Annotated in this window: 38 protein-coding genes and 1 riboswitch; of the genes, 16 read left to right on the top strand and 22 right to left on the bottom strand. The window is 74.8% G+C overall.

The features are described from left to right. Positions 1-115: 115 nt before the first annotated feature. Complete coding sequence (locus ACFVFS_RS12315) at positions 116-1,774, bottom strand: amidohydrolase (RefSeq protein ID WP_380623045.1); 1,659 nt, start codon at positions 1,772-1,774, stop codon at positions 116-118. A gap of 31 nt (positions 1,775-1,805) precedes the next feature. Beyond that, positions 1,806-2,246 carry an Lrp/AsnC family transcriptional regulator gene (locus tag ACFVFS_RS12310; protein ID WP_350541033.1) on the bottom strand — a complete coding sequence of 147 codons (441 nt, stop codon included), beginning with the start codon at positions 2,244-2,246 and terminating at the stop codon, positions 1,806-1,808. 277 nt (positions 2,247-2,523) lie between these two features. On the opposite strand from ACFVFS_RS12310, the gene ACFVFS_RS12305 reads away from it, so the two are divergent. Continuing rightward, positions 2,524-2,976 (top strand): hypothetical protein, encoded by a 453-nt coding sequence (locus tag ACFVFS_RS12305; RefSeq protein ID WP_380623043.1) that lies wholly within the window; start codon positions 2,524-2,526, stop codon positions 2,974-2,976. 223 nt (positions 2,977-3,199) lie between these two features. Here ACFVFS_RS12305 and ACFVFS_RS12300 read toward each other — a convergent pair whose 3' ends face one another. After that, the gene (locus tag ACFVFS_RS12300) at positions 3,200-4,363 is read right to left on the bottom strand and encodes an acyl-CoA dehydrogenase family protein (RefSeq protein ID WP_380623041.1); all 1,164 of its coding nucleotides are present in this window, start codon (positions 4,361-4,363) and stop codon (positions 3,200-3,202) included. 246 nt (positions 4,364-4,609) lie between these two features. Here ACFVFS_RS12300 and ACFVFS_RS12295 point away from each other — a divergent pair, with 246 nt between their 5' ends. Then, complete coding sequence (locus ACFVFS_RS12295) at positions 4,610-5,254, top strand: uridine kinase (protein WP_380623166.1); 645 nt, start codon at positions 4,610-4,612, stop codon at positions 5,252-5,254. Positions 5,255-5,625: 371 nt separating this feature from the next. Further along, on the top strand, positions 5,626-7,710 hold the full coding sequence (locus ACFVFS_RS12290; RefSeq protein ID WP_380623164.1) for an AAA family ATPase: 2,085 nt from the start codon (positions 5,626-5,628) through the stop codon (positions 7,708-7,710). A 47-nt stretch (positions 7,711-7,757) separates the two neighbouring features. Here the strand turns inward: ACFVFS_RS12290 and ACFVFS_RS12285 are convergent, their stop codons facing one another. From ACFVFS_RS12285 to ACFVFS_RS12240, 10 genes are all read right to left on the bottom strand, one after another. After that, the gene (locus ACFVFS_RS12285) at positions 7,758-8,741 is read right to left on the bottom strand and encodes an NAD-dependent epimerase/dehydratase family protein (RefSeq protein WP_380623039.1); all 984 of its coding nucleotides are present in this window, start codon (positions 8,739-8,741) and stop codon (positions 7,758-7,760) included. A gap of 86 nt (positions 8,742-8,827) precedes the next feature. After that, the gene (locus tag ACFVFS_RS12280; RefSeq protein WP_380623037.1) at positions 8,828-9,877 is read right to left on the bottom strand and encodes a hemolysin family protein; all 1,050 of its coding nucleotides are present in this window, start codon (positions 9,875-9,877) and stop codon (positions 8,828-8,830) included. Continuing rightward, a complete protein-coding gene (locus ACFVFS_RS12275; RefSeq protein ID WP_380623035.1) occupies positions 9,874-11,220 on the bottom strand; it encodes a hemolysin family protein in 1,347 nt (448 codons plus the stop codon). Before ACFVFS_RS12275 ends, ACFVFS_RS12280 begins: the two co-directional genes overlap by 4 nt. A gap of 240 nt (positions 11,221-11,460) precedes the next feature. Further along, positions 11,461-11,895: a PH domain-containing protein gene (locus tag ACFVFS_RS12270; protein WP_380623033.1), complete on the bottom strand. Its 435-nt coding sequence runs from the start codon at positions 11,893-11,895 to the stop codon at positions 11,461-11,463. A 104-nt stretch (positions 11,896-11,999) separates the two neighbouring features. Then, positions 12,000-12,848: an ATP phosphoribosyltransferase gene (gene hisG, locus ACFVFS_RS12265; protein ID WP_380623031.1), complete on the bottom strand. Its 849-nt coding sequence runs from the start codon at positions 12,846-12,848 to the stop codon at positions 12,000-12,002. Between the two features lie 58 nt (positions 12,849-12,906). Beyond that, complete coding sequence (locus tag ACFVFS_RS12260; protein WP_030306151.1) at positions 12,907-13,179, bottom strand: phosphoribosyl-ATP diphosphatase; 273 nt, start codon at positions 13,177-13,179, stop codon at positions 12,907-12,909. A 106-nt stretch (positions 13,180-13,285) separates the two neighbouring features. Beyond that, a complete protein-coding gene (gene ribH / locus ACFVFS_RS12255; protein WP_380623029.1) occupies positions 13,286-13,756 on the bottom strand; it encodes a 6,7-dimethyl-8-ribityllumazine synthase in 471 nt (156 codons plus the stop codon). Positions 13,757-13,874: 118 nt separating this feature from the next. Further along, positions 13,875-15,128: a bifunctional 3,4-dihydroxy-2-butanone-4-phosphate synthase/GTP cyclohydrolase II gene (locus ACFVFS_RS12250; RefSeq protein ID WP_380623027.1), complete on the bottom strand. Its 1,254-nt coding sequence runs from the start codon at positions 15,126-15,128 to the stop codon at positions 13,875-13,877. Further along, the gene (locus ACFVFS_RS12245) at positions 15,125-15,784 is read right to left on the bottom strand and encodes a nicotinamide riboside transporter PnuC (protein ID WP_380623025.1); all 660 of its coding nucleotides are present in this window, start codon (positions 15,782-15,784) and stop codon (positions 15,125-15,127) included. The genes ACFVFS_RS12250 and ACFVFS_RS12245 overlap by 4 nt, the downstream gene beginning before the upstream one ends. Next, entirely contained in the window at positions 15,781-16,443 is a 663-nt protein-coding gene (locus ACFVFS_RS12240) for a riboflavin synthase (protein ID WP_380623023.1), read from the bottom strand. The genes ACFVFS_RS12245 and ACFVFS_RS12240 overlap by 4 nt, the downstream gene beginning before the upstream one ends. Before the next feature lie 212 nt (positions 16,444-16,655). Beyond that, positions 16,656-16,783: riboswitch (FMN riboswitch) on the bottom strand. A 182-nt stretch (positions 16,784-16,965) separates the two neighbouring features. Between ACFVFS_RS12240 and ACFVFS_RS12235 the strand changes: the two genes are divergently transcribed. Both ACFVFS_RS12235 and ACFVFS_RS12230 read left to right on the top strand, forming a co-directional pair. Next, positions 16,966-17,214 (top strand): SCO4226 family nickel-binding protein, encoded by a 249-nt coding sequence (locus ACFVFS_RS12235; RefSeq protein ID WP_380623021.1) that lies wholly within the window; start codon positions 16,966-16,968, stop codon positions 17,212-17,214. Between the two features lie 65 nt (positions 17,215-17,279). Further along, a complete protein-coding gene (locus tag ACFVFS_RS12230) occupies positions 17,280-17,975 on the top strand; it encodes an MSMEG_1061 family FMN-dependent PPOX-type flavoprotein (protein WP_380623019.1) in 696 nt (231 codons plus the stop codon). A gap of 83 nt (positions 17,976-18,058) precedes the next feature. On the opposite strand, the gene ACFVFS_RS12225 is transcribed toward ACFVFS_RS12230, so the two are convergent. Further along, positions 18,059-18,253 carry a DUF1508 domain-containing protein gene (locus ACFVFS_RS12225; RefSeq protein WP_355365617.1) on the bottom strand — a complete coding sequence of 65 codons (195 nt, stop codon included), beginning with the start codon at positions 18,251-18,253 and terminating at the stop codon, positions 18,059-18,061. Between the two features lie 160 nt (positions 18,254-18,413). Here ACFVFS_RS12225 and ACFVFS_RS12220 point away from each other — a divergent pair, with 160 nt between their 5' ends. After that, positions 18,414-18,836 carry an HIT family protein gene (locus ACFVFS_RS12220; RefSeq protein WP_380623017.1) on the top strand — a complete coding sequence of 141 codons (423 nt, stop codon included), beginning with the start codon at positions 18,414-18,416 and terminating at the stop codon, positions 18,834-18,836. Between the two features lie 10 nt (positions 18,837-18,846). Here ACFVFS_RS12220 and ACFVFS_RS12215 read toward each other — a convergent pair whose 3' ends face one another. Together ACFVFS_RS12215 and ACFVFS_RS12210 are read right to left on the bottom strand one after the other, a co-directional pair. Beyond that, complete coding sequence (locus tag ACFVFS_RS12215; protein ID WP_380623015.1) at positions 18,847-20,409, bottom strand: alkaline phosphatase family protein; 1,563 nt, start codon at positions 20,407-20,409, stop codon at positions 18,847-18,849. A gap of 188 nt (positions 20,410-20,597) precedes the next feature. Next, positions 20,598-21,371, bottom strand: coding sequence for a GntR family transcriptional regulator (locus ACFVFS_RS12210; RefSeq protein WP_380623013.1), 774 nt, complete (start codon positions 21,369-21,371; stop codon positions 20,598-20,600). 296 nt (positions 21,372-21,667) lie between these two features. Between ACFVFS_RS12210 and ACFVFS_RS12205 the strand changes: the two genes are divergently transcribed. The 3 genes from ACFVFS_RS12205 (at position 21,668) to ACFVFS_RS12195 (ending at position 27,619) form a co-directional block, all read left to right on the top strand. Continuing rightward, entirely contained in the window at positions 21,668-22,612 is a 945-nt protein-coding gene (locus ACFVFS_RS12205) for a glycoside hydrolase family 19 protein (protein ID WP_380623011.1), read from the top strand. 114 nt (positions 22,613-22,726) lie between these two features. Then, positions 22,727-23,800, top strand: coding sequence for a serine hydrolase domain-containing protein (locus tag ACFVFS_RS12200; protein WP_380623009.1), 1,074 nt, complete (start codon positions 22,727-22,729; stop codon positions 23,798-23,800). Positions 23,801-23,920: 120 nt separating this feature from the next. Beyond that, on the top strand, positions 23,921-27,619 hold the full coding sequence (locus ACFVFS_RS12195; protein ID WP_380623007.1) for a SpoIIE family protein phosphatase: 3,699 nt from the start codon (positions 23,921-23,923) through the stop codon (positions 27,617-27,619). A 32-nt stretch (positions 27,620-27,651) separates the two neighbouring features. Here ACFVFS_RS12195 and ACFVFS_RS12190 read toward each other — a convergent pair whose 3' ends face one another. Then, positions 27,652-28,593, bottom strand: a complete 942-nt coding sequence (locus ACFVFS_RS12190) for a pseudouridine synthase (protein WP_380623005.1) — start codon at positions 28,591-28,593, stop codon at positions 27,652-27,654. Between the two features lie 378 nt (positions 28,594-28,971). On the opposite strand from ACFVFS_RS12190, the gene ACFVFS_RS12185 reads away from it, so the two are divergent. The 3 genes from ACFVFS_RS12185 (at position 28,972) to ACFVFS_RS12175 (ending at position 31,916) form a co-directional block, all read left to right on the top strand. Further along, positions 28,972-30,078 (top strand): PP2C family protein-serine/threonine phosphatase, encoded by a 1,107-nt coding sequence (locus ACFVFS_RS12185; protein WP_380623003.1) that lies wholly within the window; start codon positions 28,972-28,974, stop codon positions 30,076-30,078. A 511-nt stretch (positions 30,079-30,589) separates the two neighbouring features. Further along, positions 30,590-31,042: a DUF3224 domain-containing protein gene (locus ACFVFS_RS12180; RefSeq protein ID WP_380623162.1), complete on the top strand. Its 453-nt coding sequence runs from the start codon at positions 30,590-30,592 to the stop codon at positions 31,040-31,042. A 61-nt stretch (positions 31,043-31,103) separates the two neighbouring features. Further along, complete coding sequence (locus ACFVFS_RS12175; RefSeq protein WP_380623001.1) at positions 31,104-31,916, top strand: DUF5995 family protein; 813 nt, start codon at positions 31,104-31,106, stop codon at positions 31,914-31,916. On the opposite strand, the gene ACFVFS_RS12170 is transcribed toward ACFVFS_RS12175, so the two are convergent. Continuing rightward, a complete protein-coding gene (locus tag ACFVFS_RS12170; protein WP_380622999.1) occupies positions 31,877-33,316 on the bottom strand; it encodes a GuaB1 family IMP dehydrogenase-related protein in 1,440 nt (479 codons plus the stop codon). The two genes, ACFVFS_RS12175 and ACFVFS_RS12170, sit on opposite strands and share 40 nt — an antisense overlap. A gap of 304 nt (positions 33,317-33,620) precedes the next feature. On the opposite strand from ACFVFS_RS12170, the gene ACFVFS_RS12165 reads away from it, so the two are divergent. Together ACFVFS_RS12165 and ACFVFS_RS12160 are read left to right on the top strand one after the other, a co-directional pair. Further along, complete coding sequence (locus tag ACFVFS_RS12165; RefSeq protein ID WP_380622997.1) at positions 33,621-35,129, top strand: SDR family NAD(P)-dependent oxidoreductase; 1,509 nt, start codon at positions 33,621-33,623, stop codon at positions 35,127-35,129. A 35-nt stretch (positions 35,130-35,164) separates the two neighbouring features. Next, positions 35,165-35,617 (top strand): NUDIX hydrolase, encoded by a 453-nt coding sequence (locus ACFVFS_RS12160; RefSeq protein WP_380622996.1) that lies wholly within the window; start codon positions 35,165-35,167, stop codon positions 35,615-35,617. A gap of 96 nt (positions 35,618-35,713) precedes the next feature. Here the strand turns inward: ACFVFS_RS12160 and ACFVFS_RS12155 are convergent, their stop codons facing one another. The 4 genes from ACFVFS_RS12155 to ACFVFS_RS12140 form a co-directional block, all read right to left on the bottom strand. Then, on the bottom strand, positions 35,714-38,029 hold the full coding sequence (locus tag ACFVFS_RS12155; protein ID WP_380622994.1) for a collagenase: 2,316 nt from the start codon (positions 38,027-38,029) through the stop codon (positions 35,714-35,716). 334 nt (positions 38,030-38,363) lie between these two features. Further along, entirely contained in the window at positions 38,364-40,598 is a 2,235-nt protein-coding gene (locus ACFVFS_RS12150) for an FtsX-like permease family protein (RefSeq protein WP_380622992.1), read from the bottom strand. Next, on the bottom strand, positions 40,595-41,308 hold the full coding sequence (locus tag ACFVFS_RS12145) for an ABC transporter ATP-binding protein (protein ID WP_380622990.1): 714 nt from the start codon (positions 41,306-41,308) through the stop codon (positions 40,595-40,597). The genes ACFVFS_RS12150 and ACFVFS_RS12145 overlap by 4 nt, the downstream gene beginning before the upstream one ends. Beyond that, positions 41,305-41,829 carry a PadR family transcriptional regulator gene (locus ACFVFS_RS12140; protein WP_344344573.1) on the bottom strand — a complete coding sequence of 175 codons (525 nt, stop codon included), beginning with the start codon at positions 41,827-41,829 and terminating at the stop codon, positions 41,305-41,307. The genes ACFVFS_RS12145 and ACFVFS_RS12140 overlap by 4 nt, the downstream gene beginning before the upstream one ends. A 398-nt stretch (positions 41,830-42,227) precedes the next feature. Here ACFVFS_RS12140 and ACFVFS_RS12135 point away from each other — a divergent pair, with 398 nt between their 5' ends. Then, a complete protein-coding gene (locus ACFVFS_RS12135; protein WP_380622987.1) occupies positions 42,228-42,899 on the top strand; it encodes a hypothetical protein in 672 nt (223 codons plus the stop codon). 39 nt (positions 42,900-42,938) lie between these two features. After that, positions 42,939-43,475, top strand: a complete 537-nt coding sequence (locus ACFVFS_RS12130; protein ID WP_380622985.1) for a GNAT family N-acetyltransferase — start codon at positions 42,939-42,941, stop codon at positions 43,473-43,475. The last annotated feature ends 154 nt before the right edge of the window (positions 43,476-43,629 follow it).

The raw sequence follows: 43,629 nt of genomic DNA, 5'->3' as shown, positions 1-43,629 counted from the left end.
GCTGGGCGCCCGCCCCCCCTCTCCGCCCCCCGCCCCCCCCCCCGGGCGGTGCGGGTGGGGCGGGCGGGGGGGGGGGGGGCGCGCCCGCCCCCCCCCCCCACCGCGGTGCTCCGCGCTACCCGGCGGCCGCCAGGTGGACGGTGCGGCCGCGGACCACGGTGCGCAGGCAGGTGGGCAGCGGCTCGCCGGGGGTGAGGTCGGGCAGGCCCGGGGTGCCGGAGCGCGGGTCGGTGGACCAGCCGGCCACCCGGTCGTCCGGGGCCTGGACGACCAGGTCGCCCGCGGCCCAGACGGCGAAGCTGGCGACCGCGCCGGGGACGAGCACGCCGTCCTGGTCGCGGCCGATCGCCCGCCAGCCGCCGCGGGTGTGGGCGGTGAACGCGGCGCGCACCGAGATCCGGTGCTCGGGCGTGCGGTGGAAGGCGGCGGCCCGGACGGTGCCCCAGGGGTCGAGCGGGGTGACCGGGGCGTCCGAGCCGAAGGCCAGCGGGACGCCGGAGCGCAGCAGGGCCGCGAAGGGGTTGAGCGCGGCGGCCCGCTCGGCGCCGAGCCGCTGGACGTACATGCCGTCCGGGCCGCCCCAGGCGGCGTCGAAGGCGGGCTGCACGGAGGCCGTCAGGCCGAGCTCGGCGAAGGCGGCGACGGTCTTGTCGTCCAGCGCCTCGGCGTGCTCGACCCGGTGGCGCAGCGCGCGGACCCGGTCGGCGCCGACCCGGGCGCCGGCGGCGCGGACGCCCTCGACGACGGCGGCGACCGCGGCGTCGCCGATCGCGTGGAACCCGGCCTGCAGGCCAGCCTCGGTGCAGGCCGCGACGTGGTCGGCGACCTGGGCGGCGGTCAGGTAGGCGGTGCCGGTGTGCGGGGCGTCGGTGTAGTCGCGGTGCAGGCAGGCGGTGTGCGAGCCGAGCGCGCCGTCGACGAAGAGGTCCCCGCCCGCGCCGACCGCGCCGAGCCGGCGGGCGGTCTCGACGCCGCCGCGCCCGCTCAGCTCGCCCCAGTAGCCGAAGACCTCGGGGCCCTCGCCCTCGGCGGCCAGCTCCAGCAGGGCGGTGAGGTCCTCCTCGGAGGAGATCTCGGGCCCGGCGCACTCGTGCAGGGCGCCGATGCCGAGCTCGGCGGCGCGGGCCAGGGCGGCGCGCTGGGCGGCGCGGCGCTGCCCGGGGGTGAGGCGGGCGAGCGCGGTGCGCCGCACGGCGTGGTGGGCGTCGCGGGTGAGCGGGCCGTCGGCGTGGAAGCCGGGCTGCCCGGCGAGGCCCTCGGTCAGCGCGCGCAGGGCGCTGGTGGCGAGGGCGGAGTGCACGTCGGTGCGGGAGAGGTAGACGGCGGCGCCCCCGGCCGCGGCGTCCAGCTCGGCGAGCGTGGGCGGGCGGCCCTCCGGCCAGCCGGTCTCGTCCCAGCCGTGGCCGATCAGCACGCCTCCGGGGTGCTCCTGGGCGGCGGCGAAGGCGGTGAGCGCGGCCAGCGCGGCGGCCAGCGAGGGGGTGCCGGTGAGGTCGAGGCCGGTCAGCGCGAGGCCGGTGGAGGTGGCGTGCACATGGGCGTCGACGAAGGCGGGGGTGACCAGGGCGCCGTCCAGCTCGACGATCTCGTCGGCGGTCTGCGCGTACGCCTCGGCGGCGCCGTCGCTGCCTACCCAGGCGACGTGCTCGCCCTCGACGAGCATGGCGGTGGCGAAGGGGTCGGCGGGGCTGTAGACGGCGCCGCCGCGCAGCAGGACGGTTCGGGGGCCCCTCCTGCCCGAGGGCGGGCCAGGAGGGAGGGTGCGTTCGGTCATGCGGCCTAGTCTGCACCCCCGCGCGGGCCGGTCAGAGCTTCGGGGGTCGCGCCTCGTAGGGGGTGGACAGGACGACGGTGGTGCGGGTGGAGACGCCGGCGGCGCTGCGGATGCGCGCCAGCAGGTCCTCCAGGTCGCCGGGGGCGCCGACGCGGACCTTGAGGATGTAGTTCTCGTCGCCCGCGACGCTGTGGCAGGCCTCGATCTCGGGCAGGTCGGCCAGCCGCTCTGGTGTGTCGTCCGGGGCGCTGGGGTCGAAGGGTTTGACCGAGATGAAGGCGGTGAGCGCCAGGTCGACGGCGTCCGGGTCGACGATCGCGGTGTAGCCGCGGATCACCCCGCGCTGCTCCAGCCGGCGCACCCGCTGGTGCACCGCCGAGGTGGACAGGCCGGTGGCCTTGCCCAGGTCCGTGTAGCTCATCCGGCCGTCCTGGAGGAGCAGCTGGACGATGCGTTGGTCGAGATCCTCCACAAGGCGCAAACCTACCCCCTCCGGGGGCGTGCGGATCGCGCCGCGGGGGGCGCACGGCCTCCGGTCCCCGGGGCGCACGCGGGGCCGGGGAAGGGAGCGCGGAGCGTCACCCGGCGCGCCCCGGGGTGCCGCACGGGCACATGCCGGACGAATGTGGCGAAGGACACACCCGGTGCATCACAGTGCGCCGAACCGCAGGGTTATGAGTCCGTTTCGGCGGGAAGTGCTGGTTGTGGCCCCGGGCGACCACGCCGGGCCCGATCCAAGGGGGATCACCATGCGCGTTACCGACCAGCGCCCGACGGGCGCGGACGACGCCCACGATACGACCGACCGCGAGGACCTCGCGGTCCCCTACGAGACCGAGCCGGGGCTGGATCCGGGCGAGGCCGACGCCTGGGAGATCGTCCGGGTGCACTGCCCGTCGTGCCGGCGCCCGATCGCCCTCGTGGGCGACGAGGAGCGGCTGCCGCAGCACGCCGTCCTGCCGCGGCCCTGGCACCCCTTCTCGCCCGCGCTCTGCCCCGGTTCGGGCGCGCCGACGGACGACCTGGTCGAGGTGGAGAGCGAGGAGGAGGCCGGGTCCGCCGCCCTGGACGCGCTGATGGCGCTGCCGGGCGAGCACGACTGGCGCACCCAGCCGTTCTCGCACGCGCTGGTGCACCGCCCGGTCCGCTCGGCCCCCGCGCCGGCCATCCCGGAGCAGCGCGGCCGCTTCTCGCGGCGCTGAACCCCGCGGCCGAGCCCCGACGTTGAGCCCCGCAGCCGAGCCCAGGCGCTGAACCCCCGCGCGCCGCAGGGCTGCTGACGGCACGACAGAACGGCCCCCGGGCGTCGCTCCGCACCCTGGAGTGACGCCCGGGGGCCGTTCCGGACCGCCCCGCGCGGCTCCTCGCGGAGCCGGGGGCGGCCGGTCGGGGGTCGGGACCCGGCCCGCCGCCGGGGCCCGGGGCTCAGGCCTTGGTGAGGTGGCGGCCGATCACCAGGCGCTGGATCTGGTTGGTGCCCTCGACGATCTGCAGCACCTTGGCCTCGCGCATGTAGCGCTCGGCCGGGAAGTCCTGGGTGTAGCCGTAGCCGCCGAGCACCTGGACGGCGTCGGTGGCCACCCGCATCGCGGCGTCGGTGCAGAACAGCTTGGCCATCGCCGCCTCCTTGGAGAACGCCAGGCCGGCGTCGCGGCGGCGGGCGGCGGCCAGGTAGAGCGAGCGGCCGGCCTCGATCTGGGTGGCCATGTCGGCGAGCATGAACGACAGGCCCTGGAAGTCGGCGATCGGGCGCCCGAACTGGCGGCGGGTGCCCGCGTAGTCCACGGCGAGGTCGAGCGCGGCCTGGGCGACCCCTATCGCGCAGGCGGCGATCCCGAGCCGGCCGGAGTCCAGCGCGGCGAGCGCGATCTGGAAGCCCTGGCCCTCGGTGCCGACCAGCCGGTCGCGGGAGACCCGGGCGCCGTCGAAGTGCAGCTGGGCGGTCGGCGAGGACTTCATGCCCATCTTCTGCTCCGGCGGGGCGGCCGAGAGGCCGGGCTGGTCGCCGGGCACCAGCAGGCAGCTGATGCCGCGCGCACCCTCCTCGCCGGTGCGCACCAGCGCGCTGTAGAAGTCGGCCCGGCCCCCGTGGGTGATCCAGGCCTTGGTGCCGCTCACCACGTACTCCTCGCCGTCCAGGTCGGCGCGGGTGCGCAGGGCGGCGGCGTCGGAGCCGGACTGCGGCTCGGAGAGGCAGTAGGCGCCGAGCTGCTCGCCGGAGAGCATGCCGGGCAGCCAGCGGTCGCGCTGCTCGTCGGTGCCGAAGGTGGCGAGGGCGTGGCAGGAGAGGGTGTGCACGCTGACGCCGAGGCCGATGGCGAGCCAGCCGGCCGCCAGCTCCTCCAGCACCTGCAGGTAGACCTCGTACGGCTGCTCGCCGCCGCCGTAGCGCTCCTCGTAGGGGAGCGAGAGCAGGCCCGCCTCGCCGAGCGTGCGGAAGACCTCGCGCGGGAACCGGCCGGCGGCCTCGTCCTCCGCGGCGCGCGGCTGCAGCTCGCGCTGGACGAGGTCCCGGGTGAGGCTCAGGAGCTCGCGGGCCTCGTCGCTGGGCAGCTGGCGGTCGACGGCCTTCGCGGGGGAGGTGGTCATGGTGGCTGGTCGCCTCCTCGGTCGTGCGCCGGGCCCCCCGGGTGTGGTCGGGCCCGCGCGGGGTGTGGCAGCTCGGCCCGGCCGGCACCGGATCGCGGTGAACGGCCGTTCACATGCTCGGCGATGCGAGTATGCCCGATCGAGGCGCTGCCGTCACGACCTGCACCGGATCACTGTCCGTATCGGCGTACGGCCCCCCGTAGGGTTGACGTTGTGGCTGCTTCCAAGACTTCCGCCGCCCCGGTAGTGGGGCCCCAGACCGTCGGCGCCCGCGGCGCCCGGGACACGCTCGGCGCGCTCGCCGCCGAGCTGCGGGCGCTGGCGCCGTCCTGCGGCCCGGTGCGGCTGGTGGCGGTGGACGGGCACGCGGGCTCGGGCAAGACGACCTTCGCCGGCCGGCTGTCGGCCGCGCTGGGCGGCGCCCCGGTGGTGCACCTGGACGACCTGGCGACGCACGAGGAGCCGTTCGGCTGGACCGGACGGCTGCGCACGCAGGTGCTGGAGCCGCTGGCGGCGGGGCGGGACGCGCGGTACCGGGTGTACGACTGGACGCTGCGCCGGTTCGCGGGGACGGCCGCGGTGCCGCTCGCACCGGTGGTGCTGGTCGAGGGGGTGGGCGCCGGGCGGCGCGCGGTGCGGCCGTGGCTGAGCCGGCTGGTGTGGATGGAGCTGGACGCGGCCGCGGCCCGGCGGCGCGGCGAGGAGCGCGACGGGCCGGGGCTGGCGGAGTTCTGGGCCGGCTGGGCGCTCGCCGAATCGGCGCATTTCGCCGCCGACCCGAGCCGTCCGCACGCCGGCACGGTGGTCGACGGGGTGACCGGGCGGATCGCGCCGAGCACCGTCGGTGAATCTTCAACAACCATCTTGACCTGCGGCGTCGCCGGGAATTAGGTTCTCATTCGTTGCCGGAACCACTGGTTCCGCAGCCTCGGACCCGGTATCCCCGGCTTGTTCCCCCGTGAGCCGGGGATGCCGTCCGATCACCCCTCCCCCGGTCCGGCCACCCGTCAACGGCCGTCCGCCCGATCGCTTTTGACATCGTGCGGCACCCTTCCGGATCAGCGTGTCGCCGGTACGATTCCTGGCAGGCGCATATGCGCCCCGGGGGCAGACGACCACCGGCGGGGTCCGCGACACCGCCGCACCGGCCGGGCCCCGAGCCACACCGCGGGGGGCGTTGAGTGACGACGGAGAGTTCCCAGAGCAGCAGCGCGGGCGGCCCGGCACCGAACCGGCTCGCCGACCGCGCCTGGCTGCGTGCCATGGACGCCTACACGGCCGGGGCGTACAGCCGCGCCGAGGAGGAGTTCCGGGCCGCCGTGCGGCTCGACCCCGGCATGGCCGACGCCTGGCTCGGCCTGCACGCCCTGCGCAGCGACACCTCCGGCGCGCTGCTGGCGATGTACCGCCACCGCAAGCGGTTCGGTGAGCAGCGGCAGCGGCACGCCCGCCCGCTCAGCTCCTGGTACTGGCTCGGCTGGTGGGTGCAGCCGGTGCTGGAGACCCCGCGCGACCTCACCCTCGCGCACGCCTCGCACTGGCTGGACGGCCGTCACCTCACCGAGCTGGACCAGGCGTTGGAGCAGTGCCCGGCCCCCGCAGAGGACCCGTCGGCGCGCTTCCTGCACGCCTGCCGCTCCTATCTGCTCAAGGACTGGGAGCAGCTGATCCGGGACACCGACCGGCTGCTCGACGACGCCCTGCTCGGCATCGAGGCCGGGCTCTTCGCCGGCATGGCGCGGGTCCGGCTGGACATGTGCGCCCAGGCCCAGGCCCCGCTCGCCGCCTCGCTCGCCCGCTGCCGCTCCGAGCAGCCGCAGCGCAAGGAGCTGCGGTACTGGCTGGGGCGGGCCTACGAGGGCGCCGGGCGCAGCGCGGCCGCGTTACCCCTCTACCGGGCGGTGCACCGGGCCGACCCGGCGTTCATGGACACCGCGGCCCGGCTCGCGGCGATCTCGGCCGAGGACGCCGTCGCCGACACCCTGCTGGACGCCGCCGGCGCCGGCGGCCGGGAGGCGGGGCGGGGCGGCGGAGCGGAGGAGGACGCGCTGGACGCCGCGCTGCTGGACCTGCCGGACTTCGAGACGCCCGGCGCCGATCAGGCCGGGGCGGATCCGGCCGGCTCCCCCGGACTCCCGGACCCCCTCGGCGGCCTGGACCCCTTCGGCGGACCGGTCCTCGACGAGCCGTTCACGGACGGGGCGGACGGGGCGTTCACGGACGGGGCTTTCACGGACGGGGCGGTGCCGGACGGCGCCGCGCCGGACGAGGACGGCTTCCCGGTCGTGCCCACCGGCGCCGGACCGGGCGCGGGCACCGACAACAGATCCGGCGGGGGCGGCGCACCGCCCCCGCTGGCCACCGGCGGACGCTCCGGCTCCACGGCGCCGCAACCCGCCGCCGTCTCCCCGACCGCGCCCGCGCCGGCCCGCGGCGAGGCCGTCCTCCCCCGCGCGGCCAACACCTATCCGGCGCTCGAACGTGAGGGCGACCAGGCCGAGTTGGACGCCGCGCTGGCCGAACTCTCGCTCATGGTCGGCCTGGAGCCGGTGAAGCGGCAGGTCCGGGCGCTCTCCGCGCAGCTGCGGATGGCCCGGCTGCGCGCCGAACAGGGCCTGCCGGTTCAGCCGCCCAAGCGCCACTTCGTCTTCTCCGGGCCCTCCGGAACCGGCAAGACCACCGTCGCACGGATCCTCGGCCGGGTGTTCCACGCCCTCGGCCTGCTCTCCGGCGACCATCTGGTGGAGGCCCAACGAGCGGACCTGGTCGGCGAGTTCCTCGGCCAGACGGCCGTCAAGGCGAACGAGCTGATCGACTCCGCGCTGGACGGCGTGCTCTTCATCGACGAGGCCTACAGCCTCTCCAACTCCGGCTACAGCAAGGGCGACGCGTACGGCGACGAGGCGCTCCAGGTGCTGCTCAAGCGCGCCGAGGACAACCGGGACCGGCTGGTGGTGATCCTGGCCGGCTACCCCGAGGGCATGAACCGGCTGCTGGCCGCCAACCCCGGCCTCAACTCCCGCTTCACCACCCGGGTCGACTTCCCCAGCTACCGCCCCGGCGAGCTGACCGCGATCGGCGCCGCGCTCGCCGGGCAGGACGGCGACGGCTGGGACGAGGACGCCGCCGAGGAGCTGGCCTCGATCTGCACCCACGTGGTCCGCGAGGGCTGGATCGACGAGCTCGGCAACGGCCGGTTCATCCGCACCCTGTACGAGAAGTCCTGCGCCTACCGCGACCTGCGGCTCACCCTGCTGCGCGAGCCGCCCGGCCGGGAGGACCTCGCCACGCTGCGGCTGCCGGACCTGGTGCAGGCCTACGGCGAGCTGATCGACGGCCGGGGCTGAGGCGGGGGCCGGGGCGCGTCGTCCCGGCCCCGCGGCGGGCACGGTACTCAGCCGGCCAGCACCTCGGCCTCCGTCTCCGGGTCCAGCCCGACCGCCGGCCGGTCCGGGCGCTGCGGCGCGACGCCGCCGATGGACCGCAGCCAGGCCCAGGTGTCGGCGACCGTCTCGGCCGTCGGCCGGCAGCGCAGTCCGGCGGCCACCGCCTTGCCGACGGACGCCCCGTGCATGGTGTCGTGGAGCTCGCCCGGCGGGACCCAGAACGGCAGCCGGCTCCACGGCTCGATCCCGGCGGCGGCGATCGCCTCCGGAGCCGTCCAGCGCAGTTCGGCGTCCGAGCCGGTGACCGCCGCACAGGCCTCCAGCAGCTCGCCCGTGCTGCTGTGGCCGGGCGGGGCGACCAGGTCGTACGGGCCGCCGAGGCCGGCCGCGAGGGCGTCCAGGGTCCAGTCGGCGAGGTCGCGGACGTCGATGAACTGGAGGGCGAGCTCGCGCGGGCCGGGGGCGAGCACCGGGCCGCCGCGGGCGATCCGGTTGAGCCACCAGGGCAGTCGACCGATGTTCTCGTACCGTCCGACGATAAGCCCGGCGCGGACCAGCAGCGCCCGGTCGCCGAAGGCGTCCAGCACCGCCAGCTCGCCGCCGCGCTTGGCCTCGGCGTAGGGCACCTCGCCGTCGTCCGGAGAGCCGGCCACGACCGGGGCGCTCTCGTCGGCCCCGGCCGGGGTCGGATAGGCGTACACCGACCGGCTGGACACGTACCCGTAGCGGCCGACCCGGCCGGCCAGCAGGCGGGCGCTGTCGCGCACCGCCGACGGGGCGGCGGACCAGGTGTCCACCACCGCGTCCCACTCCCCCTCGGCGAGGGCCGCCAGTCCGCCCTCGGCCGTGCGGTCCCCGTGCAGGACCCGCGTCCCGGACGGCGCGGCGTGCGTCCCCCGGTGGAAGACCGTGACCTCCCAACCCCGTTCCAGCGCCGCCTCGGCGACGGCCCGCCCCACGAACTCCGTACCACCCAGCAGGAGAAGTCTCATGCCGACCACCCTGCCCATCGGGTGGCCGGCATGGGAACAGCCGCACGCTCAGAGCGGAATCGCCGAGAGCGAACCGCCTCCGGGCGCTACAGCGCGGCCGAGCGGTGGTCCGGGTCGTGCACCTCGCCGACCAGCTCCTCCAGCACGTCCTCCAGCATCACCACGCCGAGCGTCCGCCCGTCCTGGTCGAGGACCGCCGCGAGGTGGCAGGCGGCCCGGCGCATCGCGCCCAGCGCGTCGTCCAGCGGCAGGGTGCCGCGCAGCACGGTGATCGGCCGCCAGAGCCGGGCCGGGACGGGCGCCGAGGGGTCCTCGACGTCCAGGATGTCCTTGAGGTGCAGGTACCCGAGGTAGCCGTGGCCGGCCGGGTCGCCGTCGGTGACCGGGAAGCGCGAGAAGCCGGTGCGCAGCGACAGCTCCTCGATCTGGGCGGCGGTCACCTTGGTGTCCACGGTGACCAGCTGCTCGGGGGTGAGCAGGACGTCGGTGAGCGGGCGGCGGCCCAGCTCCAGGGCGTCCTCCAGGCGCTCCTGGCGGTCCTTCTCCAGCAGGCCGGCGTCCCCGGAGTCGGCGAGCAGGTAGATCAGCTGCTCGGTGGTGAAGACCGACTCCACCTCGTCCTTGGCCTCCACCTTGAACAGCCTGAGGATGCCGTTGGCGAAGGCGTTGAGGAAGGCGATCACCGGGGTCAGCCAGCGGGCGAGGCGGTCCAGCGGCGGGCCGAGCCAGAGCGCGGCCTTCTCGGGGCCGGCCAGCGCCATGTTCTTCGGCACCATCTCGCCCATCACCATGTGCAGGTAGACCACGACGGCCAGCGCGATGCCGTACGCCAGCGGGTGCTGCAGGCCGGCGGGGATGCCGATCGCGTGGAACGGGCCCTCCAGCAGGTGGGCGATGGTCGGCTCGGCGAGCGCGCCGAGGCCCAGCGAGCAGACGGTGATGCCGAGCTGGGCGGCGGCGAGCATCGCGGAGACGTTGGACAGCGCGTGCAGCACGGTGCGGGCGCGCTTGTTGCCGGCCTCGGCGAGCGGTTCGATCTGGCTGCGCCGGACCGAGACGACGGCGAACTCGGCGCCGACGAAGAAGGCGTTGCCGAGCAGCAGCAGCAGGGCGACGGCCAGTTGGAGCGCGGTCATCGGGTCCCGTCCTCGTCGTCGCCCAGGAAGTGGTGGTGTCCGGCGGTGCGTTCCACCCGGACCCTGCTGGTCCGGTGGCGGTCCACCGCCTCGACGGTGAGCCGCCAGCCGGGCAGCTCGGCCTGCTCACCGGGGTCCGGGAGCTTGCCCAGCAGGTCGGAGACCAGCCCGGCCAGCGTCTCGTACGGGCCCTCGGGGGCGTGCAGGCCGATGGCCTCCAGCTGGTCGAGCCGGGCGCGGCCGTCGGCCGCCCAGACGGGCTGCCCGTCGACCGGCGGCAGTGAGAGCAGCTCGGGGGTGTCGGCCGGGTCGTGCTCGTCCTGCACCGCGCCGACGATCTCCTCGACGATGTCCTCGACGGTGACCACGCCGGCGGTGCCGCCGTACTCGTCGACCACGATGGCCATCGGCTGGAGGCGGCGCAGCCGGTCGAGCAGCCGCTCGGCGGGGAGCGTCTCGGGCACCAGCAGCGGCGGCACGGCGAGGTCGCCGACCCGGACGGTGGCGCGCCGCGCGGCCGGGACGGCCAGCGCGTCCTTGAGCGTGACGGTGCCGGTGACCTCGTCCAGGCTGTCGGTGTAGACCGGGAAGCGGGACAGGCCGGTGGCCCGGGTGAGGTTGAGGACGTCGGCGGCGCTGGCGTCGCGCTGCAGGGCGGCGACGTCGACGCGCGGGGTCATCACGGACTCGGCGGTGAGGTCGCCGAGGCCGAGGGTCCGCACGAACAGGGTGGCCGACTCCTCGTCTATGGCGCCCGCCTTGGCGGAGTGCCGGGCGAGCGAGACCAGCTCGGCGGGGGTGCGGGCGTGGCCCAGCTCCTCCTGCGGCTCGATGCCGAAGGCGCGCACGGTGCGGTCCGCGGAGCCGTTCAGGACCCGGATCAGCGGGCGGCAGGCCCGGGAGAACGCCATGTGCGGGGCGGCGACCGCGCGGGCCACCTGGAGCGGGTGGGAGATCGCCCAGTTCTTCGGGACCAGCTCGCCGATCACCATCTGGACGACGGTGGCGAACAGCATGCCGATGACCACGGCGGCGCCGCGGGCGGCTCCGGCGGGCAGGCCGATGCCGGTGAACACCGGCTTCAGCAGGGTCGAGAGGGCCGGTTCGGCGAGCATGCCGACCACCAGCGAGGTGACGGTGATGCCGAGCTGGGCGCCGGAGAGCTCGAAGGAGAGGTGGCGCAGGGCCCGGGAGACCCGGCCGGACTTGGCGTCCCCGGCCTCGGCGGCGCGCTCGACGGCGCCCCGCTCCACGGTCACGAAGGCGAACTCGGCGGCCACGAAGAGGCCGTTGGCGAGGATGAGCAGGAGGGCCGCGAAGAGCAGCAGCCAGGCGGTGATCACAGTGCCGCCTGCCTTCCGGGGGTCGGAAGGTGGGCGGCGCAGGTACTACCGGACGGATCGTCCATGGACGGGGAGTGTCACTCCTCAGGTCGATTTCGGGCAGGGCAATGCCTTTGCCCCGCTTTTACCAGCGTAGACCATACCCGTGCGGGTGTCGGATCCCCGTTCGGACCCGCCCGGCGTCCGTCGGCCGCCGCGCTTCGATCCCGGGGTTCGGCCCCGCGGTTCGGCCGACGGGGTTCAGCCGCCGTGGTGGGCGACGAGGTCGCGCAGGGCGCGGGCGTCGGCGATGGCCTGGGCCTTGCCCACGCCGGACTGGATGCCGACCGCGGCCAGCGAGGTGCCGTCGGCGAGGTCGAGGGTCGCCCACGGGTCGCCCTGGCGGAAGTTCACGCCGACGATCTCCGCCCAGGCCAGCCGGCGGCTGCGGACGAAGTTGACCACGGTCACGCCCTGGGCGTCGGCGCTGACCCGCGGCCGGGCCAGCATCAGGCCGACGCCGGCGAACAGCACACCGCTGACCGCCATCATGATCCGGTCGTTGAGCTGCCAGTTCGCCGGGAGGGCGACCGCCATCGCGGCGAACAGCACCACCAGCAGCGCGCAGACCGGCAGCAGCACGGCGCGGGTGCGGCGCGGGGCCCAGGTGACGGGGAACTCGGCGGGGGTGGACACGAGGGGGCTCCGTGGGGGTGCTCGATCGGGTGGTGCGGAAAAGGGGCGGGGTCGCCCGACGGCGGCCCCGCCCCATTCAACCGGTGCTTATGCCCGGCGCCCGCTCAGAGGCGGCAGGCGTGGATGTTGGTCACCAGGATGGCCCGGGCACCGATGCCCCACAGGTCGTCCATGATCTGCTGGGCCTCCTTGCGGAGCACCATCGAGCGGACCGCCACCCAGCCCTCGGTGTGCAGCGGGGAGACGGTCGGCGACTCCAGGCCGGGGGTCAGCGCCACGGCGGCGCCGACGTTCTCGGCGCGGATGTCGTAGTCCATCAGCACGTAGCGGCGGGCCACCAGCACGCCCTGCAGACGGCGCAGGAACTGCTCGACGGCCGGGTCCTCGCCGGCGCCCTTGGGGCGGATCACCACGGCGTCGGAGATCAGGATCGGGTCGCCGAACACCTCCAGGCCCGCGTTGCGCAGGCTGGTGCCGGTCTCCACCACGTCGGCGATCACGTCGGCGACGCCCAGCTGCACCGCGGTCTCCACCGCGCCGTCCAGCTTGGTGACGGTGGCCTTCACCCCGTGGTCGGCGAGGTGCTGCCCGACCAGGCCGGTGTAGGAGGTGGCGATCCGCAGCCCCTCCAGGCCCTTGACGTCCTCGACGTCCACGCCGACCGGGCGGGCGAAGCGGAAGGTCGAGCCGGCGAAGCCGAGCGCGAGCACCTCCTCGGCGTTGGAGTGCGAGTCCAGCAGCAGGTCGCGGCCGGTGATGCCGACGTCCAGCCGGCCGGAGCCGACGTACACGGCGATGTCGCGCGGGCGCAGGAAGAAGAACTCGACCTGGTTGCCCGGGTCGACCAGGACCAGCTCCTTGGCGTCCTTGCGCTGCCGGTAGCCGGCCTCATGGAGCATCTCCGCCGCAGGACCCGAGAGCGAACCCTTGTTGGGGACGGCGATGCGCAGCATGGAGGTCAGTTCCTTACCTGTTCGGTGGGTGTGTGTGCGGGGGGGTACGGGCCTGGGCCTAGAGGTACTTGTAGACGTCGTCCAGCGTCAGCCCGCGGGCGACCATCATCACCTGAAGGTGGTAGAGGAGCTGGGAGATCTCCTCGGCGGTCTGCTCGTCGGACTGGAACTCGGCGGCCATCCAGACCTCGGCGGCCTCCTCGACGACCTTCTTGCCGATCGCATGGACGCCCTGCTGGACGAGCTGCGCGGTGCGGGAGGACGAGGGGTCGCCGGTGGCGGCCTTCTGCTGGAGCTCGGTGAAGAGCTCCTCGAATGTCTTCGAAGCCATGATGGGACTCACCTTACGGCGTGCGGAGGGACGGACGGTAAACGGTTCCGGACCGTGGACAGTCCGGTGGACGTCCACGGTCCGGGGCCGGGCCCGGCCGGCCGGGTCAGAGCGCGCGCAGCGCCGCGGCGGTGGCGACGGCGGCGGTGACCGCCTCGTGGCCCTTGTCCTCGGCGGAGCCGGGCAGGCCCGCGCGGTCGAGCGCCTGCTGCTCGTTGTCGCAGGTCAGCACGCCGAAGCCGACCGGGACACCGGTGTCCACGGCGACCTGGGTGAGGCCGGCGGTGGCGGCCTGGCAGACGTAGTCGAAGTGCGGGGTGCCGCCGCGGATCACCACGCCGAGGGCGATCACGGCGTCGTGGCCGCGCTCGGCGAGGCGCTTGGCGGCGACCGGCAGCTCGAAGGTGCCGGGGACGCGCAGGACGGTCGGCTCGGTGACGCCCAGCTCCTTGAGGGCGCGGTGGGCGCCGTCCAGGAGGCCGTTCATCACCTGCTCGTGCCACTGGGCGGCGATCACGGCGACCTTGAGGCCGGCGGCGTTGTCGATGGTCAGCTCGGGGGCTCCGTGGCCGCTCATGTGCGGGTGCCTTTCGGTGGTTCGGACTTCAGGGGTCGGACTTCAGGGGTCGGACTTCAGAGTTCGGGCGGCGGGGTCGGACGGCGGGATTCGGACGGCGTGGGCCGGGGCGGCGCGCTCAGCCGTCGAGGCCGGGCAGGTCGTGGCCCATCCGGTCGCGCTTGGTCCGCAGGTAGCGCGCGTTGTGCTCGCCGGCCGGGATCTCGACCGGCACGCGGCCGTTGACCTTGAGCCCGTGCTCGGTGAGCGCGGTGAGCTTCTCCGGGTTGTTGGTCAGCAGGGTCAGCGACCGCACGCCGAGGTCGCCGAGCATCTGGGCGCCGATGCTGTAGTCACGGGCGTCGGCGGGCAGGCCGAGGTCGAGGTTGGCGTCGACGGTGTCGCGGCCCCGCTCCTGGAGCTCGTAGGCGCGCAGCTTGTGGGCCAGGCCGATGCCCCGGCCCTCGTGGCCGCGAAGGTAGAGCACCACGCCCCGGCCGGCCTCGGCGACCCGGCGCAGCGAGGCCTGGAGCTGCGGGCCGCAGTCGCAGCGCAGCGAGCCGAGCACGTCGCCGGTCAGGCACTCGGAGTGCACCCGGACCAGCACGTCCTCGCCGTCCGGCAGCCGGCCGTCGGCGTCCAGGCCGCCGGCGACCAGGGCGATGTGCTCGACGCCGTCGAGGGTGCCCCGGTAGCCGATGGCGGTGAACTCGCCGTGGGCGGTGGGCAGCGCGGTGACGGCGGCCCGGTCGACGTGCAGTTCGGTGCGGCGGCGGTAGGCGATGAGGTCCTCGATGGAGATGATCGCCAGGTTGTGCTCGCGGGCGAAGGCGACCAGCTCGGGCAGCCGGGCCATGCTGCCGTCGTCGTTGACCACCTCGGCGATCGCGCCGGCCGGCGGGAGGCCGGCGAGCCTGGCCAGGTCGACGGCGGCCTCGGTGTGGCCGGGGCGCACCAGCACGCCGCCCTCGACGGCGCGCAGCGGGAAGACGTGCCCGGGGCGGGCGAGGTCGCCGGGCCCGGTGCCGGGCGAGGCGAGCAGGCGTACGGTGCGGGCCCGGTCGGCGGCCGAGATACCGGTGTCGACGCCCTCGCGGGCGTCCACCGAGACGGTGTAGGCGGTGCCCTTGCGGTCCTCGTTGACCAGGGTCATCGGGGGGAGCTTGAGCCGGTCCAGCTCGTCGCCGGTCATCGGGGCGCAGATCACGCCGGAGCTGTAGCGGATGGTGAAGGCCATCAGTTCGGGGGTGGCGGCACTGGCCGCGAAGACGATGTCGCCCTCGTTCTCGCGGTCCTCGTCGTCGACGACGATCACCGCGCGGCCGAGCGCGATGTCGGCGACGGCCCGCTCGACCGGGTCGAGGACGAGCTCGTCGGACTGGTTCTCGGTCATGCCGTTGCTCCCTGCGGGACGGTGGTGGAGACGGGACGCGGCGCACGGGTGCTCAGCCACCACGAGCGCAGGCCGAGCAGGACCAGGACGAAGTAGACGGAATAGGTGAGGCCGGAGAAGGTGTAGCCGGTGTTGAAGGCGAGCGGCACGCCGACCGCGTCGACGGCGATCCAGGCGAACCAGAACTCCACCCAGCCGCGGGCCTGGGCGACCATGGCCGCCAGGGTGCCGACGAAGATGTAGGCGTCCGCCCACGGGCTCCACGAGCCGAGCGCGGGGATCGCCGTGAAGGCCCAGGCCAGCAGGGCGGTGCCGGCCGCCGTGGCGGCGGCGAGGACGGCCCGCTCGGGCCAGGAGGCGAAGCGGACGGCGACCTGGCCGGTGTCCTGCCGGCCGCGCCGCCACCGCTCCCAGCCCCAGGCGGCGGTGGCCACGACGATCAGCTGCTTGCCGACCATGCCCGGCACGTTGCCGGCCAGGTAGGCGGTGATCAGGACCAGGCCGGAGAGGAGCTGGACCGGCCAGCTCCAGACCGACCGGCGCCAGCCGAGCGCGAGGGCGGCCATGCCGAACAGGTTGCCGATCATGTCCGACCACTTCACGTGCTGGCCGAGCACCGTGAAGGCGTCCGCGTTGAGCCAGTTCAGCCCGGTCACCGGTCCTCCCCGCCGGCCGTCGGGGGCAGCGTGCGGGACTCCAGCAGCCGCTCCACGTACTTGGCGAGGACGTCGACCTCCAGGTTGACGCTCTCGCCGACGGCCCTGGCTCCGAGCGTGGTCAGCGCGAGGGTCGCCGGGATGAGGCTGACGGTGAAGCTGTCGCGGGCGGCCTCGACCACGGTGAGGCTGACGCCGTCGACGGTGATCGAGCCCTTCTCCACCAGGTAGCGCGTGATGGACTCCGGCAGCGAGAAGCGCAGCACCTCCCAGCGGAGGTTGCCGGCGGCGTCCCGCTCCCCCGGTTCGCGGCTCAACAGCCGCCCGGTGGCGTCGACATGGCCCTGCACCAGGTGTCCGCCGAGCCGGGCGCCGAGCGCCATGGCGCGCTCCAGGTTGACCGGCGAGCCGGGCTTCAACTCGCCCAGGCTGGAGCGGTGGAGGGTCTCGGCCATCACGTCGGCGCTGAACTCGCCGGTGCCGGCGGCCAGTTCGTCCGGGCTGTCGACGACGGTCAGGCAGACGCCGTTGACCGCGATGGAGTCGCCGTGCCGCGCGCCCTCGCAGACCACCGGGCCGCGCAGGCGGATTCGCGAGGAGTCGCCGATCTCCTCGATCGACACGACCTCGCCGAGCTCTTCGATGATGCCGGTGAACACCCGGGTTCTCCTCGCGCTTGGGGCGCGGACTCCGGGGGGTGGCACGGGAGATGACGCGGACGGGCGCACGGCTGCACGGGCCGCCGGACGGCCGTGGGACCCGTCGCCGGGCCGCTGCCGCACCGGACGCCGGAGGAGGGGGGCCCTCGACCGTCGCCGTACTCACCTCCCGCGGTCCACCGGGGGACCACGGGTGTCGCTCACTCGTCCGCCGCGCACGCCTCCCATCCGGACTTTAACCGTCGGTCCAGGAATTTCACCTGGTCAACCGGCCGCTGGCTGCGGACGGGTCGCGGACTGTAACCGCCGGTTCGGATTTTCACCGACCCCGGAGTGCGCTGAACGTCACTGCTACTTCTGACGTCATTGTGCCACGGTCCGCACGGCGTCAGGGAGAGGGCCCTGCTGTGGCCTGTTTCACGACGGCGGCGGGAATGCGGCCGGACCTGCGGGGGCGCAAGCTGGTGGGAGGGGCGGGTTTCGGGCCGGGCGCGGGCTCCGGCCCCAGGAGGTGCGAGCGCGATGGCCAAGTTCATGGACGTCCACCACGGGATGGCCGGCATCACCGAGGATCAACTGCGCATGGCGCACCAGGCCGACCTGGACATCCAGGCCGACGAGGGCGTGCGGTTCGAGCAGGCGTGGGCCGACCCGGAGGCGGGCGTCGTCTACTGCCTCTCCGAGGCGCCCTCGAAGGAGGCCGTGCAGCGGATCCACGAGCGCAGCGGGCACCCCGCGGACGAGGTGCACCCGGTTCCGCTCACCGTCTGAGCGGGCCGTCCGGCCCGGGCGGCCGGGCCTGTTCGGCCCCGGAAGGCTCCACTACCTTGGCCGGTATGACCAGCACACCGGAGATCGCCGTTCCGCCACTCCCCGGGACGCCGGGGCCGTCCCCGCTCTACGCCGCCCTCAGCGCGGCCGCCGTCCGCGACGCCGCACAGCTGCGGGACGTCTACGAGCAGCCGGGCGACCACGCGCGCCGCAAGCAGGTGGACCGCATCCACGACGTCGCCCGGCAGTTGATCGCCTGCTCCTCGCTGGTCCTGGTGGCCAGCGCGGACGCCGCCGGGCGCTGCGACGTGTCGCCGCGCGGCGGTCCGCCCGGACTGGTCTCGGTGCTCGACGAGTTCACCCTGGCGATCCCGGACGCGACCGGCAACAAGCGGCTGGACACCCTGCACAACGTCGTCGAGACCGGCCGGGTCGGGCTGATCTTCGTCGTCCCGGGCCGGGACACCACGCTGCGGGTCAACGGGCGGGCCTGCGTCTCCACCGACCCGCGGCTGCTGGAGCAGCTGACGGCGGTCGGCAAGCCCCCGCGCAGCGCGATCGTGGTGGCGGTCGAGGAGGTCTTCGCGCACTGCCCGAAGGCCTTCCTGCGCGCCTCGGCGTGGAAGCCGGAGAACTGGCTCGCCGCGGACGCCCAGCCCAGTTCGGCCGAGGTCACCCTCTCCCACCTGGCGGATCCGGAGCTGACCGTGGAGGCGATCGAGCGGAACGAGCGGGAGGCCCTGCTGTACCGCTACGAGTAGGCGGGCCCCGCAGCGGGACGGCGGCGGGGCCGGCCCCGGACGACGCTCGTGCCCGGGGACGGCCCCGCCGCCGTCCGCGCCGGTCAGGCCGCGGCCTTGGACTTCACGTCCACCACGCTCGCGCCGTCGGCCGCCCGCTGGACGGCCTCGACGCCCTTGTGGGCGGCGTCCTTGCTCGCGTACCCCTGGCCGGTCGCGACGATCTCGCCGTTGCCCGCCTTGAGCCGGAACCGGTACTTGCCGCCGGCGTCCTCGTACACCTCGAACTTGCCCGCCATCCGGGCCACCTCCTCGTCGACGGGACGCGCCGCGCGCCCCACCTGCACGGTGCGCCCCGACGGCACCGGGCCGCACCCGCTCGGGGGCCGCCCGGGTGACCCGCCGCCGGCCTCCCGCCGAGCGGATGCCGGGTGCGCGGCGGGCCGGTTGAATGGACGGATGGACTGCGTCTTCTGTGCGGTGGTGGCGGGCACGGAGCCCGCGCACCGGGTGCTGGACGACGAGGCGGCGGTGGCCTTCCTGGACCGCCGGCCGCTGTTCCCCGGCCACGTCCTGGTGGTGCCGCGCGCCCACCACCGCACCCTGGCGGACCTGCCCGCGGCACAGGTCGGCCCGTTCTTCCTGCGGGTGCAGCGGGTGGCGGCGGCGGTGGAGCGGGGGCTGGGCGCGGCGGGCAGCTTCGTCGCGGCGAACAACCGGATCAGCCAGTCGGTGCCGCACCTGCACGTCCACGTGGTGCCGCGCAACCCCGAGGACGGGCTGCGCGGCTTCTTCTGGCCGCGCCGGGCGTACCCCGACGAGGCGGGTGCGGCGCTGGTCGCCGAGCGGCTGCGGGCCGCGCTCGCCCCCGCGCAGGGGTGAGGTCCGCGGGTCAGCCGACCCGGACGTTGTCCAGCACCCAGTACCAGTTGTTGCTGCCGGTGTACCGGAAGCGCAGCCGCAGCCGGCTCGCGCCCGCCGGGACGGCCAGGTCCAGGCGCTGGCGGCCGTTGGTGTCGCCGGTGAAGCTCTTCACCTCGACCGGCGTGCCGCCGTCCCAGACGGCGAGCACCCGGGCGGTCTGCGCGCCCTCCGGCCGGTAGAAGGTGGTGAAGGCGACCGGGACGGCGGTGCGCCCGGCGACCGGGTACTCGGGGCTCACCAGGGTGGTGTCGTAGGCGCCCTTGAAGGTCCGGTCGGCCCACTCGTCGGAGTCCGCGACGGCGAAGACGTTGCGCGAGCGCACGTTCAGCTCGCGGTTCTGGTCGCGCTCGGCCCTGGTCCAGAACTCGTCGGTGGTGAACGACCAGCCGCGCCACTCGGTGACGCCGCCGGTGCCCATCGCGGAGTTGTCGATCGACCAGCCGGCCGGCGGGGTGTGGGTGAAGCCGAGCACGCCGGCCGGAATGCCGGCCTCGTCGACCCGGCCGGTGAGCTGCGGGCGCAGCGCGTCGAACTCGTCGGGGACCAGGGCCGGGATCGGGGTGCCGTCGAGGTTCCAGGCCGGGTCGACGGCGATGCCGAGGTGGGCCAGGGCGGTGGGCGCGATGTCGACCATGCGGACGTCGTGGCGGACCGAACCGGCCGGGAACGCCGAGCCGTTGGCGATCACGAAGGTCTGCCGCTCCTCCCAGGTGGAGCCGCCGTGGCCGCCGGTGGGGGTGTGGCCGTGGTCGGCGGTGACCATGATCAGCCAGTCCTCCTGGGCGTAGCTCGCCCGGCCGCGCACGGCGGCGACGATCTGGCCGACCTGGGCGTCCACGCCGCGGATCGCGGTCAGGTAGGCCTGGCTGGCGGAGCCGCTGCTGTGACCTGCGTTGTCGACGTTGTCGAGGTGGACGAAGACCGCGTCGGGGTTCTCGTCGCGCAGCCGGGCGACCGCGCGGGAGGTGGTGCCGGCGTCGTACTCGGCGGACGGGGTGGCGACGCGGGTGTCGACCTTGCCGGAGCAGACGGTGGTGGCGATCGGCGCCCAGGAGGCGACCACGTAGGTGGCGAGCGCGGGCCTGGCGGTCTCCGCCCGGGTCAGGAAGTCCGGGTAGGCGGCGAGGTTGGGCGCGGTGAAGTTGTTGTCCTTGACGTTGTGCTTGTCCGGCCAGACGCCGGTGGCGACGGTGGACCAGCCGGGGCCGGAGAGGGTGCCGGCCATCGGGTTGGCGTAGAGGCTGCTCGCCGCGGTGAGGCCGCCGGCCATCAGGGCGGTGAGGTTCGGGGCGCCGGCCTCCTTGACGCGGTTGAGCATGGTGCCGTCGAGGCCGATCAGCAGGACCTTCGGGGTTCGGCCGTCGGCCGCCGCCGCGGTGACCGCGCCGGCCGCACGGGCGGCGGTGGCGGCGGTGGCGGTGAGCGGGCCGGCGGCGAGTGCGGCGGCGGTGCCGATCAGCAGGCCGCGGCGGGAGAGGCCGGGGGCGGCGGGGGTCTGCGGGGTCACGTCGTCCTCCTGATGGTGCGTCATGGCGCGGAAGGGGGCGGTGACTACGGTCGGAGCGACGGATGGACGGGGGTGGCCCGGTTTCCGACCCGGGTGTGAACAGCGACCGAATTCGGTCCAGACCCGTTACCTTTTCGCGATCGTCCGGCGGCGCGGAAGGTGCGAGAACGGCGCAAAGGAGGACGGGGCGGGCGGCCGGGGGCGGCCGGACGTCAGTCCGCCTCCAGGCGGGTGGTGAAGCTGAACCGGTCGCCCCGGTAGAGCGAGCGCACCCGCTCCACCGGCCGGTCCTCGGGGTCCCGGGTCAGCCGGTGCAGCAGCAGCATCGGCAGGGCCGGCGGGGTGCCGATCAGCAGGGCCTCGCGCGGGGTCGCCAGCACCGTCTCGATCCGCTCGTCCGCGGCGCCGAAGCCGATGCCCGCCTTCTCGGCGAGGTAGGCGTACAGCGAGGAACCCGGGTCGAACTCGACGTCCAGCGCCGGGACCCGGCCGACCGCCAGATAGGTGCTCTCCAGGCCCACCCGCTCGCCGTCCGCGAGCAGCACCCGCTCCAGGTGCCAGACCGGGTCGGCCGGGGCGATCCGCAGCTGCCCGGCCAGCTGGGGGTCGGCGCCGAGCCGCTCCAGCCCGATCAGCGTGCGCCCGGGGACCCGGCCCTGGCGCCGCACGCCCTCGGTGTAACTGGCCAGCGAGAGCGGCTGTTCCAGCTTGGGGCCGGCCACCACGGTGCTGCGCCCGCGCCGCCGGATCCGGCCCTGGATCAGCAGTTCGCGCAGGGCCTGACGGAGCGTCTCACGGGCCACCTCGAAGCGGGCCGCGAGGTCGCGCTCGGTCGGCAGCACGCCGCCCTCGCCGAGCTCGTCGAGCAGTTCCTCCAGCCGGCCCTTGACGGCGTAGTACTTGGGCACCCGGCCGTGCTCCGGGATGCCCGAACGGATCGGCGCGCCCGGGCCGGACCGGGCGGCGGGGTCGGAGGTCTCGTCCACCCCGCCATCCTTCCAGATGGACGGACCCGGCCATGACAGCGCCGCACCGACCCCACCGCACCGACCCCGCCGCACCGGTCCTGCCGCGACCGGACCCGCGGCACGCGCCTTTTGCCCGCGCCCCCTTGACAGGTCTAGACCATTCCGCTTGAGTCTGGGTCAGCCCCGCATCCGGCCCGCACCCCGGTCGGCCCGTCCCCCCACGACGTGCCCCCACCCCGCGGGGCCCGGCTCCCCTGCCCCGACGTCCCTACCTCCACGACCGTGCGGCCCCACACCGCACAAGGGGTGATCAAGTGTCCACGAAACGCCTGCTCGCACTGCTCTCCGCCGTCGCCACGGCGCTGGCGGTGGTGCTGCTGCTGCCCGCGGCCAACGCCAGCGCCGCCGTCTGCGCCACGCCCTGGAACTCCTCGACCGTCTACACCGGCGGCAGCGCCGCCGTCTCCTACAACGGCCACAACTGGCTCGCCAAGTGGTGGACCCAGAACGAGCCGCCGAGCACCGGCGGCTCCGGCGTCTGGTCCGACCAGGGCGCCTGCGGCACCGGCCCGACGACGACCCCGACCCCGACCGTCACCCCGACCGTGACGCCGACGTCGACCACCACCCCGAACCCGGGCGGATTCCCGGTCAGCCAGGCCCAGTTCGACCAGATGTTCCCGAACCGGAACCCCTTCTACACCTACCAGGGCCTGATCGACGCGCTCGCCGCCTACCCCGCCTTCGCGGCCACCGGCACCGACACCGTCCGCCGCCAGGAGGCCGCGGCCTTCCTCGCCAACGTCAACCACGAGACCGGCGCGCTGGTCTACGTCGTCGAGCAGAACACCGCCAACTACCCCCACTACTGCGACAGTTCCAAGTCGTACGGCTGCCCGGCCGGCCAGGCCGCGTACTACGGGCGCGGCCCGATCCAGCTGAGCTGGAACTACAACTACAAGGCGGCCGGCGACGCCCTCGGCATCGACCTGCTGCGCAACCCCAACCTGGTGCAGACCGACCCGGCCGTCGCCTGGAAGACCGCGCTCTGGTACTGGAACACCCAGAGCGGGCCGGGCACCATGACCCCGCACAACGCGATCGTCAACGGCTACGGCTTCGGCGAGACCATCCGCAGCATCAACGGCTCGCTGGAGTGCAACGGCGGCAACCCCGCGCAGGTGCAGAGCCGGATCAACGCCTACCAGCGCTTCACCCAGCTGATCGGCACCGTCCCGGGCAACAACCTGAGCTGCTGAGCCCGGCCGCGGCCCCGCCCGTCCCCCCGTACCTCCGGGGGACGAGCGGGGCCCCGGTGAAAATCGTCGCCGCGGTGGACGCCGCGCCCTCCCGGCGCTCCTAGGCTCGGAGCCATGAACGATCTTGGCAGCCTCGTCCAGCAGACCGCCGACCGCCTCGCCGGCCACCAGGTCGGCGCGGTGGTCGCCGGCCTCGCCCGCGGCACGGTGGAGATCCGCGGCGCCGGACGCACCGGCCCCGGCCCCGCCGGCGGGCGCCCCGGTCCGGACACGCTGTTCGAGATCGGCTCGATCACCAAGGTCTTCACCTCGCTCACGCTCGCCCGGATGACCCTGGCGGGCACCGTCGCACTGGACGAGCCGCTCGCCGACCTCCTCGCCGACGCGCTCCCGGCCGGCGTCGCCGTCCCCGCCAAGGGCCCGCGGCCGATCGCCCTGCGGCACCTGGCGACCCACGTCTCCGGCCTGCCCCGGCTGCCCGCCGGCATGCTGCTCGCCTCCCTGCTCAACCCCGCCAAGCCCGACCCCTACGCACACTGCACCGCCGAGTGGCTGCTGGGCAGCCTCGGCCGGACCTCGGCGCGGGCCGTGCCCGGGCGCAGCTTCCGCTACTCCAACCTCGGCGCCGGGCTGCTCGGCCTCGCCCTCGCGCACCGGGCGGGCCTGTCCTACGGCGAGCTGGTCCGGCGGGAGGTCTGCGAGCCGCTCGGGCTCGCCGACACGGTGCTCGCGCCCGACGCGGAGCAGGCCGCGCGGCTCGCCCCCGGCCACACGGCGGGCGGGCGCCCGGTGCCGGGCTGGGACCTCGCCGCCCTCGCCGGGGCGGGCGCGCTCAAGTCCACCGCCGCCGACCTGGCCGTCTTCCTGCGGGCCCAGCTGGCCGCCTGGCCCGAGGACGCCGGCGGCGGCGGCGCGCCGCTCGGGCCCGAGATCGCGCTGACCCGCGAGGTGCGGCACCAGGTCAACCCCTTCGCCTGGATGCACCTCGGCTGGATGGGCCACCGGCTGCACGCCCGGCAGGGCGGCCACCTGAAGATCTGGCACAACGGCGGCACCGGCGGCTACCGCTCGTTCACCGCCTTCGACCCGGAGCAGCAGGTCGGGGTGGTCGTGCTGGCCAACACCCGCCGCTCCGTCGACGGCCCCGGCGTGCAGCTGCTGCGCGGCCTCCAGGCCGGCCGCGGCTGACGCGCCCGCGCCCGGCGGCGGCACGGGTCACGCGTGCCGCGCGGGGGTGGCGGGGCCCGTGCGAAGATGGCAGGGCTGGTGTCGGCGATCTCCGGGCGGTTCTGGCCATGGTGACCGAGCATGGTGAACAAGCGGCATGAGCGGCGCGAGACCGGCGGGCCCGGACGGCCCGGCGGTCCGGAGGCCCTGCTGATGGTGCCGATCGCCACCGCCCTGATCGAGTCCGACGGCCGGATCCTGCACTGGAGCAGCGACGCCGAGGCACTGCTCGGCTACTCCGCGGAGGAGGCGATCGGCGCGCGGGCCGCGCAGCTGCTGGCCTCCGACGAGCGGCGTCCCGAGGTGGTGGAGCTGTTCCAGGAGATCCTGGACGGCCGCGGCTGGTCCGGCGTCTTCCCGGTGCGCCACCGCGACGGGCACCACGTCAACCTGGAGTTCCGCACCCATCCGATCGCCGGTCCCGGCGGCAGCCCGCTGGTGCTGGCGGTGGCGTCGGACGTGACGACGCTGCGCCGGATCCAGGCGGACCTGGCCGTCCTGGACGGCTTCTTCACCCAGGCCCCGGTGGGCATGAGCGTGTACGACACCGGGCTCGCCTTCGTGCGGCTCAACGAGGCGCTGGCGCGGATCAACGGGCTGTCGGTGCGGCAGCACCTCGGACACCGGCTGACCGAGCTGCTGCCCGGCATCAACGGCGCCGAGAGCGAGGCGGTGATGCGCCGGGTGCTGGAGACCGGCGAACCGGTGGTGGACGTCCGCTCGTACGGCCGCACGCCGGGCGACCCGACCCACGACCACGCCTGGTCGGCCGCCTACTTCCGGCTGGAGGACCAGGGCGGCCGGGTCCTCGGGGTGAGTTCGACGGTCGTCGACGTCACCGAGCGCTTCCAGGCCGAGACCAGGGCCGCCCGCGCGCAGGAGCGGCTCAGCCTGCTGGTCGAGGCCACCGCCTCGATCGGCACCACGCTGGACCTGCGGCAGACCGCCCGGGAACTGGCCGACGCGATGGTGCCCGAGGTGGCCGACATCAGCGGCGTCTTCGCCCTGGAGGCGCTGGCCGCCGGCCGGGACGTCGAGCCGCCGGACCCCGGTGCCCCGCAGCAGGTGCGCCGGCTGGCGCTGGCCACCGCCGACCCCCACTACCCGGCGGAGGCGCTGCCGGTGGACGCCGTCTACGAGCTGGCGCCGGACTCCCCCTACGCGCGGGCGATGGCCACCGGGCGGACGGTGGTGGTGCCGTCCTGGGAGCTGCCGCCGCTCAGCGAGGCGCTCACCGACAGCGGCCGGCAGGCGTACGTCGGCGATCGTCCGCGCTCGGTGCGGATCACCCCGCTGGTGGCGCGCGGCACCACGCTCGGCATGATCGTCTTCTCCCGGCGCGGCGAGCGGGAGTCCTTCGCCGAGGCGGACATCACGCTCGGCGACGAGCTGGCCTCCCGGGCCGCGGTGGCCATCGACAACGCCCGGCTGTACCTGCGCCAGCACCGGACGGTGCTCGACCGGCAGCGGGCGCTGCGCGAGGCGAAGGCCGCGCAGGAGCGCCTGGCGGTGGTCAACGCGGCCTCCACCCGGATCGGCACCACGCTCGACCTCGCGCAGACGGCCCAGGAGCTGGCCGAGGTGGCGACGCCGCGGCTGGCCGACACGGTGGTCGTCGAGGTCCTGGACGACCTGGTGCGCGGTGAGCGCGAGGCCCGTCCGTCGGCCGACGGCTCGGCGCTGCTGCGGCGGATGGCCTTCCACACCGCGCGGCACTCGACGCTGCGCCCGATCGACCGGACCAGCGGGGTGCACCGCTTCGTCCCCACCGCCCCCTACGCCTGGGCGCTCGCGCACCGCACCCCGGTGCTGGTGCCGCGGATGGACGCGGCCGGGCTGGCCTGGTTCCGGGACGACCCGGTGCGGATGGCGGCGGCGCGCGAGCAGAACGTCCGCTCGTTCATGGTGGTGCCGCTGATCGCGCGCGGGTCGCCGGTCGGCGTGGCCGCGTTCTACCGGACCGTCTCGGAGCAGCCGTACGAGGAGGACGATCTGGCGCTGGCCGGGGAGTTGGCGGTGCGGGCGGCCGTGTCGATCGACAACGCGCTGCTGTTCACCCGGGAGCGGGACGCCGCGGCCGCCCGGCAGCGGGCGCTCGACGAGGCCTGGGCCGCGCAGCAGCGGCTGTCGCTGCTCAACGAGGCGTCCGGCCGGATCGGCACCACGCTCGACCTCCACCGCACCGCCCACGAGTTGGTCGAGATGGTGATCCCGCGGTTCGCCGACTTCGTCACCGTCGACCTGCGCGAGACGGTGCTGGACGGCGAGGACCCGGCGCCGGTGCCGCCCGACGGCTCGGTGCTGATGCGGGCGGTGGCGGTCGGCGAACTGGACGAGCACGGCCGGATGTCGGACGCCGCCGACGCGATCGGGGAGACCTCGCAGTCGGCGCAGGTGTACGCGGAGAGCCTGCGCACCGGCCGGTCGATCCTGGTCTCCGAGGTGGACGAGGCGGCGCTGCGGCGGATCGTGGCCTCCCCGGACCGGGTGCAGCCGAGCCTGGAGGCCGGGGTGCACTCGTACCTGATGGTGCCGCTGCTGGCGCGCGGACTGGTGCTCGGCGGCGCGGAGTTCGTCCGCAACCGCAACCCGGTGCCGTTCGGACCGGCGGACCGCGCGCTGGCCGAGGAGCTGGTCGCCCGGACCGCGCTGGCCATCGACAACGGCCGGCTCTACCGGCGCGAGCGGGAGACCGCGCTCACCCTGCAGCGCAGCCTGCTGCCGCAGGAGATCCACCGCACGCTCGGGCTGGAGCTCGCCTACCGGTACCTGCCGAGCAGTGTGGTCAGCGAGGTCGGCGGCGACTGGTTCGACGTGGTGCCGCTCTCCTCCGGCCGGGTCGCGCTGGTGGTCGGCGACGTCATGGGCCACGGCATCCGGGCCGCCGCGACGATGGGCCAACTGCGGACGGTGGCCCGGACGTTGATCACCCTGGAGATCGCCCCCGACCGGGTGCTGCAGCGGCTGGACGAGGCCACCACAGCGCTCGGCGAGGGGCAGTTCGCCACCTGCGTCTGCGTGGTGTACGACCCCGTCGGCCGGCGCTGCACCGCCGCCTGCGCGGGCCACCTGCCGCCCGTGGTGGCTGACACCGAGGGCAACGCCCACCTGGTCGAGCTGCCGCCCGGCGCACCGCTCGGGGTCGGCGGAGTCCCGTTCGAGAGCGTCGAGTTCACCCTCCCCGAGGAGGGAATCCTGACGGTCTACACCGACGGCCTGGTCGAGCGGCGCGGCCGCGACCTCGACGAGGGGCTGCGGCTGCTCTGCCGCACCGTCGCCGCCCGGCACGGCTCGCTGGAGCAGACCTGCGACGCCGTGCTCACCGAACTCACCGGCCGCACCAGCGAGGACGACATCGCCGTCATCATGGCCCAGGTCCGGCCGGCCGGTTCGGACCGGATCGCCACCCTGCCGCTCGGCGGCGACCACGCGATGGTCGCCCACTCGCGCCGCTTCGCCCGGGAGACGCTCACCGCGTGGGGGCTGGACGCCCTCGTCGACTGCGCCGAGCTGCTCACCAGCGAGCTGATCACCAACGCCCTGGTGCACGCCGGATCCCCCACCGAGCTGCGGCTGTTCTGCCATCGCACGCTCACCGTGGAGGTCGCCGACCGAGACCTCGCCGCCCCCCGGATCCGGCGCGCCCACGAGGAGGACGAGGGCGGGCGCGGCATCCACCTGGTGAACGAGCTCGCCCACCGCTGGGGGAGCCGGCGCACATCGGAGGGGAAGGTGGTCTGGTTCGAGCTGGAGCTGCCGCCGGGCACGGCCGGACGGTAGCCCGGGCCCGGGTGCGGCGCGGGAGGACCCCGCTACCAGGACGCGCGGTCCGTCCAGGCCGCCAGCGTCCGGCGGCTCTCGAAGCGGCGCGGGCGGCCGCTCAGCGGGTCGGTGAACTCCACCGCCGAGGCGAGCAGCTGCAGCGGGCGGCGGAAGTCGTCCGGGGCCGGCTCCGGCAGCACCACCGGGTACACCGGGTCGCCCAGGATCGGCAGCCCCAGGCCGCTCATGTGCAACCGCAGCTGGTGGGTGCGCCCGGTCGCCGGCCGCAGCAGGTAGCGGCCCAGCCCGTCGCGCCGCTCCAGCAGCTCGATCCGGCTCTCACTGTTCGGCTCCGCGTCCAGCTCGTGGGCGGCGATCCGCCCGCGCTCCTTGACGATGTGGCTGCGCACCGTGGCCGGCAGCTCCACCGCCGGGTCGTACGCCGCCACCGCCTGGTACTCCTTGCGGACCAGCCGGTCCCGGAACAGCGTCTGGTAGGCGCCCCGGTCCTGCGGCCGGACCACGAACATCGCCAGCCCCGCCGTCAGCCGGTCGAGCCGGTGCGCCGGGCTCAGCGCGGGCAGCTCCAGCGCGTGCCGCAGCCGGGAGAGCGCCGTCTCCACGACGTGCCGCCCGCGCGGGGTGGTGGCCAGGAAGTGCGGCTTGTCGACGACCACCAGGTGCTCGTCCCGGTGCAGCACCTCCAGCTCGAACGGGACCGGCACCTCGGGCGGCAGCTCCCGGTAGAACCACAGGTGCGCCCCCGGCCGGAACGGCTCCGCCGCCCCGACGGCCCGCCCGTCCTCGCCGACCAGCCCGCCGTCCCGCAGCAGCCCGTCCACCCGCTCCGCCGCGGCCGCCGGCAGCCGCTCCAGCAGGTACGCCCGCACCGTCTCCCACGGCCCGCCCGCCACGGGCAGCCGCAGGTGCACCGGATCCACCCCGAACCGCTGCGGAAGCGGCGAGGCCGGCGCCGTACTCCTACGTCTCATCTCGCCCGCCACCCTACGTCCTCCCCGCCGGCGCCCGGGTCCGGGCCGACCGGCGGACCGCACCCCACGGCGTTCCCGGACCGTGCGGTAGCCGGGTTCTCCGCCCGGGCCCTGGAGTCCGGCGCCTCTGCCAGGCCGCCGGAGTCCGGCGGCCCGTCCTCCTCGGGCACGCCGCTCGCGGTGGCCGGGGACGGCCCCTCGCCGGCCGCGCCGTCCCCGGCCGGGGGCCGGACCGGGGCCGGACCGGGGGCCGGTCGAACGCCGACCCTGCCGGGGGTGTCGGGATGCCGGTGGGGTGGGGGGCGGTGGAGAGTGGACGGGGAGGGCGGTCCCCGGCGGGGCCGTGCCGATGTGGTCGAGCGGGTGGGAGGCGAGGGCGTGGCGGTGGGTGGCGAGGGGCCCGAGGCGGGCGCGGTGCCGCCGCCGCGGCTGCCCCGGCGGACGCGGCTGCTGCTGGGCGGCGCCTTCCTACTGATCGTCGGGGCCGTATTGGCGGACCTGCTCACCGGGCCGGGCACCACCCTCTCCCCCGTCCTCGCCGTGGCGCCGGTCCTGGTCGGGGCGACCACCCGGCGGGCCCGGGTGCCGCTGGTCACCGGGCTCGCCGCGATCGTCGTGGCCGCGCTGCTGGAGGAGGGCAACAGCCACCTGCCCGGCACCGTCCACCTGGCCTCGCTGATCACCATCACCGCCGCCACCCTCGCCAGCACCGCCAACGTCGTGCTGATCGCGGCCCGCGAACGCGAGCTGTTCCAGGTCCGCACCGTCGCCGAGGCCGCCCAGCGGGCCCTGCTGCGCCCGCCGCCCGAGCGGGCCGGACCGCTGCGGATCGCCGTCCGGTACGTCGCGGCCGCCGCCGAGGCGCGGATCGGCGGCGACCTGTACGAGGTGGCGGACACCCCCTACGGCGTCCGGATCCTGCTCGGCGACGTCCAGGGGCACGGCCTGCCCGCCGTCGAGACGGCCGCGGACGTCCTCGGCGCCTTCCGCACCGCCGCCCGCACCGAACCCGACCTCGCCCGGCTCGCCGAACGGCTGGACGCCGCCCTCACCGACCGCCCGGCCGACGGGCGGTTCGTGACCGCGCTGCTGCTCGGTGTGGACCGGGACGGCGCCGCCCTGCTGGTGAACTGCGGCCACCCGCACCCCCTGCTGCGCCGCGCCGACCGGGTCACCGAGCTCGCCCCGGCCCGGCACGCCCCGCCGCTCGGCCTGCTCGGCCTGCTCGACCCGACCGGCGGCGGCTACCGCGCCGACCCGGTCCGCCCGCATCCCGGGGACCTGCTGCTGCTCTACACCGACGGCGTCTCCGAGGCCCGCAACGCGGAGGGCGTCTTCTACCCTCTCCCCGACCGCCTCCCCCGGCTCCCGGCCGGCACCCCGGACGACCTGCTCGAAGCCCTGCTCACCGACCTCGACGCCTGGGTCTCCCCCTCCGGCCTCGCCGACGACGCGGCCGCCCTGGCCATCCGCTGGGAGCACTGAGCCCGGCGGGGCGGCCACGCCTGAACGCCCCTCCACCCATGGAATATGTAGACCGGTCTACTGACCACCACCAGGCAACCGGAGCGAGAAGTCGGCCCGGCCGACTTCCCACGCCCACCGACCACACCCACGGCCACGGCCACAAATCCATAGACCGGTCTACATATTCGACACGCCTCGGCCAGCCGCGGCGCCCACGCAGGAGCAGGAAGTCGGCCCAGCCGACTTCCCACGCCCGGTGACGACCGCCGAAGCCTCCAAATCTATGGACCGGTCTACATATTCGACACGCCTCGGCCAGCCGCGGCATCCCCACAGGAGCAGGAAGTCGGCCCAGCCGACTTCCTGCTCCTGTACTCGGTGATGCCGCCCGGCGTGGTGAATCGTGGCCGGGCGGCCGTGCCCCGCCGCCTCCCGTCGATCGCAGCCACCGTCGCTGCCGCCCTCGCCCATGCCCAAGCCGTGTCGGTGGGCCGGGGAGTGCTGAGCCCGGACGGGCGGCTGGTTGCCAGTGGGGCGGGCGAGGGCGTGCGTGCGGCCGGGGCGGCCGGGGCGGACCGGGGCACGCGGGGCCTTCGCCGAGGGGACGGTGCGACGGGGAGCGGGGCAAGCGGGAGGAGACGGACGAGCAGCCGGGGTCGACGTCGGCCGGGTGCGAATCAGCAAGGAGTTCACCGGCGGCCCGACCGGGTCGAGCGTGGTGCGGATGCCGTCGGTGCTGGACGGCGCGAGCGGCCCGGCCGCGTACGTGGCGGTGGAGCGGGTCACCGGCTCGCCGGCCGGGCGGCAGGGGTCGTTCGCGCTACGGCACGCGGCACCCGGCAGCCACGGCGAGCGGCCGGCGATCCGGGTGGTGGAGGGCACCGGCTCGGGCGGGCCGGAGGGAATCACCGGGGTGTTCGAGCCGGAGGTGGACGAGGAGGGGTGGCACGGCCATGTGCTGGACTACGCGTTGAACCGATGATCCGCCCGTCCGGCGTGCCACGATGATGCGATCAGAGCACCGACCACGCCGGAGGTGACGCATGGTCAGGACGCCCACGCGGAGCGCACCGGGCGCGCGGCGGGCGCGCGGGATCGACGCGGTGGTCCGCCGGTTGCGGGCGATCGAGGCCGAACTGCCGCCGGCCGACGGGGTCGCGGTGTTCAACCGGATGTACCTGACCGTCACGGAGACCGTCCGGGACCGGCTGGGCACTTTCGCGGACCCGTCGGCGATGGCCGTGCTCGACACGGTGTTCGCCGGGCGCTACCTGCTGGCGGTGGACGCGGTCGCGGCGCGGCGGTCGCCGCCGGCCTGCTGGCGGCCGCTGTTCGAGCTGCGCGCACACCCGCAGGTGCACCCGGTCCAGTTCGCGCTGGCCGGGATGAACGCCCACATCCAGCACGACCTGCCGCTCGCCGTCCTGGACACCTGCCGGCGGCTGGGCCGGGAGCCGGAGCGGCTGGCCGGCGACTACCGCCGGATCAACGACCTGCTGGCCGCGGTGGAGGCGGCCGTCCGCGAGCAGCTGATGCCGGGGCCGGACCTGCTGGAGCGGTTCGAGCCGCTGACCCACCGGCTCGGCGCGTGGTCGGTCGACACCGCCCGGGACGCCGCCTGGGGTTCGGTGCGGGTGCTCTGGGAGCTGCGCGGGCGGCCCTCGGCGGCCGCGGCGTTCGGCGCGGCGCTGGACGGCGCGGTCGGGCTGCTCGGCCGCGCGCTGCTGCTGCCGCTGGGGCTGGGGCTGGGGCCCGACGCGCCGGCCGGTCCGCTCCCCGCGGCGGGGAGCGGACCGGCCGGCGGACGCGCGGAGGCTCAGGCCCAGCTGGAGTGCAGCGGCTTGCCCTCGGCGTAGCCGGCCGCGCTCTGGATGCCGACCACGGCCTTCTCGTGGAACTCCTCCAGGGTGGCCGCGCCCGCATAGGTGCAGGAGCTGCGGACGCCCGCGACGATGGAGTCGATGAGGTCCTCGACGCCCGGGCGAGCCGGGTCGAGGAACATCCGGGAGTGCGAGATGCCCTCCTCGAACAGCGCCTTGCGGGCCCGGTCGTACGAGGAGTCCTGCGCGGTGCGGTTGCTCACGGCCCGCTTCGAGGCCATGCCGAAGGACTCCTTGTACTGCCTGCCGTCGGCGGTGGTCTGCAGGTCGCCGGGCGACTCGTAGGTGCCGGCGAACCAGGAGCCGATCATCACATTGGACGCGCCCGCGGCCAGCGCCATGGCGACGTCGCGCGGGTGGCGCACGCCGCCGTCGGCCCAGACGTGCCGGCCGAGCCGGCGGGCCTCCGCGGCGCACTCCAGAACGGCCGAGAACTGCGGTCGCCCGACGCCGGTCATCATCCGGGTGGTGCACATCGCGCCCGGGCCGACGCCGACCTTCAGGATGTCGGCGCCCGCCTCGACGAGGTCGCGCACGCCCGCCGCCGAGACGACGTTGCCCGCGACGACCGGGACCTGCGGGTCCAGGCCGCGCACGGCCCGCAGCGCGCTGATCATCGACTCCTGGTGGCCGTGCGCGGTGTCCACGACCAGCGCGTCGGCGCCGGCCTCCAACAGGGCCTTGGCCTTGCCCGCGACATCGCCGTTGATGCCGACGGTGGCGGCGATCCGCAGCTTGCCGGCGGCGTCCACGGCCGGGGTGTACAGGGTGGCGCGCAGCGCGTTCTTGCGGGTCAGGATGCCGACCAGGCGGCCCTCGCGGTCCACCACGGGGGCCAGTCGGCGGTGCGCCTCGCTCAGCTTGTCGAAGGCGTCGCGCGGGTCGATGTCCTCGTCGAGCAGGAGCAGCTCGCGGGACATCACCTCGGAGAGCGAGGTGAAGCGGTCGACGCCCTGGCAGTCGGAGTCGGTGACGACGCCGACCGGCCGGCCGTCCTCGACCACCACCAGCGCGCCGTGGGCGCGCTTGGGCAGCAGCGAGAGCGCCTCGGCGACGGTGGCGCCGGGGTCGAGGGTGATGGCGGTGTCGTGCACCAGGTGGCGCTGCTTGACCCAGCCGACGACCTCGGCGATGACCTCGGTCGGGATGTCCTGGGGGATGGCCACCAGGCCGCCGCGGCGGGCGACGGTCTCGGCCATCCGGCGGCCGGCGATGGCGGTCATGTTGGCGACGACCAGCGGGATGGTGGTGCCGGTGCCGTCGTTGGAGGAGAGGTCGACACCCTGGCGGGAGCCCACGGCGGATCGACTGGGGACCATGAAGACGTCGTCGTACGTGAGGTCGTACGAGGGCATGAGGTCGTTCAGGAAGCGCATGAAACGGGGCTCTCTGGCTGGGAGAAAATACACCTCGGGTGCGGGTGCGGCTCGGCCGCAGGGCACACTCGGGCGCCCCTGCACCCGACGTTCGATTCTCCGGGAGCCGTTCGCCAAAAGCCAGTTCGAGCACGATTGCTGGTGCTGTACACAAGCCATGATCGAAGCTCCGCGCGTAGACCTGGAGGATCCTCCAAATACTCCGCTTTTCGCCCCGGCCGGGGCCGCTCCCGTAGCATTCACGCGGTGACGCGGCGACCGCCGTGATCGTGATCGGCGGGGCGAGCGGGAAAGCGGCAAGGGCATGACGGCGGCGGGCGTGGACATCGAGCAGGACAACGGCACCGGGACCGTCGAGGAGATCGACTACGGCCCCGGCCTCGACCCGGAGCGCCTCCGGCTCTGCCTGGAGGTGCTGGCCGAGCTGAACGAGCTGCACGTCGACCACCCGGACGCGATCGCCGTCCGCCAGGCCGTCGGCGGCATATTCCGCACCCTGAAGCAGCGCCGCCGCCAGGAGACCCGGGCCCGCAAGACCGCCAACGACCGCGCGGTCACCGCGCGCACCGCGACCGGCGCCCCGACCCGGATCGACGACGAGACGGCCGGCGCCTTCGGCCTGACCACCGTCACCACCACCGAGATCGCCGGGATCCTGGAGCGTCCCCGCTCCTGCTACATCTGCAAGCAGCGGTACGTCGAGGTGGACGCCTTCTACCACAACCTCTGCCAGAACTGCGCGGTCAGGAACCGGGCCCGCCGGGACGCCCGGGCCGACCTCACCGGCAAGCGGGCGCTGCTCACCGGCGGCCGGGCCAAGATCGGCATGTACATCGCGCTGATGCTGCTGCGCGACGGCGCCCACACCACCATCACCACCCGCTTCCCCAACGACGCGATCCGCCGCTTCACCGCGATGCCGGACAGCGCCGAGTGGCTGCACCGGCTGAAGGTCGTCGGCATCGACCTGCGCGACCCGGCACAGGTGATGGCGCTGGCCGACGAGGTCGCCGCGGACGGCCCGCTGGACATCCTGATCAACAACGCCGCGCAGACCGTGCGCCGCCCGCCGGAGTCCTACCGCGAGCTGGTCGCCGCCGAGTCCGCGCCGCTGCCGGCCGGCGAGCTGCCGCAGTCCACCACCATCGGCCGGTTCAACAGCGGCAGCGTCGACCTGCCCGCCCTGCCGCACCAGGCCTCCGACGGCGGCGAGCGGATCTCCGCCACGGACGTCACCTCGCTCGCCCTGGTCACCGGCTCGGCCACGCCCGAGCGGATCCAGGCCGGCACGGCGATCGACGCCGGCGGCCTCGTCCCCGACCTCGCGGACACCAACAGCTGGGTGCAGACCGTCAGCGAGGTCGGCCCGGTGGAGCTGCTGGAGGTCCAGCTCTGCAACTCCACCGCGCCGTTCATCCTGATCAGCCGGCTGCGCCCGGCGATGGCCGCCTCGGCGTCCCGGCGCAAGTACGTGGTCAACGTCTCCGCGATGGAGGGCGTGTTCCAGCGCGGCTACAAGGGCGCCGGCCACCCGCACACCAACATGGCCAAGGCCGCGCTGAACATGCTCACCCGCACCAGCGCGCAGGAGATGTTCCAGACCGACGGCATCCTGATGACCGCCGTCGACACCGGCTGGATCACCGACGAGCGCCCGCACCCGGACAAGATGCGGCTGGCCGACGAGGGCTTCCACGCCCCGCTCGACCTGGTCGACGGCGCGGCCCGGGTCTACGACCCGATCGTCCGCGGCGAGCAGGGCGAGGACCTCTACGGCTGCTTCCTGAAGGACTTCGAGCGCGCCGCCTGGTAGCCGCCGCCCCTTCCCCACGTGACGGAGGAACCGCCATGACCACCGCACCGCTGCTCGGCGCCGGCGTGATCGTGCCCACCGGGGACGGCCGGGTGCTGATCGGCCGCCGCACCACCCCGGGCGAGCCTCCGACCTGGAGCCTGCCCGGCGGCAAGGTCGACCCGGGCGAGTCCTTCGAGGAGACGGCCGCGCGCGAGCTGGCCGAGGAGACCGGGATCGTGCTGCCCGCCGAGCGGATGCGGGTGCTCGCGGTGCTGCTCGACCACGAGCTGGGCCGCCCCCGGCTGACCGCCGCGGTGCTCGCCCCGGCGAGCCTGGCGCCCGCCGTGGTCACCGAGCCGCACGCGTGCGGGGGCTGGGAGCGGGTGGCGCTGGACGCGTTGCCGGAGCCGATGTTCTACCCGTCCGGGCTGGTGCTCGGCAGCTGGCGCCGGGAGCTGGGCGGCGCGCCGCGGCCCGGGACGCACGCGTACCCCGTCAACGGGTGAGACCCGCCCCGGGCGGGGCGGGTCTCACCCTGTCTCAGGGAACCACTGTCGGAACCGCTGCCGGAACCGCTGCCGGATCCGCCGTCGGTGCTCCGGTCAGAACTCGCTGGTGACGGTGACGCCCTTGAAGTCCTGCTGGGCGTACAGGCTGAAGAACACGTAACCGGCGGGCGGGTTGGTGATGGTCAGGGTCTCGGAGTTGTCCGGCCCGGCCGACCGCGTGACGTACGCGTTGGTGTACGCCCAGGTGCCCCAGTGGTAGTAGAGGTCGGCGTTGCCGGTGCCCCCGCTGCTGGTCACCTTGATCTGCTTGGTGCCGGCCGGCACGTTGATGTAGAAGTGCGCGTAGTTGCCGGCGGTCGCCGAGACGCCGGTGCGCACGCAGTTCTTGTCGAGCTGGCGGGTGTCACCGCTCTCGCAGGCCTTGAACTGCGGGAACTCCGGGACGACCGCACAGGCGCCGGCGGCGCAGCGGCTGAGCCAGCCGTCGAAGTCGGCGTCGTAGCGGGTGCCGATGGCGGTCGTGAGGGCGCGGGAGCCCGCCCAGTCGCCGGCGCGCCACTTGGCGAGCAGCGCGTCCACGTCGGAGCGGTGCTGCTCCAGCATGTAGCGGACGGCCAGGTAGCCCCAGCGGTAGACGCGGTCCTGGTCGCCGTAGGCGGTGTCGAAGAGCTCGCTCAGCCGGTAGCTGTGCCGGGCCGCCGAGTCGATGGCGGCCTGGTTGACCAGCTTCTGGTAGGAGGTGGCGACGACCTCGGCGAGACCCTCGGTCCACCAGACCAGCTTGCCGGACCCGCCCTGGTCGAAGTTGCCCCAGAGGTTGAAGCGGGCGTCGAGGTAGTGGGTGTACTCGTGGTTGAGGTTGCGGATCTCGTAGCCCCCGGACCGCGACGGTTCCTCGTAGGCGAGGAAGCGGGCCTGGTTGCCGGCCCTGGAGGGCTCGCCCTCCAGGTAGATGCCGCCGTTGTTGGTGTCGGTGCTGAAGATCGCCCGGCCGAGCGCGACGTACTGGACGTCGGAGTCGAAGGCGACGACCTCCAGGGCCGCGTTGTTGTCGTCCGCGACGGGGCCCTTGTCCCGGGACACGCCGTGGAAGAAGACGTCCTGGCCGTTCAGGCTGGTGCAGGCCGTGGCCAGCTGGGCCGCGGTCAGGTCCTGGCCGAGGATGCGCAGGGTCGGGCTGCAGGTGTGCCGGACCGGCAGGTAGGCGTCCTTGAAGCGCTGCGGGTCGTCGCAGGTGCCGTAGTAGCCGCAGTTGGCCTGGTCGAACTTCTGGATGGAGGCCACCGCGGAGGCGCGCTGGGGCCAGTTCGGCCCGGTGATGCCGCCGGAGGTGTCGACCAGGTTCTTCACCGCCGCGCGGGAGCGCGGGGCGACCTCCGCGATGGCCTGCAGCCGGGTCAGCTCGTCGATCGCGTTGTTGAGGGTGAGGGAGTTGTTGCGGTCGCGGTCCAGCAGGTGGCCCTTGGCGCGGAGGATGAAGCCGTTCAGCGCGTCGACGACGCCCGGATCGGCCACGACGGCCTTCCGGAAGTCCGGGTCCCCGGAGTTGACGCCCCGGTACAGCACCAGGGTGACCGGGTTGACCGCCCGCAGCAGGTTGGCCTGGTCCCAGGCCTCCGGCTGGTAGGCGTTCAGGATCTGCTTGACGACGTCGACGTAGTCACCGGGCGTGCGGGGCACGTCGGCCAGCACGGCGGCGCGCTCCAGCGGGACGGCGTTGGCCGTGGTGGGGTCGAGCGAGCGGGGGTTGGCGAAGAAGGTGTGGACGGCCTCGCTGATCTTGGCCGGGAGCCTGTCGTACGAGCCGACGACGTCCGCCTTGGTCCACTGCACCGAGTAGCCGGCCTGCACGTAGTACATCAGCTGCGAGATGTGGTCGCTGTCGTTGCCCTGGTAGGTGCGGGCGCTCTCGCGCAGCGCCTCGATCACGGTGAGCATCTGGGACTCGCCGAAGGCGCCGGCCGCGTACTCGGTCGGGATCCGGAACAGCCCGTCGACGCAGTCGTAACTGGCCGCCTTGACGAGGCGGACCAGGGCCGCGCCGGTCCGGGCGAAGGACGCCGGGTTGCAGGCGGCGGCGTCGGCGGCCTCCGTGTCCGCCGCCTCCGCGCCCAGGCCGAAGGCCTTGGCGGAGGGCGCGGGGGCCTTGGCCGGCGCGACGGCGGAGTCCTGGAAGGCGAGCCGCTCGGGGGCGGTGTCCTTCGGGCTCGTCGCCGCGTCGTGGCGGTGCGCCGACGACGCGAGCTCGCTGTCGGCGCCGGGCGGCGGGAGGTCGCCGCGGTCGGTCGCGGGAGTGGCCGCGGGGCTCGGGACGACGGGAGCGGCCTGGCTCCGCGGGGCGAACAGGCCGATCGTCAGGGCACAGGAAAGGACGAGCAGAAGAAGTCTTGCCAGTTGCGGGAGTCGCAACAGGCGCACGGTACTCACGTGGGGGCCTCCGGGCCTGGGTCGGCCGCATTGGGGTACGGCCGGGTGGGGGGGGTGAGGACCGATGGCGACGGGGGTTGCGTGCTGGTCCGTCGCACGGTGGGGAGGTGAGCAGTACCATTGCACATGTCACACACCTTTCGGAAGCCTTTTTCAACGCGACATGTCCGCTCCGGAACGGACGGGGGAATGACGTTCGGTCAGGCTTCGTGCACACAAACGGAATTCACCGGTATTCGGGCCGGACGTGCGCGAACCCCGCCTCCGGATCCGGGGGCGGGGTTCGCGCGGCAGGGCCGTCGTCGGCCTCGGGGGGTCAGCCGTTGCGGGCCGCCTCGGGGCCGGTGATCCGCTTCAGCAGCGGCAGCGTGGAGGCGATGATCCCGAGCGACACCGCGAGCCCGAGCAGCACCAGCGCGAAGTACACCGCGCCCGGCGCGACCAGGTCGTAGTCCATCTGCGATTTGAGGAACATCGCCGCCGCGCCGAAGCCCGTGCCGGTGGCGATCGCCGCCACCACCAGCAGCGGCAGCGCGCTCTCCAGGGCGATCACCCACCGCAGCAGGCCCAGCGGCGCCCCGGTCAGCCGGAGCATCGCGAACGGCCGGCGCCGGTCGGAGAGGCCGGCGACCACGCTGACCGCGAGGCTGCAGCCGGCGATCGGCAGGGTGGTGAGCAGGACGACGTCGGCCAGCTGCCGCCAGCCGGCGAGCATCTGCTGCTGCGCGGAGCCCCAGTCCTGGACCATCCGGGCGTGCTGGTCCGGGAAGGACCGGCTGAGCAGGGTACGCACCCGTTCCTTCGCCGCCGTCGTGCCGTCCGTCGTCACGTAGAGCGACTGCGCCGGCAGCCGGGCGGCCGCCTCGGCGGTGATCGGCGCGGTCGGCCACTGGACGGCGTCCTGCGACTGGAGGTCCAGGAATCCGAACGGGTCGACGGCCGCCACCTCGGCGCCGGGGGCGCAGTGGCCGACCACCGGGACCTGCGCGAGGTCCGAGCAGAGCGCCAGTAGGGGCGCCGGCCATCCGGGCGGCAGGGACGGGTCGCGGGCCAGGCCGTCCGGGTTGGCGCGGGCGATCGCGAGGCCCCGGAAGCCGGGGTCGGCCCGCAGGCCGGCCAGGACCCGGTCGGGGACGGCGGCGGTCATCGGCGGACCGTCGGCCGGGGCGCCGTGCGACACCGCGGCCCGGGTCTGCGGGTCGCCGCTGAGCGCGCCCCGGTTGGTGTCGATGGTGCCGATGATGGCGACCGTCGCGGTGGTGACGAACAGCGCCAGGACCAGGCCCGCCACCGAGCGGAACCCCGCCCTCGGGTCGTCGGCGAGCCGCCGCACGGCGATCAGGGTGGCCGGGCGGCCGGTCCGGGCGGCGACCGCGCGGGCGGCCGCCATGGTCAGCCAGGGGCCGGCCACCACCAGGCCGAGCATGACCACCAGGAAGCCGGTCAGGTAGGCGGCGGTCTGCCCGTTGGTGGTGTCCGGGCGGCGGCCGACGAACCAGGCGAGCTCGGCGAGCCCGGCCAGCAGCGGCGCCACCCGCCAGGCCGACGGCGGCCTCGGGGTGACCCGGCGGCTGACGCCGAGCGGGGAGACGGTCACCCGGCGCAGCGCCAGCCGGGCGGCCACCGCCGCGGCCACCGGGACGCCGAGCAGCACGGCCAGGGCCTGCGGCACGGCGAGGGTGAGGTCCTCGACGAAGAAGCGCTCCCCGGTGAACGGGACGGTCGCCACCAGCGGGCGCAGCAGCAGGTGGAGCCCGAAGCCGAGGACGGTGCCGGCGACGGCGGCCAGGGTGGACTCGGCGGCCGCGATCAGGGTGATCTGCCGGGGCGTCGCCCCGACCAGGCGCATCGCGGCGTAGCGCTGCTCACGGGTGGCGGCGGAGAGCCGGGTGGCGGTGCCGATGAAGATCACCACGGGGAAGAGCAGCGCCCCGGCGACCACCGAGAGGATCAGGGTCATGGCGTCGCCGCGGGTGCCGGTGGCCGGGCAGTCGGCCCGGCAGTCCGGCGGGAGGGCGGTGGCGATGGTGGTGATCTGACGGGCCCCCGGCCGGGCCGCGAGGGCCGCCGGATCCTGGCCGACGAGCAGCACCAGGGAGTCCGGGGAGGCGATCGCCTCGTCGCCGATCTCCCCGACCGGCCGGCCGGGGAAGCGGTCGGCCAGTTGGTCGGCGGGCTGTTCCCGGATCAGCTCGGCGAGGGCGGGCGAGGCGTAGTACTCGCCCGCCGCGGGCAGCTTCGCCAGGCCCGGCGGGACCGGCGAGGTCGGCCCGGTGGCGGCGACCTCGATGTACAGCAGGCGCTTGCCGTCGTAGAACTCGGGGCCGTGTTCTCGCCACCAGAGCGGGTCGACGTCGGCGGTCCCGGTGCGGCTCGCCGCGCCGGAGTTGGCCCAGAGCATCCGTTCGTTGGTGGCGCCGACGGCGTTCACGGCGGCGATCGTGGAGAGCAGCAGGCCGACGCCGACGGCCGCGGCGGCGGCGATGGTGAGCAGCCGGGCGACGGCCTGCCGGCCGCCGCTCACGGCGAGACGCAGGGCGAAGGCGATCACGGGGCCACCCGCCCCGTCGCCGCGCCGCCGGGCGCGAGGCCGGCCGAGAGCGAGCGGGCCCGTCCGTCGCGGACGATCGCCTCGCGGTCGGCGTAGGCGGCGACCCGGGGCTCATGGGTGACCAGGACGACGGTGGTGCCCTGCTCACGGGCCGCCGAGACCATCAGGGCCATCACCTGCTCGCCGGTGAGCGAGTCCAGCGCGCCGGTGGGCTCGTCGGCGAACAGCACCCGGGGGCGGGTCACCAGGCCCCGGGCGAGCGCGACCCGCTGGGCCTGACCGCCCGACAGCTCACCGGAGCGGCGGCGCTCCAGGCCGTCGAGGCCGAGCTGGGCGAACCACGGGCGGGCGTCGGCGAGGGCGGCGGACCGGCGGACGCCGGAGAGCAGCAGCGGCAGGGCGACGTTCTCCTCGGCCGTCAGTTCCGGGACGAGCTGGCCGAACTGGAACACGAAGCCGAAGCGGTCCCGCCGTAAGGCGCTGCGCCGGTTCTCGTCGAGGGTGTCGATCCGCTGCCCGTCGAAGAGCACCTCGCCCGCGTCGGGGACGAGGATGCCGGCCAGGCAGTGCAGCAGGGTGGACTTGCCGGAGCCGCTGGCGCCCATCACGGCGAGCACCTCGCCGGCCTCGGCGGCCAGGCTCGCGCCGCGCAGCGCCGGGGTCTCGCCGAAGGAGAGTTCGACGTCGCGGGCCTCGATCAGGGGGGTCATGCGCGCACCTCCGCGGCCAGGGCGTCCAGGCGGGCGGTGGTCAGGTCGATCCACCGCAGGTCCGCCTCCAGGTGGAAGAGGCCGTGGTCGGCGAGCAGGGCGTCGACCAGCGGGCCGGTGCGGCGCAGCTCGGTGAGCTCGCGCATCCGCCGCAGGTGGGCGGCGCGCTGGGTGTCGAGGTAGGCCTCGGCGTCACGGCCGAGCAGCAGGGCCAGCACGACCTTGGTGAACAGCACGGACTGCAGGGTGGGTTCGGGCGCGACCGGCTCCGCGAGCCAGTGCTCGAACTCGGTCACGCCGGCCTCGGTGATGACGTAGCGCTTGCGCTCGGGCCCGTCGCCGGGCTCGGCCTCGCCGGGGACGACCTTCCCGTCGCGCGCCAGCCTGCCGAGGGTGGCGTAGACCTGACCGTACGGCAGGGGTTTGCCGCGGCCGAAGAAGGTGTCGTAGTCGCGCTTGAGGTCGTAGCCGTGGCTCGGCTCCCGCTCCAGCAGCCCGAGAAGGGTCAGGGGAACACTCATGAGAGGACCATACACCAGAGGTATACATCGAGTGTATAGCTGGCGAGGATACGGCCCTGACCTGGTGAAACGCGATGTCGATCGAGGATGCGGAAAGGCGGCGAGCGGAGGACGGCCCCAACCCGTCCTCCGCTCTGCACGGCGGCCCGGCGAGCCCCCACAGCAGGCCGGACCTCCGCGTCCCCGGCACGAGAACGCGGCCAGGGCCCAGCCTGCCCGCTGCACCCCCGGCCCGCCGAGGGCCGAACGTCCCGGTCCCGCGACGCGGTCAGGGGCTTTGGGCCCGCCTCCCGGCCGGCGCGCGGGACCACCCGGCTCTTGTGCGAGGGGCCGGTGCCGGGAGAGATTGGGACTCGACGGGGCCGAACCCACGCCAACAGCCGTGAGGAGCACGCATCGTGTCCAGCTCACCCCGCTCGGCCCGGACCGCGTCCCTCCCCCGGCGGGCCGGCCGCAACCTGCGCCGCGCGCTCGGCCGCCGCCGGACCGTCCAGCGCCGCGAACCGCTCGCCCGCCCCGTCGACCGGTCCCGCAGCCGGGCCTGGCTCGTCGCGGGGCTCGCCCTGGTCGTCGGCCTGGCCGGCGTCGTCACCGCCGCCGTCCTCGGCTACCGCGCCGCCGGGCGCACCGCCGAGTCCGAACGCGGCCGTCTGCACCGCACCGAGGCGCTCGTCCTCGGCAAGCTCCGCACCGAGGAGACCGGGGCCGGCCGCTGGAGCGGCGGCTACCAGAAGCGGACCGACACCTCGGTCTCCTGGACCACCCCGGAGGGCCTCGCCCGCACCGGCACCGTCGAGGCCCCGCGCAGCACGGCGAACGGGTCGACCATCGTCCTGTGGGTCGACGACGACGGCCGGCCGGCCACCGCCCCGGCCACCCGGGCCGGACTGGCGGTCGGCGCGGTCTGCGTCGGTCTGGCCGGCTCGGCCACGCTGACCGCGCTGCTCGGCGGCGTGCTGGCGCTGCGGCTACGCTTCCTCGACCGGCGGGCGGACCGCACCTGGGAACGGTCCTGGGCCCACTGGGAGCCCCGCTGGTCCGGGCGCACCAGCCAGCCGCAGGACGACTGACCCCGCGCCGACCACGGCACCACCGTTCGAGGAGCAGCGTTGTTCAGCACCGACCGACTGACCGCCCGCCTCTGGGAGCACAGCGACGCCGAGCGCGCGTACGACCTCTACTCGCGCTGGGAGGTCGCGCGGTGGCTGGGCGCCACGCCGCGGGCGCTGGAGTCGCCCGCCGAGGTACCGGCCATGATCGACCGGTGGCGGGGGCGTTCGGCCGACCCCCGGTACGGCGTCTGGGCGCTGGAGCGGCGGGACAGCGGGGTGGTGGTCGGCTCGGTGATGCTGCTGCCGCTGCCGGACGAGGACGGCGGCGGCGCCGGCGAGGTCGAGGTCGGCTGGCACCTCCACCCCGACTCCTGGGGCCACGGCTACGCCACCGAGGCCGCCCGCGGCGCCCTCGCCAAGGGCTTCGCCGACGGCCTCACCGGGATCCACGCCGTCGTCCGCCCCGGCAACACCCGCTCCGCCGCCGTCTGCCACCGCCTCGGCATGACGCCCCTGGGCCGCACCGCCCGCTGGTACGGCGCCGAGTTCGACGCCTTCCTCCTCACCCGCCCCGCCGCCAGCGCGAATATGTAGACCGGTCTACAGACCATCCGCCCCGGCAAGCGGGCAACCACCACGACCGACCGCAGTGGAGGCGGGAGTCGGCCCCCCCCCCGTCCCGGGCCCCCCCCCCCGCCCCCGCCCCCCCCCCCCGCCCCCCCCCCCCCCCCCCCCCCCCCCCCCCCCC

Source organism: Kitasatospora sp. NPDC057692 (assembly GCF_042799475.1).
Taxonomy (GTDB): domain Bacteria; phylum Actinomycetota; class Actinomycetes; order Streptomycetales; family Streptomycetaceae; genus Kitasatospora.
This window is presented reverse-complemented; position numbering and strand designations above follow the sequence as displayed.

Bases quoted from the DNA above. Each gene is read 5' to 3' on its own strand.
- ACFVFS_RS12315 (WP_380623045.1), bottom strand. From the start codon at position 1,774: ATGACCGAACGCACCCTCCCTCCTGGCCCGCCCTCGGGCAGGAGGGGC.
- ACFVFS_RS12305 (WP_380623043.1), top strand. From the start codon at position 2,524: ATGCGCGTTACCGACCAGCGCCCGACGGGCGCGGACGACGCCCACGAT.
- ACFVFS_RS12300 (WP_380623041.1), bottom strand. From the start codon at position 4,363: ATGACCACCTCCCCCGCGAAGGCCGTCGACCGCCAGCTGCCCAGCGAC.
- ACFVFS_RS12290 (WP_380623164.1), top strand. From the start codon at position 5,626: ATGGACGCCTACACGGCCGGGGCGTACAGCCGCGCCGAGGAGGAGTTC.
- ACFVFS_RS12285 (WP_380623039.1), bottom strand. From the start codon at position 8,741: ATGAGACTTCTCCTGCTGGGTGGTACGGAGTTCGTGGGGCGGGCCGTC.
- ACFVFS_RS12280 (WP_380623037.1), bottom strand. From the start codon at position 9,877: ATGACCGCGCTCCAACTGGCCGTCGCCCTGCTGCTGCTGCTCGGCAAC.
- hisG (WP_380623031.1), bottom strand. From the start codon at position 12,848: ATGCTGCGCATCGCCGTCCCCAACAAGGGTTCGCTCTCGGGTCCTGCG.
- ACFVFS_RS12260 (WP_030306151.1), bottom strand. From the start codon at position 13,179: ATGGCTTCGAAGACATTCGAGGAGCTCTTCACCGAGCTCCAGCAGAAG.
- ribH (WP_380623029.1), bottom strand. From the start codon at position 13,756: ATGAGCGGCCACGGAGCCCCCGAGCTGACCATCGACAACGCCGCCGGC.
- ACFVFS_RS12250 (WP_380623027.1), bottom strand. From the start codon at position 15,128: ATGACCGAGAACCAGTCCGACGAGCTCGTCCTCGACCCGGTCGAGCGG.
- ACFVFS_RS12235 (WP_380623021.1), top strand. From the start codon at position 16,966: ATGGCCAAGTTCATGGACGTCCACCACGGGATGGCCGGCATCACCGAG.
- ACFVFS_RS12230 (WP_380623019.1), top strand. From the start codon at position 17,280: ATGACCAGCACACCGGAGATCGCCGTTCCGCCACTCCCCGGGACGCCG.
- ACFVFS_RS12225 (WP_355365617.1), bottom strand. From the start codon at position 18,253: ATGGCGGGCAAGTTCGAGGTGTACGAGGACGCCGGCGGCAAGTACCGG.
- ACFVFS_RS12220 (WP_380623017.1), top strand. From the start codon at position 18,414: ATGGACTGCGTCTTCTGTGCGGTGGTGGCGGGCACGGAGCCCGCGCAC.
- ACFVFS_RS12215 (WP_380623015.1), bottom strand. From the start codon at position 20,409: ATGACGCACCATCAGGAGGACGACGTGACCCCGCAGACCCCCGCCGCC.
- ACFVFS_RS12200 (WP_380623009.1), top strand. From the start codon at position 22,727: ATGAACGATCTTGGCAGCCTCGTCCAGCAGACCGCCGACCGCCTCGCC.
- ACFVFS_RS12195 (WP_380623007.1), top strand. From the start codon at position 23,921: ATGGTGAACAAGCGGCATGAGCGGCGCGAGACCGGCGGGCCCGGACGG.
- ACFVFS_RS12190 (WP_380623005.1), bottom strand. From the start codon at position 28,593: ATGAGACGTAGGAGTACGGCGCCGGCCTCGCCGCTTCCGCAGCGGTTC.
- ACFVFS_RS12175 (WP_380623001.1), top strand. From the start codon at position 31,104: ATGGTCAGGACGCCCACGCGGAGCGCACCGGGCGCGCGGCGGGCGCGC.
- ACFVFS_RS12170 (WP_380622999.1), bottom strand. From the start codon at position 33,316: ATGCGCTTCCTGAACGACCTCATGCCCTCGTACGACCTCACGTACGAC.
- ACFVFS_RS12165 (WP_380622997.1), top strand. From the start codon at position 33,621: ATGACGGCGGCGGGCGTGGACATCGAGCAGGACAACGGCACCGGGACC.
- ACFVFS_RS12160 (WP_380622996.1), top strand. From the start codon at position 35,165: ATGACCACCGCACCGCTGCTCGGCGCCGGCGTGATCGTGCCCACCGGG.
- ACFVFS_RS12145 (WP_380622990.1), bottom strand. From the start codon at position 41,308: ATGACCCCCCTGATCGAGGCCCGCGACGTCGAACTCTCCTTCGGCGAG.
- ACFVFS_RS12140 (WP_344344573.1), bottom strand. From the start codon at position 41,829: ATGAGTGTTCCCCTGACCCTTCTCGGGCTGCTGGAGCGGGAGCCGAGC.